The organism is Actinokineospora fastidiosa (assembly GCF_014648415.1).
Lineage (GTDB): Bacteria > Actinomycetota > Actinomycetes > Mycobacteriales > Pseudonocardiaceae > Actinokineospora > Actinokineospora fastidiosa.
Map to the genome: position 1 here is coordinate 1457630 of NZ_BMRB01000002.1, position 55037 is coordinate 1512666.

Genomic DNA, 55037 nt, shown 5'->3' on the forward strand with positions numbered 1-55037 from the left:
GCCGCGGTACACCGGGGGCGCGCTTTCGTGCACCAGGTCGCGGTTGTTGGCGTAGATGCGGCCGATGGCCTCGATGTGCCGCTGCTCCAGGCTGGCCAGGGAGCTGCCGAGCTTGCGCAGGGTCGCCGACACCTTCTCGTGGGTCAGCGGCTTGCGGCCCAGGTGCCTGCGGTCGAAGCCTACCCAGCTCAGCAGGTCGGCCAGCACCTCCTGCTCGCCGATCTCGGCCAGCGTCTGCCCAGGGTAGGTGTCCAGGATGGCCAGCAGGCCGACCTCGTCGCCCAGCCGGGCGGCCATGGAGTGCGCGAGCAGGCCGCCGGAGGAGTAGCCGAGCAGGTGGTACGGGCCATGCGGCTGGACATCGCGGATCACCCGCAGGTAGTGCTCGGCGGCCTCGTCGAGGGACGCGGGCAGCGGCGCGCTGTCGTCGTCGAGGCCGACGGCCTGCAGCCCGTAGACCGGGTGGCCGCCCTCGATGTGCTTGATCAGCCCGGCGTAGCACCAGGCCAGGCCGCCCGCCGGGTGCACGCAGAACACCGCGGGCTTGTCCCCGTACGGGCGCAGCGGCAGGAGCACGTCGAGCGCGTCGCCGGTGCGGGCGTCGGTGTCGAGCCGGTCGACCAGGGTGGCCACGGTCGGCCCCTCGAAGACCGTGCGGATGGTCAGCGTGACGCCGAAGGTGTCCCGGACGCGGCCGATGAGCCGGGTGGCCAGCAGCGAGTGCCCGCCCAGGTCGAAGAAGTTGTCCTCGACGCCGACCCGGGGCAGCCCGAGCACCTCGGCGAACAGCCCGGCCAGGATCTCCTCGCGCGGGGTCCTCGGCGCGCGGCCCGCGGTGGCCTTGACCTCGGGCGCGGGCAGGGCCTTGCGGTCGAGCTTGCCGTTGGGGCCGACCGGGAGCGCGGGCAGCGTGATGACCGCCGAGGGCACCATGTAGTCCGGCAGGGTCTCGGCGAGCGCGGCGCGGACCGCCGCCGGGTCGATGCCCGTGCCGGCGAGGTAGGCGACGATGCGCTGGTCGCCGGGCCGGTCCTCGCGGACCAGGACGGCGGCGGCGTCGACGCCGGGCTGCTTGGCCGCCACGGCCTCGATCTCGCCCAGCTCGATGCGCAGGCCGCGGATCTTGACCTGGTGGTCGGCGCGGCCGACGTAGTCGAGCTGGCCGTCGTCGGTCCAGCGGGCGAGGTCGCCGGTGCGGTACATCCGGGCGCCGGGCGGGCCGAACGGGTCGGCGACGAAGCGCTCGGCGGTCAGGGCGTGGCGGTCGTGGTAGCCGCGGGCCAGCTGCACGCCCGCCAGGTACAGCTCGCCGGTCGCGCCGACGGGCAGCGGGTTGAGCGCGGCGTCGAGCACGTAGGTGCGTGTGTTCCAGACCGGCGCGCCGATGTGCACGTCATTGCCCGCGCACTCCCAGGCGGTGACGTCGACGGACGCCTCCGTCGGGCCGTAGAGGTTGTGCAGCTCGACGCCGGGGAGCGTGCGGTGGAACCGCTCGACGGCGTCGGTCGGCAGGGCCTCGCCGCTGCAGACCACCCTGCGCAGCCCGGTGCACGCGGCCGCGCCCGGGTCGGCGAGGAACGCCTGGAGCATCGACGGGACGAAGTGGACGGTCGTCACCCCGCTGCCGACGATCAGCTCGGCGAGGTAGGCCGGGTCCTTGTGCCCCTCCGGCCGCGCCACGACGAGCGTCGCGCCCTGGATGAGCGGCCAGAAGAACTCCCAGACCGACACGTCGAAGCCCGACGGCGTCTTCTGGAGCACGCGGTCGCCCGGGGTGAGCCCGTAGCGGTGCTGCATCCACAGCAGGCGGTTGACGATGCCCTCGTGCGGGACCAGGACGCCCTTGGGGCGGCCGGTGGAGCCGGAGGTGTAGATGACGTACGCCGGGTTGGCGGGCTTCGGCGGCGTCAGGGCGGCGGTCGCCTCGGGGATGTCCTGATCGATGAGCAGGGTGGGGAGCTCGTCGGGCAGGTCCGCGGCGGTGGCCGTGGTCGCGAGCAGCAGCGCGGGCCGGGCGTCGGCCAGGGTGAAGGCGATGCGGTCGCGCGGGTAGTCCGGGTCGATCGGGAGGTAGGCCGCGCCCGCCTTGAGCACGGCGAGCAGGCCGACGACGAGTTCCAGCGAGCGGGGGACGGCCAGCGCCACGATCCGCTCCGGACCGGCGCCGTGCTCGGCGAGGACCGCGGCCAGGCGGTCGGCGCGGGCGTGGAGTTCGGCGTAGGTGAGGGTCCGACCCTCGAACTCGACGGCGACGGCGTCGTGGGTGTGGCGGTTCAGCAGGTCGGTGAGCGTGGCGGGCTCGACGTCGGCGTCCGTGCGGTTGAACGCCTCGACGACCTGCTCCCGCTCGCCCGGGAGGAGCGCGGGGACCGCGCCCACGGGGACGTCCGGGCCCGCCGCGGCCAGGTTGGCCAGGAACCGCACGAAACGGCGCTGGTGGGCGACGATCTCCCGCTCGGTGTAGAGGTCGGGGTTGGCGTCGAAGTCGATCTGCAGGCCCCGGCCGTCGCCGCGGTCGTACACGTTGACGGACAGGTCGTCGGACGGGCCGATGGACAGGTTGTGCACCAGGGCGCGGTGCTCGCCGAACTTGAGGTCGTAGTCGAAGATCATGACGTTGACCTCGGGCCCGACCAGGCGCTGGTCGCGGCTGCGGTCGCGGCGCAGGTCCTCGTAGCGGTAGCGCTGGTGGCGCATCGCGGCCTTCAGCCGGGCCGACGTGTGCCGCAGCAGCTCGCCGACGGTCGTCTCCGGGGCCGCGGCGATGCGCAGCGGGACCACATTGGACACCATGCCGGGGATCGACCTCGCCTTGCCGGTGCGCGTGGTGACCGGGAGACCGAGGACCACCTCCGGCACGGAGGTGAACCGCTGCAGGTAGGCGGCGGTCGCGGCCATGACGACGCTCGGCCAGGTGACGCCGCACTCGCGCGCGAGATCCTTGAGGGCATCGGGCTCATCGAGGTACTCGGTGTGCCGGACCAGGCCGTGCGCCATGTGCGGTGTGCGCGCGGCGAGGCTGGCGGGCTCGGGCGCGCCCTGGAGGGCGGCCGCCCAGTAGTCGCGGTCCTGCGCGAACCGCTCGGAGGCGCGGTACTCCGCGTCGAGTTCCAGGAGGGCGTCGAGCGGGAGGAACGGCGTCGGGCTCGGCGTCTCGCCGTTGACCAGCGCGGTGTAGACCTCCGCGATCCGCTGCGCGACGAGGGCGACGGTGTACCCGTCGACGACGACGTGGTGGTAGCGGTAGTAGAGGAGGTCGGCGTCGGGGAGCCGGTAGAGGGCGAAGCGGTGCAGCGGCCCGGTCGCCGGGTCCACGGGCGTGCGGAGGTCGTCCCGCATGGCCCGCATGGCGGCGCGCTCATCGGTGTGGTGGGTGTGGAGCACGGTGTCGGGGACCGGCCGGATCACCTGCCGGGGCCCGTCGGCGTGCTCGATGACGCTCGCCCGCAGCGTCTCCGCCTCGCCGAGGACCCGCGTGATCGCCTTGTCCAGCACAGCGGCGTCCACACGGCCCGGGATGCGCAGATACTCCCCCGCGTTGTAGATCGGGTTGTCGGGATCGAGCTGCTGCGCGTACCAGATCCCCGCCTGAGCGGCGGTCAGCGCGCGTGGCCCGGTGTCGGACATGGCGGTTCACCTTCTGGGTTGGTTGTCCACGGCTCAGCCGCAGCCGCCCGCGTGGCCGAGGTCGCCGGTGGCGGCGAGGGCCGGGGTGTGGGCTTCGGCGGGGGTGGTGGGGTAGGCGGTGGCGCGGAGGGTGTCGATGAAGGCGGGCAGGCGGTCCAGGCCCCAGAACTTGTCGAAGCCGGTGGCGAAGAACGGGACGCCGAAGACGCCGTCCTGGGAGATGTCCAGCAGCGCGGCCAGCCCCCGCTCGCGGATCGACGGGTCGTCCACGGCGTCGGCGAGGCCCCGGGGGTCGGTGTCGAGCTCCGCGGCGATCGTGGTGATCGTCAGCGGGTCGGAGATGTCCAGTCCGAGCTCCCAGCGGGCGCGGTAGACCTCGGCGACGTACTCGCGGGCCAGGCCGCGGTCCGCGGCGACCAGGTAGCCCAGGTGGGCGACCTCCCAGCGCGGGGCGCGGTCGACCGGCCACGCGAAGGACAGGCCGCGCTCGGCCGCCAGGCGGCGCACGTCCTGGAGGATGTAGCGGTGCTTCTCCCGCGACATCGGGACGTACGGGAAGTCCCCGCCCGCCCTGGCCAGGACGTCGGCCATGGCGGGCTCTGGCTCCCAGAACGGCCGCCACTGCAGGGTGTCGGCGACGTCCGGGTGGTGGTCCATGAGGTCGCGGTACGCCAGCCACGAGTACGGGCTGCGGAACGAGAAGTACCAGCGGGGCGGTTTCCTGGCCATCGGCCCTCCTAGATGGTGATGCCGCCGTCGATCTGGAAGACCGCGCCGGTGATGTAGGCGGCGCGGTCAGACACCAGGTAGCCGACCAGGTCGGCGACCTCGCCCGGGGTGCCGAGGCGCCCGAGCGGGATGGACGCGACGGCCTTGTCCTTGACCTTGTCGGCGAGGACGGAGGTCATGTCGGTGTCGATGAAGCCGGGCGCGACGGTGTTGACCCGGATGCCGTAGCGGCCGACCTCCTTGGCCAGCGCGCGGCTGAAGCCGATCAGCCCGGCCTTGGTCGCCGAGTAGTTGGTCTGCGTCGGGTTCCCGTACACGCCCGCGACGGACGACAGCGTGACGACGCAGCCCTTGCGGCGCTTCATCATGTCGAACACCGCCGCCCGGCACACGTTGTACGTGCCGGTGAGGTTGGTGTCGACGACGTCGTGCCAGTCGTCGTCGCTCATCATCAGCAGCGGGTTGTCGCGGGTGATGCCCGCGGACGTGACCACGGTGTCCACCGGGCCCAGCTCGTCGGCGACCTCGGTCAGCATCGCCTTGACGGACGCGCCGTCGGCCACGTCCGCGCGCACGGCCCGCACGCGCGCCCCCAGCTCGCCTGCGTGCTTCTCCAGCTCGCGGGCGGCGTCGGCGTCGGAGCGGTAGCAGAACCCGACGTCGAAGCCGTCGGCGGCCAGCTTCAGCACGCACGCGCGGCCGATGCCCCGCGAGCCGCCGGTCACCAGTGCGACCCTGCTCATCATTTCCTCCCAAGGGAATCCGGCAGCAGCACCGACGCGGGGCGGAACGCCATGACGATGCGCGAGACGGTCAGCGCCGCCTCCCCGTCGACGGTGGAGCGGCCGGTGAACATGACGGTGTCGGTCAGCGCGCGGAACACCTCGACGTGGTGCTCGACGACGTCGCCGGGCATGACCGGGCGGTGGAACTCGATGCCGCTGATGCCGCCGAACAGCATCACCGTGCCGGTGAGCACGTCCGGGTTCGGCGACTCCCAGGTCGCCAGCACGCCCGCGGCCTGGCACCACGACTCGACCAGCAGCACCTGCGGGTAGGCCAGCTGCTCGGCGCGCAGGTCGTCGGGCAGGTCGGCGTACCAGGGCTCGTTGGCGGTGACCGCCTTGCGCGCGGTCAGCCGCTCCCCCGGCACCAGCTCGGTGACGGCGTCGACCAGCAGCATCGGGTACCGGTGCGGCAGGACGCGGCGGATGTCGGCGATCACGAAGGCACCTCCTGGTAGCGGAGCCGGACGGTGGCGGCGTCCCCGCGCGGGGAGGCGACCTCGGCTGCGCACCGCCACCCGTCGTCCACTTCGGACCACTTGATCGTCACCGTCAGCTCGTCGCCGGGGAACGTGGGACCGGTGAACCGGGTCGACTCGATCGCGGCCAGCCGCAGCTCCCCCGGCGCGCTCACCTGGGCGCTGCGGTGCACGCACTCGATGAGCCCCACGCCGGGGAAGATCGGGAAGCCCGGGTAGTGCCCGGCGAAGATCGGGTCGTCCGGGTCGAGCCGGATCAGCGCGCGTCCGTCGGCGGCCACGTGGATCGGCCCGCGGACCGGCGTGGTCATCGCAGCTTCTCCACCATGACCTCGTACGCGGCGTCGAGGCAGCTGATCCGCTTCAGCTCGCCCTCGCGCAGCCGCACGCCGTACTTCTTCTCCAGCACGACGACGACCTCCAGGGCCATCAGCGAGTCGACCTCGAGGTCGTCGACGAACGACGCCTCGTCGGTGACGTCGGCGGCGTCGAGCTCGAGCACGTCGGCGACGGTCTGACGCAGGTCCTCTTTGTCCAGTGCGGTCGCGGTCATCGGTCTCTCCTTCTCCGGTTGGTTCAGTGCAGGCGCAGGACGGTGCAGCCGACGACGCCCTCCTGGTCGACCGCGGTCACCAGGGCGGTGCGCCCGGCGGCGGCGCGGTCGCGCTCGGCGAGGGCGAGCACGGCGGCGATCTGCATGGCCGCGGCCGCCCCCGCCGTGTCGCCGATGCTGGACAGGTCGGGCCGCACGCCGCCGTACCCGGCCAGCACCTCGGCCTCGCCGGGACCGGCGGTGCCGCAGGGCGAGACGGCCCAGACGTCGGCGGCCGTGGTGCCGGAGCGGTCCAAGGCGCGGCGGACGCAGGCGCGCAGGGCGTCGCGGTAGTCGGTGGCGAAGGCGCCGAACTCGACGGAGAGCACGTCGGCCAGGGCCCGGTCTGACCCGCTGTGCTCCACCTGCAGCATGGCGCAGCCCTCGCCGAGGACGGCGGTGTCGGTCGTCGCGCCGATGCGGTGCAGCCAGGCGCGGGCGGCGGAGTACTCCTCGACGGCCCCGCACAGCGCGGTGTTCGCGCGGCCGGTCAGCAGCAGCCTGCGGCCGTAGTTCAGCGCGTGCAGACCGGCGACCCGGCCGCCCGCGACCGTCGCGTTCGGACCGCGCAGCTGGTGCCAGATCGCGCACTGGCCCGCCGCGCAGTTCATCACCGTGTTCGGGAACCGGGACGGGTCGACGAAGAACGGCTTCTCGCTGGTCAGCGAGTCCCGGGTGAAGTCCATCATGGACTGCGCGCTGCCGGTGGTGGTGCCGAGCACGAGCGCGGCGTGGTCGCCGGTCGCGGTCTCCCGGCCCGCGGGCTGGTCGTCGAGCATGCGCCCGACGGCGGCCACGGCCAGGCCGGTGGCGCGGTCCATCGAGCGGGTGCCCTTCTTGCCGAGCGCGCCCGCCGCGGTGAAGTCGGGGACCAGGCAGGCGGTGTCGTCCGGGCCCGCCCACACCTGCTTGTCCAGCTCGGTGGCGGTGGCCGTGCGGGCGTGCAGGCCGTCGACGAAGGCGGCGCGGCCGACGCCGTACGGCGAGACCGCCGACCACGCGGTGATCACGGGGGCAGTGGCAGTGCTCACGGCCGGTTCTCCATTTCGGGTCAGAGGAAACAGACTCGGGCGTAGTCGCCCCAGCGCCGGGCGAACTCCCCCGGCTCGGCGACGCCCACCCCGGGCAGCAGCGCGCCCACGCCGAAGGCGGCGATGTCGGGCCGCTCGACCCACACGGCGACGCCCTCGTCCTGCAGCCGCCGCAGGTCGCGGCCCGGGTCGGTGAGGGTGTCGAGCACGCGCCCGCCGAGCTTGATCGGCTCGACGCGCGCGTCGGCGGCGGCGTAGCCGACGGCGGGGCCGCGCAGCAGCAGGTCCATGCCCCCGAGCTGGCGGTGCAGTTCGACGGCGAGGTAGAGCGCGTCGAAGAACTGCTTCTCGACCGCACCCCGGTAGGCGCGCTCCATGATCGCCAGGGTCTCGCTCACAGCACACCCACCAGCACGGTCTTGGCCGCCGCGGCGACGTTGTCGGCGTAGCGGGCGGGGGCGCGCAGCGTGACCTGGGGCAGGTGGTCGACCGCGCCCCGGTCGTCGCTGCAGAAGCGGCAGCCGTACCAGAACAGCGTGTCCGGGTGGGCGGCGAGCAGGTCGGCGACCAGCGTCGCGGTGGTCGGGTAGTCGACCTCCCACTCGGCCAGGTTGCGCGGCTTGTGCTCGCCCAGGCCGCGCTGGGTCAGCAGGGTCGCGTAGCCGCACGTCCACACCTGCACCGAGCCGCCGCGCTCCAGCATCGCCTGCACCAGGCGCAGCGCCGTGGTGACGGTGTCGTCGGCGTGCGGGGCGCCCATCAGGGTCACCAGCACGTCCGTGCGGGGGACAGCGCGCATCAGTGCCACACCACCTTCACGGCGGGGTCGAGGAACAGCCCGGCGGGCTCGGTCAGATCGGCCCAGCGGGCGCCGTCCGGGAGGGGGAGCCCGGCGACGCCGCGCTGGGCCGCGGCGAAGCGGTCCACCAGGACCTCGGCACCCGCGGCCAGCAGCTCGGCCATGCCGCCCGCGATGAGCGGGACGGCGTCGGCGACGAGCAGCACCGTCACCGGCGCGCCCGTCCCGGCCAGCGCGGCGGCGTCGGCAAGGAACCGGTCGACGCCGGGCCCCGACCACGCCCCGCGCGAGGCGACCAGCAGGTGCCGGGTCATCACGCGCCCCGGAAGGCGTCCAGGACGCGCTGGTCGAAGGGCACCAGCTTCCAGTCGCGGCGGTTCTCGATCACCGCGTAGCCGTGGGTGATCGTGCCGGTGGACGTCTGCACCAGGCGCCCGTCGCGCACGACATAGGTGTCCATGCGGGAGCGGTAGGTGAAGTCCTTGAAGATCTCCTCGACGGTGTAGACGGTGTAGAGGTCCTCCTCCATCAGCGCCTCGTCCAGGAACTCGATCTTCGAGTGCGGCACGACCGGGATCCACCTGCGGTCGTCGAGCAGCGTCTTGATGGAGATGCCGCGCGCGGCCAGGAACAGGTCGACGACCTCCTCCATCTGCCGCAGGTAGCCCGACATCTGCAGGCGCTCGTTGTTGTGGCAGTAGGGGTAGGGGATGCGCCACTTCCACCCGAAGGAGTTGCTGCCCTCGGTCAGGTGCGCGAGCACCGGGTCGTCCGAGGTGCCCCGGCCCAAGGCCAGCGCGGTCGTCTGCGCGGGCGTGACCTCGGCGCCGGGCTCGGCGGTGGCGATCCGGTCGACGGCGAGGGCCGCCAGGTCGGCGGGGAGGTCGTCGGTCGGGTCGATGTAGGTGTCCTTGCGCAGGGCCACCCGCACCTTCGAGGTGACGTCCTTGGTGGCGCCGCCCTCCTTGACGATGGTGACGGCGAAGCGCAGGTCGCCCAGCGGCTCCACGGTCGCGACACCCACGTCGTCGAGGTGGAAGGCGTTGAGGATGCGGGTGTCGATGGCGACGATGTCCACCCCGAGCCCGAACTCCTCGTACAGCCGCCTGCTGGAGAGCCCCGACTGCCGGAAGTGCTCCAGCACGGCCTCCTCGACCAGGTAGTTGACGTGCTTGAAGCCGATCCAGGTGCAGATGTTGTTGCCCTCGTACCGGGGGCGCAGCGCCACCGTGGTGGGCTGCGAGAGCAGCGCCTGGGTGACGGACTCGGCTACGGCGGTCATCGGGTGGTCTCCCCTACTGGTAGTGAGTGGACGAATCGGGTGATCTCGGCGGCGAAGCGCTCGGGGCGCTCGGCCATCAGGAAGTGGCCGCAGTCGGGCAGCACCCGGGCCCTGGCGTTCGGCAGCGCCGCCGCCAGCGCGCGGGCCTCGGCGGGCAGGGCGGCGAAGTCGTTCTCCCCGGACAGCACCAGAACGGGCGTGGTCACCCGGTCGAGGCGCAGCCAGGGGGTGGCCAGGTAGGTCTGGAAGAACCGGGTCCAGCCGTAGGGGCCGACCAGGTCGCGCACCCGCAGCGCCAGCTCCCGCCGCACACCCGGGCTGAGCCGCTGCCCGCCCTGCGCGCGGATGCCGTCCTCCATGATCAGGTGGAAGTCGTTGAGGTAGCGGGCGATGTCAGCCCACTCGAAGCCCTCCGGCTCGGCCCGGTAGAACGGCGACACCAGCACGATGCCGCCGACGCCGAGCTCCGGCGTGCGGTCGAGGAGCGAGAGCAGCAGGTTCGCCGAGAACGAATGCGCCACGACGACCAGGTCGCCCTGACCAGTGCGTTTCACGCCCGTGGAATATTCGTTTGCCACCCCGAACGCGTGTTCGATAGCGTTGTTCTCGTGGGGGCTCGCCCCCGGTGCGGGTGGGGACTGTCCTGGGGCCGTGTCGATCAGGTGGGGTGTGGGGCTCGCGAAGTGGTCGGCGACGGGGTCGGGCGCGGGAGTCGCGAGGGCGTTGACTGCTTGGGCTATCCAGTCGGTGAGGTCGCCTCGGTGCGACCAGCCTGCGACGCCCTCGCCGCGCCACGGGAGGTCGGCGGCCCAGGTGGCGCAGCCGGTGTCGTGGTCGGTGAAGTTCTGCCAGACGGTGGCGCTGTTGGCCAGGCCGTGCAGGAGCAGGAGCCTGCCGTGCTCGCCGTGCCGGACGCGGCGGAGCACGATCGGGAGGTCCAGCGTGGTCGTCATGGCCGCAGCACCAGGCCCGCGGTGGCCTCGGCCGCGCCCGCCAGGGCGTACACCGGGCCCGTGCCGCCGCCCTCGAACCAGCCGATCGCGGCCGCGCACTGGAGCACGCCGTGGGCGCCGGAGGTGACGCCCCAGGTCTTGGCCAGGTCGTAGCGGGGCACGCCGGGCAGCGCCGTGCTCTCCCCCTCGGGCGCGTGCCACAGCGCCGGGGTGTCGCCGTCGGCGAGCTTGGCCAGGGTCCGGTCGATCGCACCCGTGCGCGCGTAGCGGCCGATGGTGGCGCGCACAACCGCTCCCCGCTCAGCCGCGGCGTCGGCGTCCTCCAGGAGAACCCCCACCGCGCCGTCGATCGCGCGCTTGCCGCCGAGCAGCTTGCGGACCGGCTCGTTGTCCGGCTCGACGCCGACCACCAGCATCCGCGGCGCGCGACCGGCGGCGATCATCGTGGTGGCCCAGTGGATGGCGTCCAACCCGGACGTGGCCCCGTTGCACACCATCAGGTTCGGCCCGCGCAGCCCGAAGCGGATCGCGATCGAGGTGGCGATGACGTTGCTGGACGCGTTCGGCAGCCCCATCGGGCTGGTGCCCATCGTGGACTCCGCCGCGATGGTGTCCAGCGCCTCCACGACGGTGTCCACGTTGCCCAGGTTCGAGCTGGCTACGACACCGACCGTGCGGTCGGCGACGGTCAGCTCCTTCTCGCGCAGCAGACCCGCGTCGCGCAGCGTCGCGTCGGCGGCGCAGTAGCCGAGCTGGGTCGCGCGGTCCTTGTAGCGCAGGCCCTTCTTGCCGATCCGCGTCTCCGGGTTCACCGGCTCCGCGGTGTGGGCGACCGCGGTGAGCAGGCTCTGCGGCGAGCTCGCCCTCGGCAGGGTCACGCCCACCCCGGTCACGACAACCCGCCTCATCGAACCGCCTCCACGATCGCCACCGCGTTGATGCCCCCGAACCCGAAGGCGTTGAGCTGGGCCACGGCCAGATCGGCCTGCTCGGCAGCGCCGCGCACGAACCGGAACCGCGCGGCCTCGTCCACCGGCTCGGTGAGCCCGACGGTCGGCGGCACGATCCCCGCCGCCAGCGCCTCGAGGCCGACCACCAGGCCCATCAGCCCGGACGCGCCCGAGGTGTGGCCGGTCATCGACTTGATCGCGGTCATCAGCGGCCCGTTGACGTGCTCGCCGTAGACCTCGCCCATCGCGGTCGCCTCGACCTCGTCGTTGAGCAGCGTCCCGGTGCCGTGCAGCATCACCAGGTCCACGTCCTCCGGCTTGACGCCCGCGAGCTCGTGCGCGGCGCGCATGGCGGTCGCGATGCCCTGCGGGTCGGGTGCGGTCACGTGGTAGGCGTCGCAGTTGGCCGACACGCCGCGCAGCAGGCCGCGCACGCGGCCGGTCGCCTCGCGCCGCACGACGATCGCGGCGGCGCCGTCGCCCATGAGCACGCCGGTGCGGTTGCGGTCGAACGGGCGCACCCGGTCCGGCGGGACTGCGTGCACGCGCTCCAGGAGGCCGTGCATGCTCTCGGTCAGCACGTCGACCCCGGCCACGATGACCGTGTCCGCGGCGTCCAGCGCCATGAGGTCGGTGCCCATGGCCAGCGCGTAGAGCGAGGCCGCGCAGGCGTTGGAGAAGGTGTAGGTGACCTCGGCGCCCAGCTCGGCCCGCAGCGCGGTGCCGAAGTGCAGGTCGTCGGCGCTGAACGGCACGCCGTCGCGCCACCACAGCTCCAGCGAGCGCAGCTCGCGCAGTCCGGTGCCGACCAGGATCGGGATGTCGGTGAGGTCGTCGATGCCCGCGTCGGCGGCGGCCTCGCGGATCGCGGCGACGAGGATGTCGGTGGCCCGGTGCGGGACGTCGACGCCGGGGGCGGGCCGGTCGTCGATCTCGTAGGCGCTCTTGGCCCGGTACGGCCCCGGGTCGAACCCGCGCAGCGGGTGCAGCCCGGTCGTGCCCGCGCAGAGCGACCTGAACAGCTCGTCGACGCCGCGGCCCACGCTCGCGACCGCGCCGGAACCGGTGATGTACCAGCTCATGATGTGCGCTCCTGGTGCTTGCCGAGGATGATGACGGCGTTGTTGCCGCCGAACGCCAGTCCGTTGTTCTGCACGATCCGCAGGTCGGCGGGCACCGCGTGGTTGGGAACGCAGTCCACGTCGCACTCGGGGTCGGTCTCGGTGTGGTTGATCGTCGGCGGGATGAAGCCCTCGGTGATGGCCAGCGCGCACGCGATCGCGGCCAGCGCGCTCGCCGCGCCCATGGTGTGGCCGATCATCGACTTGATGGAGATCGTGCGCGGCGGCGCGTCGCCGAAGACCTGCCGGATGGCGCGGGACTCGGTGACGTCGTTGGCCTTGGTGCCGGTGCCGTGCGCGGAGACGAGGTCCACCTCCTCCGGCTTCACGCCCGCGTTGGCCAGCGCGCGGCGCATGCACTCGGCGACGCTGTCCTGCTTGGGCGCGACCTGGTGGTAGGCGTCGCAGTTGAGGCCGTAGCCCAGGACCTCGGCGTAGATGCGCGCGCCGCGGGCCAGCGCGGACTCCAGCGGCTCCAGCACGAGGATGCCAGCGCCCTCGCCGGTGAGGATGCCCTTGCGGTCGACGTCGAAGGGCTGGCAGCGCTCGGGGGCGATGGTGCCCAGCCGGTAGAAGCCGGTGAACGTCTTGCGGCACATGGCGTCCGCGCCGCCGCAGAGCGCGAACTCCGCCTCGCCGGAGCGGACCGCGTCGAAGCCGTAGCCGATGGCGTAGTTGCCCGCCGCGCACGCGGTCGGCAGCGTCACCGCTTCCACATCGGACAGTCCCAGCTCCTGCGCGATGGCGGAGGACAGTCGGCCGGCGGGCACGCGCGCCACCTGCACCGGGTCCATCCGCTCCGCGCCGTGGCGCACCTCGGTCTCGACCAGCTGGTCGAGGTCGCGGGACTCGCCGTCGGTGGTGCCCACGGAGATGACGCCGTGGCGCCTGCGCAGCTCGGCCGGGTCGAGACCGGCGTCGCGCACGGCCATCCCGGCTGCGGCCACGGAGAACTGCGTCGCCCGGCCCAGCTCGCGCGGGTCGAGGACGTCCATCCAGCGCTCGGGCTCGAAGTCGGTCACCTCGCAGCCGCCCGCGTGCGCGTATCCGGTGGTGTCGAACATCGAGATCGGCCGCGCGCCGCTGCGGCCGCCGCGCAGGCCGTCGACGAACTCGGCCGCGCCGGTGCCGATGCTGGAGAACACACCGAGTCCGGTGATCACCACCCGGCGGCTGTCCTTGTCGGACGAAGCTGGTGTCATGGGGATGCTCCGCGGTGTCGGTTGCTTGGGTTCACCTACTACTTCACCGCGCCGCGGGACGCGCTTCAACGCGCTTGCATCATGCTGCACTGGTCCGAAAAGGACAAAGCCGCGACCGGGAGTCCCGGTCGCGGCTTCAGGCAGGGGTGTTTCAGATAAGTCCAAGTTGGACAGCACGCACGCCAGCCTGGAATCGGCTGCGCGCCTTGAGCTTCGCCATCGTCCCGGCGACATCGTTGCGCACTGTCCGAACGCTCACGCCGATGCGCCGGGCGATGGCGTCGTCTGTCAGGCCGTCGGCGAGCAGACGCAGGACCAGCTCGTTGCGCGCGTCGGCGGGCGGTGTCTCGGGTTTGGTGCGCGCCGCGGTCACCTCGACCCCGCGCGCCCACAGCCGTTCGGCGGCACGGCTGAGGGAGTCCAGGGCGCGGGCGCCGCGGATGACCCCCGCGTGCCCCTGTTCGTCGTGCAGGACGGCGGTGATCCCGTCGACCACTGTGGCGCGCATGGGGACGGCGTCGACAACGCGGGGGGCCGACCAGCGCGCGGCCAGCCACGCGGCGTGCTCGGCGGCCCCGGGCTCCTCCAGGATGGCCGAGCTCCACACCGCGCGGAGCGTGGCGCCGCGGCGCAGCACGGCCTCGGCGACCTGGCGGGAGAACTCGAACGAGCCGGGGAGGTAGGCGGGCACCAGCTGGACGACCTCGCTCTTGACCGAGGCGGTGAGCCGCTCGACGTAGGCGACGGCGTCGTCCAGACCGGAGAAGGCCTTGGGGCGCTCGGTGGCGTAGCGGGCGACGTCGACCGCGCTCTGCGGACCCCGCGAGCGCCGGGCCGCGAGCGCGGGCAGCGCCAGGGCCGGGTCGACGGCGCGCAGCGCGTCGGGCAGTTCCGCGGACGCGGCCACCAGGCCGTCGGCGATCAGCTCGGTCACCACCGCGTCGAGCTGGTCGACCGGCCAGCCGAGCCGGTCGGCGAGGTCTTCGCGGACCCAGTGGCGGGCCCGCAGCATCGTCCGGTAGACGGTGTCCGCGGCCTCGTCGAGGCCGGGCCCGGGCCGGATGGCCATCGCGGTCATCGCGGCTCACCGCCTCCGGTGGTTCGTAAGGACGCTGACTGCCGCTGCATTGGCGTACCCCTTCCCGCACCACAACCTTACAGCAGTCATGACTGTAAGAGCGACGTCAGCGGTTCGTCAATGACTACCGAGAAAACAATCAGGTACGGTAACCCGGCAACACGGTGGGTAATCACTTCGGTTTAGCCTGGTCATAACCCTGCGATTGGTTCAGATGGCCGTATAGGAACGCGGCGGATCGGCGCAGTCCAGGGTCAGTCATGATGACCGGGAGTAAACGTCAGGATGACCGGATTTCATCGATCTCGCGCCAGAGCTGCGTGGCCAGGCGGTAGGCGGACAGCTGCTCGCACAGCTCGGCGGCCGAGCGCAGCGCGTCGATAGCCTCATCGGTGCGGCCCAATGCGCGCAGGGCCCGGCCGCGGGTGCGACGCAGGCGGACACGGTCACCCGTGGAGAGCCCGTCGGGGATGTCCGCTGTCAGTTCCAGCGCCAGCTCGGGGTTCCCGCAGAGCAGCGCGTAGCGCGCCTCGACGCTGATCGCGCGGTCGCGCTCGCCGGGGATGTCCATCAGCTCGAGGGCCGAGCGCATCCAGGCGACGTAGGTCTCGATCTCGGCGAGGTCGCCGTCGGCCTCCAGCAGCGCGGACGCCGCGGCGCCCGCGAAGCGGCCCCACTCGCGGATGGAGGTGTCCGGGTGGGCCAGCATCGTCTTGGCGTGGCGGATGTGGGCCTGCGCGCGCTCGCCGTCGCCGACGCGGGCGTAGGCGATGGACGCCGCCCAGTGCGATCGGCCGAGGACGGTGCGGTTGCCCAGCTTCTCCGCCACGGCGAGCATCCGGTCGACCAGGGCGTAGATGTCGCCGGTCTCGCCGGAGTCGACCCGCACCGACAGCAGGATGCCCAGCGCGCGCACGTGTTCGGGGCTGTCGGCCAGCTCCGTGCGCGGCAGCACCGCGACCGCGCTCTCGGCCAGACCGAGGGCCTCGCCGAGGTTGCCCCGGTCGCGGGCGGCGGTCGCCATGTCCAGGCGCAGCTTGACCAGCAGTTCCTCGACGCCGAAGTCCTCGGCGACCCGGACGAGGTCGGTCAGCAGGGTGTAGCGCGCCTGGTGGTCGGCGCGCTGGTGGAGCACGTCCTGCAGGGCGATCCCGTGCTCGAGGACGGCGGCCGGGGAGCCGTCGCGCACGGCCGCGGCGTAGACCTGCTCGTGGCGGGCCTGGGCCTCGTCCAGCGCGCCCACGTCGAGCGCGCTGCGCACGAGCACGTTGTGCACCAGCTCGCGGTTGCGCTCCGCGCGCCGGTCGGCGGTGTCGGCGCGGACGGGCACGGCCTCGCCCACGAGGTCCTCGACCGGCACGTCAAGGACCTGGGCGATCTCCAGCACCACTTCCAGGGTCGGCACCCGCGCGCCGGACTCCAGCAGGGAGATGTAGCTGGGATTGACCACGTTCCCCGCGACGTCGCGCTGCGACAGCCTGCGTTCCTGCCGCAGCTTCCGCAGCCGCTGCCCGAACTCCGGTTGCCGGATGCCGACGATGCTCACTCGACCGACTTTCTCTAGCCGTGACCCCGGGGGTCACCGGTATTACAGGTCATCAACCCGCCCTGTCAGGTTGTAAAGGCAACCATAACTGGAGTCGATCTCTCCGCACAAGCCCGGATCCGAAACGGTCTCACGGTTAGGCGGCCTGCGGCACCGGCTCGACCAGCCACGGCCAGTCGCTCGGGTCGGCCGTGGTCATCGTGGCCTCGGTTAACTTGCCCGGGGCCTGGGCGGATTCGGCGGCGGCGGGCAGGACGCCGCCCAGCACGACGCCAGCAGCCAGCACGGCGCCCGCCACGAGGCGGCGGAGCTGGCGGACGCAGGGGTGGCGGACTTCGTTTACTGATGTCATAGCCACTGTCTAATCGACCAGCAGTAACGCGGACAACCGGAGGTGCAGGATGAGGCAACTACCAGTTAATGGGGTGACAAACGCTCAGATGTCCGTTTTGTGGTGCAACTAGCTGCACGGGACCCCGCACCCTGGGTCACCCCGCCCTACGCTGGCCGCAGAACACGTGACGAGAGGACCACGATGCTGGACCGTCCGGCCGCGCCCGAACGCACCGCCCGTCCCTGGTTCGGCTACGCGACGGCCGCCTGGGCCTTCGCCTTCGCGCTCATCCACCTCTACTGGGCGTTCGGCGGCGGGCTCGGCCTGCCGGCCGGGTTCTCGGTCCCGGACAACACCGCGCTGCTGATCATCGACATCGTGGCGGTCCCGCTGTGCGTGGCGGGCGGGCTGCTCGGCCTGGCGCTGGTGCGGCCGTGGGGCGCGCGCTTCCCGCGCAGGCTGCTGCTCGTCGCCGCGTGGGGGATGTGCGCGCTGTGCCTGGTGCACTCCGTGCCGACGGTCATCTCGGCGGCGATCGTGCTGGCGCGGGGCACGCAGGACACGCTGTCGCTGCCCGAGCAGTTCAGTTACTTCGGCTATGAGCCGTACTGGTTCGTCGGCGGGCTCGTCGTGGGCCTCGCCGCCCTGGTCTACCAGCGGGAGCGGTGACATGCGGCTGGACGACGTGCTTCCGCGCTGGCAGTTCGGCGAGCACCACGACATCGCGTTCAGCGGGTCGGTGGCGGCCGTCGAGCGGGTGACCTGGCGGGAGGTCCCGCTGTTCCGGGCCCTGCTGTTCGCCGGGTCCCTCGGCCGCACCCGCATGCCCGCCGACCGGCCGTTCCTGACCCAGCTGACCGCTGGCGGCTTCACCGTGCTGTCCCGGAGTGCGGACGCGCTGGTCGTCGGGGCGGTCGTGCGGGTCGGCGACCAGACCGGCCCCGTGCCGCTCGGCGACGACCCGGCCGCGACCTTCCGCGCCGTCGACGAGCCCGGGCACTACAAGGTGGCGTTCGACTTCCGCGTCCAGGACGGCGTGCTGCGCACCGAGACCCGGGTCCTGGCCACCGACGAGGACACCCGCCGCCGTTTCCGCAGGTACTGGCGCCTCATCCGCATCCCCAGCGGCCTCATCCGCACGGAGTGGTTGCGCGCGGCGCGACGGAGGTCGGCATGAACGGCTGCCCTCGACAGACCACCGAACCGGGACGGGCCGCAGGGCGACGGGGGTCGGCATGAACGGATGGTTCCGACCGATCACCGAACCCAGACGGGCCGCGGTGCGACGGGGGTCGGCATGAGCGGACGGTTGCGACGGACCACCGGACCGAGGCCAGTGGCGGCACGTCCAGCACCCGGGCGGCCCGAAGCGGCCGTGCCCGTCGCGGCGGAGGTCGGTTTGGGCGAATGGTTGCGAGAGATCACCGCGCCAGGGAAGGCGCGGCACGCCTCCCGCACCCGGGCGGCGCGGAGTGGCTGCGGACGGCGCGACGGAGGTCGGTATGAGTGAGTGGTTCCGGCAGGTGACCGGGCCGCGGCGGGCGGCGGCGCGGCTGGTGTGTTTCCCGCATGCGGGCGGCACGGCGGCGGCCTTCCGGGGTTGGGGCGCGCACGTCCCGCCGGACGTCGAGGTGCTGGCGGTGCGCTACCCGGGGCGTCAGGACCGGATCGCCGAGCCGTGTGTCGACACGATGGAGCCGCTGGTCGCGGCGGTCACGGCGGCGCTGCCGACCGACCTGCCGCTTGTCCTCTTCGGACACAGCATGGGCGCGTCCGTGGCGCACGAGGTCACCAGGGCGCTGCCGGTCCCGCCCGTCCTGCTGGCCGTGTCCGGCCGCCGCCCGCCCCACCTGCTGCGCATCCGCGACGTCCAGGGCGACAGCGCCATCATCGCCGACGTCAAGCGGCTCGGGGAGGCCAACGCGGAGGTGCTCGACCACCCGGAGCTGCGCGACCTCATCCTCCCGGCCATCCGCGCCGACTACCACCTCGTCCGCACGTACGAGCCCGGGTCGCTGCCGCCGGTCGCGGTCCCCATCGTCGCCCACACCGCCGAGGACGACCCGGAAGCCCCGGTGTCGGACATGCGCGGGTGGGCGGAGCTGACCACCGCGGAGTTCGACCTGACGGTGTGGTCGGGCGGGCACTTCTACCTGGCCGCGCATGAGGCGGAGCTGGTGTCGATGCTGTGCGCGCGGCTAGGGGAGCTCGTCTCGGCGGAATAGGGCCGTCCAGAGGAAGTCCTTGCCGAAGTGGGCGGTGTCCTCGCGCATGCGGCGCAGCTCGACCTCGGTCAGCCGCGAGAAGATCCACCGCAGGGACTCCGGGGAGTAGCCGAGCCCGCCCTCCAGCCCACCGCGCAGGTAGAAGTCGGCGTCGGAGAGTGCTGAGCCCTCGTCCTCGGTGAAGCAGGTGAGCCCGAAGTGGCCGCCGGGGGCGAGGACGCGGTCGAGGAGCGCCAGGTAACTGACCCGCCGGTGTGGCGGCAGGTGGTGGAAGCAGCCGGAGTCGTAGACCAGGTCGTAGGGTCCGGTGACGGGCAGCGCGAAGACGTCGCCCTGGTGGTAGGTGATCCGCGCGACGGCCGCGTGTTCCCGCGCCCACGCGATGGCGGCGGGCGAGAGGTCCACCGCGTCCACGACGTATCCCGCCTCGGCGAGGTACCGGGAGTTGCGGCCTGCCCCGCACCCGATGTCGAGGGCGCGGCCGGGGGCGATCAGGCCGCGGTCGAGGTAGTCCACGAGGTTCTCGTCGGGCTTGTCCACGAAGAACGGGACGGGACGGTCGCGGTCGGCGTAGAACGCGTCCCACCACTGGCTGCCCGCCCCTCCGGTCCAGCGATCGGCGTCCACCGGGAACAGCCGATCGAGCAGCCGCAGGACGTCGTCGCTATCGCGGATGTCTCGGTCCATCTCCGGAGCATACCGATTGAGGTTTTCCTCAATGGGAGGTTGCGGTAAACCGCAGGAAAGCGGATGGATCTCCTCGTGGTGGGCGCGCTATCGAGGTCTTAACCTGGTTTTCGTCAGCATTCGCATGTCCTTTGATTTGGGGGAAGCAGTGGCGCAGGAAAACCTCGACGGCCTGGCCGGGTGGGCCGTCGATCTGATGGACACCCTCGGCGGCGCGGGTGCGGCCGTCGTCGTCGGCCTGGACAACCTCTTCCCCCCGATCCCCAGCGAACTGGTCCTGCCGCTGGCGGGCTTCTCCGCCAGCAACGGAACGTTCACGCTGGCCGAGGCCCTGATCTGGACCACGGCGGGTTCGGTGGTCGGAGCGATCCTGGTGTACCTCGCAGGCGCACTCCTAGGCCGCGAACGCACCAGAGCGCTGGTGGCCAAGATCCCCCTGCTGAAGGTAACCGACTTCGACCGAACCGAACGCTGGTTCACCAAACACGGCACGAAGGCGGTCTTCTTCGGCCGGATGATCCCCCTGTTCCGCAGCCTGATCTCGCTACCGGCAGGCGTGGCCCGAATGAGCTTCCCCTTATTCCTAGCCCTTACGGCCCTGGGCAGCCTGATTTGGAACACAATATTCGTGACCGCAGGCTACTTACTCGGCGCCAACTGGCACGTGGTGGACGACTACGCGGGCCTGTTCCAGAAGGTCGTCCTGATCGGGGCGGGCATCGCGATCGCCCTGTTCGTGGTCATCCGCCTCCGCTCCCGCCGCGGGGACCCGGAGGCGACCCAGGTGCTCAAGCCCCTGGACCGCTGACCCACTCCACACCCTTACCCGCCGCCCTTGGTACGCAGCCCGCCCAGCGCAGTGGAAGAACCACGGGCGTAGGAGGCCCCGCCCCGGCGGCAGAATCACGGCAGCAACGGCAACGGCACCACCTCCAACTCCACAGGCGCGTTCACCTCGCAGAACGCAGGGAACTCCAATCAGCGACATGCACGCGCCAGCCCCGCCGGGTCCCCAGGGCGCCAGAACCAGCGCCGCGGAAGAACCCGGCCAGCGACAGAACCAGCCCAACGACAAACCCCACCCGACGGCGAAACCAGCCCGGCGGCAAAGCCAGCCCGACGGCGGAACCATCTCGGCGGCAAGCCAGCCCGGCGGCGGAACCAGCCCAACGACAAACCCGTCCGGTGACAACCAGCCCAGCGACAGAACCCGCCCGACGACAAACCCGCCAGCGACAGGACCCGCCCGACGGCAGAGCCAGCTCGGTGACAAACCCATCCCAGCGGCCGAGTCTGCCCAGCCGCCGAGCCTGCCCAGCGGGCGAGCCTGCCCAGCGGGCGAGCCTGCCCAGCGACAGAACCGACCCGACGTCAGAACCCGTCCGGCGACAGTACCCACCCGGCGACAGAACCAGCGGAGGGGAGGACCAACGCAGTGACCGAACCGGCGCGCCGGGAGAACTGGTGCGGTGACAGGACCACGGCAGTGACAGGTCTGCCGTGGGGTGAGAACTAGACTGAATGGGTGCCGCTGGTGTCGGGTGAGATGGTTCGGGTGGCGGGGCGTCTGGTGGTGGGGGTGGCGGTCGGCGGGGTGTCGGCGGTCGGTGAGGTGGTGTTCCTGATCCTCGCTCTCCTCGGGATGGCGGTCGGGGGGCGGCCGTGGGTGTACGGGGTGGCGCGGGGGCTGGCGGAGTTCGAGCGGGGGCGGATCCTCCGGTTCTTCGGGCAGGCGTTCACCGGGGAGTTCAGCGGCGAGCGGGCCTTGCGGTACCTCGGGGTGCGGTGGCTGGTGGGCGGGTTGGGGCTCGGGGTGCTGCTGCTGATGCTCTTCGGCGCCGTCAACGCCGTGTTGATGTTGGTGCAGTTGGCCAGAGGCGGGTCCATCATCGAGTTCGACGCGCCGGAGGGGGTGAGTTGGTATGACCCGGTGACGTACGTCCTCTTCGGGGGGCTGCTGGCGTTCGTCACCATTCAGGGGATGTTGGGGGTCGTCGAGTTGGATCGGCGGTTGGCTCGGCACTTCCTCGGGCCGACGGTGCAGGAGCGGCTGCAGCGGCGGGTGTCGGAGTTGACCGTGAGCCGGGCCGAGGTGGTCGAGGCGATCGACGCCGAGCGCAGGCGGATCGAGCGGGATCTGCATGACGGGGTGCAGCAGCGGATCGTGGCGTTGGGGATGTTGCTCGGGCGGGCGCGGCGCACCGACGACTCCGGGCGGGCGGCGGAGTTGGTGCGGCAGGCGCACGACGAGGCCGGGCGGGCGCTGACCGACCTGCGCGAGGTGACCTGGCGGGTGTACCCGATCGCGTTGGACACCGATGGGTTGCGGGTGGCGTTGGAGTCGCTGGCCGAGATGGCGGTGATCCCGGTGCACCTGCGGTACACGCTCACCGAGCGGTACCCCAGCGCCGTCGAGGTGCCCGCCTACTTCGTCGCCTCCGAGGCGGTGACGAACGCGGTGAAGCACTCCGGCGCGAGCCGCATCGACCTGGCGGTGGAGCGGGTCGGGTCCGCCATCGTCGTCCGGGTGACGGACGACGGGGTCGGAGGCGCCGATCCGCGCGGCGGCGGGCTGTCCGGGCTCGCCCGGCGGGTCGCGGCCGTGGATGGCGTGTTCACTGTGGACAGCCCGCCCGCGGGGCCGACCGTGATCACCGCGAGGTTGCCGTGCGCATAGTCGTCGCCGAGGACTCGACGTTGCTGCGGGAAGGGCTGGTGCGGCTGCTGGCCGACGAGGGCCACGACGTGGTCGCCGCCGTCGGGGACGCCGCCGCGCTCCTGGTCGAGGCCGAGCGCCACCGCCCGGACGTCGTCGTCACCGATGTCCGGATGCCGCCCACCCACACCGACGACGGCCTGCGCGCCGCCCTGGAGATCCGGCGGCGGTGGCCGGAGACCGCCGTGCTGGTGCTGTCGCAGTACGTGGAGAAGCGCTACGCCGCCGACCTGATCAGCGACGAGACCGGGCGGGTCGGCTACCTGCTCAAGGACCGGGTGATGGACGTCGGCGAGTTCCTGTCCGCGCTCGACCGGGTGCACGCGGGCGGCGCCGCGTTCGACCCGGAGGTGGTGCGCCGCCTCCTCGCCCGCACCAGCCACACCGACCCGCTGTCGCGGCTCACCGACCGGGAGCGGGACGTGCTGGAGAAGATGGCGCAGGGGCACAGCAACACCGGGATCGCCGACGCCATGGCGTTGTCGCGCAGCTCGGTGGAGAAGCACATCAACGCCATCTTCGACAAGCTCGGCCTGGTGCACACCGCCGCGTACAGCCGTCGGGTGCTGGCGATCGTGCGGTACCTGCGGGACTAGTTCTCATCTGATCGGGTGAACGTCCGTCATGCTCTTGACACCCCCCGCGATGGTTCGGGTAGAGGAACAGCGCATCGGGGGTGACCGATGGGAACCCGACACCTGGCGTGGATACCGGTGGTTCTGCTCGCCGTGGCCTGCGGCTCGACGGCCGGGGTGGGCAAACCCGAGGACACGAGGCGGGCCGAGCCGACGTCGTTCGGCGCCGTGGACACCGAGGAGCCCACGGAGACCGGGCGCGGCGGCGGGAGCGGCCCCGACGAGCGCACGATCCTGGTCGGCGGGCCGCGGCTCGACGGCCGGACCGACAACGCCGACTGGCCCGAGTTCTTCACCGACCTCGACGGCGAGTTCCGTCCGCAGTGCAAGGTTTTCCGGATCGGCGAGTCGCCCGCCGAGGTCCCCTCGGTGGCGGTCTCGGTGTCCGTCTCGCTCGGCGGCCCGTTCGCCTTCGCCTCCGACGCCGACTCGTGCGCGGGCGAGTTCGAGGCCGACTGCGCGGGCTACACCTTCCCCGCACAGGCCGACTGGTACCTGAACACCTGCGCGATCCAGGCGGTGCCCACCGGCGCGGGCACGGGCGCGCTGTCGGTCACGTTCACCGCGTCCTGTCCGTCGGCACGCGGGATCCCGTGCGACGACCCGGACGTGGCCGCCGCCGGGCCCTCCGCCGCCGACCCGGTGCCGGTGAGCTGGGGACAGACGATCGAGCTGACCGCGGCGCCCTGCCCGGAGGACGACTATGACTCCCCCAGCCGAACCTGCCGCGAGGGCCCGACGACGGAGCCGACCACGACCGACCCCGACGAGACGACCACGACGACCGAGGTCACCACGGCTGAGCCCACGGCGACCGGCTGAGGCGGACCCGGAGCAGGCGCTCGGCCGCTGGCAGACCATCGCCGCCGTCGCCACCCCGACGACCCTGGCCTCGGCGCTGCTGTTCTACTTCGGCTACGTGTCCACCCTGGCCCGCTACGAGCACTTCGGCGTCGACCTCGCGGTGCTGGACCTGTCCACGACCGAGGTGCTGATGCTCGGCACCGAGGTGGTGTTCCCGCCGCTGGCCTTCCTGCTCGTGCTCATGCTGCTGGCGCTGGCCGCGCACCAGGCGGTGATCGTGTTGCTGCACCGGGGTAGGCGCACGGTCCCGTACGTCATCGCGGTCGCGGCAGGACTGCTGGGCCTGGTGATGTTCGTGCGCGGCATGGTGGGTCTGCTGTGGGTGGAACTGTCCAAACGCGAGTTCCCCGGCCTGACGCCCATCTGCCTCGGGCTCGGTCTCCCCCTGGTCGCCTACGGCCTGTGGATCGCGCGCGAGCTGCGCTCCCCCGGCAGGCACACGCGTGGTGTCAACGAGGTGCTGATCCTGGTCGGGCTGGCCGGGATGACGGTCATCGGGCTGTTCTGGGCGACCAACGTCTTCGCGGGCGCCTACGGCCGGGGCCGGGCCGCGGAGGCCGCCGCCGAGCTGCACACCCGCCCGATGGTCGTGCTGGACCTGACCCAGCGGCTCTACCTGCCGGAGGACCTCGCCGGGGTCGACCAATTCGCGCTCGACGACGGCGGCTCGTTCACCGTGCGCTGCCAGGGTCTGCGGCTGCTCACCGAGGCGGGCGGACGGCTCTTCCTCGTGCCGCCCGACTGGGAGGGCGCGGGCAGGCGGACGATCGTCGTGCCGAACGACGACTCGGTGCGCGTGCAGTTCCTTCCGGACTGAACCTGTCCGCAGTGCGCCCTACGCTCGCCGCATGCTGACCACGCGCGCGCTCAACCGCGCCACCCTGCACCGCCAGCTGCTGCTGGAGCGGTCCGACATCTCGGCGCTGGCCGCGGTGGAGCACCTGGTGGGGATGCAGGCGCAGGAGCCGTTCTCGCCGTACTTCGGCCTGTGGTCGCGGCTGCGCGACTTCAAGGCAGGCGAGCTGGCCGACCTGGTCTCGTCGGGCGCCGTGCTGCGGTCGCACCTCTACCGGGCGACGATCCACCTGGTCAGCGCCGCCGACCACGGCCGCATCCAGCCGCTGGTGCGGTCGATGCTGTTCCGGCGGCTGGCGTCGTCGCCGTTCAAGTCCGCGGTCACCGACCTGGACCCCGCCGAATTGGTCGCCGCCGCCACGGAGGTCCTGGCGGAGAAGCCGCGCACCCGACGGGAGCTGTGCGACCTGCTCGGCGCGCGGTGGCCGTCGCTGGACGCGGAGTCGCTGGGCACGGCGGTCCCGTTCCTGGTCTCGCTCGTCCAGCTCCCGCCGCGCGCGGTGTGGGGTCAGAGCGGGCGGGCGGTGTGGGGGCTCGCGCCGCCGTCCTCGGAGGAGCCGATCGACCTGGTGTCGCGCTACCTCGCCGCGTTCGGGCCCGCGACGGTCGCCGACATCCAGGCGTGGTCGGGCCTGACCCGGCTCCGCGCGGTCGTCCGCGACCTCGACCTGCGCGTCCTGGTGGACGACACGGGCCGCGAACTGCTCGACATCCCCGACGGGCCGCTGCCGGACCCCGACACGCCCGCGCCGGTGCGGTTCCTGCCGGAGTTCGACAACCTGCTGCTGGCCCACCGCGACCGCACCCGCGTGATCTCCGACGAGGACTACCGGCGCGGCATCATCATCGGCGGGAAGCCGACGCTGCTGGTGGACGGCTTCGTCCACGGCATCTGGCGGATCGGCGAGACCGGGCTCGACGTCGAGGTGTTCCGCCCGCTGACCCCGGCGCAGCGCGACGACGTGCTCGCCGAGGGCGCGCGGCTGCTGGAGTTCGCCGAGGCGGACGGACGGGTGAGCATCACCTGAGATTCACTCAGAAGGGGTCGGCGACCACCGCGTTCAGCTCGCCCGCCAAGCCGGTCACGTCGACGACGCGCCAGACGATCGAGTGGTCGGCTATCAGCACCCGCCACCGGGTGTCCTGTCCGCACGCGGTCTCCCTGGCCGAGAGCAGCGCGCTCAGCCCGGCCGCGCCGAAGAAGCTCGCGGACCGCAGGTCGACGCAGAGCGCCGCAGGCCGGGCCCGCAGGGCGTCGGCCAGGGCCTCGACGAGTTCGATGACGGTCAGGGCGTCGACGTCGCCGGTGACCAGGACGCGCGGCTGGTCCGGCGTGCCCAGCACGTCCACGGCGATCGTGCTGGCGACGCATGACCTACTGACGTTTCCCATGAGAGCGTCCCTCACGTCGACGTCCGTGCAGGCCCGCTGTTAGACCTTCCCCCACGGGCCAGTATGGCCCCGCCCTATGGCAGCGGCAACAGGCTCACCCGTCAGGAGACCTCCTCGCCGGTGGCGATGACGTGGTCGGCGATGTCGCGCAGCTTGATGTTGCGGCGCTGCGACGCGGCGCGGAGGCGCTCGAACGCGGCCGCCGCGGTGAGCCGGTGCCGCTCCATCAGGATGCCCACGGCCTGGCCGATGAACCGGTGGCTGTCGATCGCCGCGCGCAGGTTCTCCTCGGTGTTCGCCCGGCTGGCCTCGCGGGCCGCGCGGTCGATGCCGGTGGCCAGGACGTCGGCGAGCAGGTGGGCCAGCAGCAGTTCGTCAGCGCCGACCGGTCGGGGCGCCGGGAAGTGGACCCAGACGGTGTGGTCGGCCGCGGTGAGCAGCAGGCCGGGCGGCGGGTCGGTCCGGTCGCCGCCGCGGGCGGCGGTCAGCCCGTCGCGCACCGCCTCGGGCAGCGCCGTCCATCCGGTCGTGCCCTCGCCGGTGACCACGGTGTCGGGCGGCCATTGGCGGGTCGGCGGGATGACGAGCACCGTCCCGCCGAAGACGTCGGCGAAGCCGTGGATGGTGGCCGCGAGCAGTTCGGCCGGACCGGGCGCGGCGGCGAGCACCGCGGCCAGTTCCGCCGCGGCCGTGCGGCGCTCACGCAGGCCGCGCTCGCGGGTGATGTCGCGGACGGTGCCCACGACCAGGGTATCGCCGTCGCCCGCCTTGACGGCGCTCCAGGCGAGGGCGACCCACACGGTGTGGCCGTCGCGGTGGCGCAGGGGCAGCTCCACCTGGCCCGCCGGGTCGTCATGGACGACGAGCGCGGCGTCCTCGATGAGCGCCCACTCGGCCGGGTCGGCGTCCGGCCTGGGCAGCCACGGGTAGGGCTGGGTGTAGGGCAGGCCCTCCGGGCCGTAGCCGGTGATGCGGCCGAACGCCTCGTTGACCTCGATCACCACGCCGGAGCCGGTCGCGATGGCCACGCCGTCGTGCAGGCCGTGCACGATCGCCGCGCGCCACGCCGCGTCGCGGGAGCGGGCGGCGGCGCGGTCGAGGTTGGCCCGCAGCCGGGTGCGCAGGTCCACCGGGGAGAACGGCTTGACCAGGTAGTCGTCCGCGCCCGCGGCGAAGCCCTCCGCGGCGGCCTCCTCCCCGGCACGCGCGGAGAGCAGTACCACCGGCAGGTCGCGCAGGTCCGGGTCGGCGCGGACGGCGGCGAGCAGGCCGAAGCCGTCCAGCCGCGGCATCATCACGTCGGCGAGCACCATGTCCGGCCGCTGCGCGCGCAGCCGGACCAGCGCCTCCGCGCCGTCGGCGACGTCCTCGACGGCGTAGTGCGGTTCGAGCAGGTCGCGCAGGTAGTCGCGCAGGTCGCGGTTGTCCTCGGCGACCAGCAGCCGGGGCCGGTCGGAGAAGCGGTGCCCGTCCTGGCGGTCCAGCGGCGCCGTCCACGACAGCGCCTCCTCCACGTACGGCGTGACGACCTCGGCGTGCCCGCCGGGCCGGGCGCCGGACACGCCCGCGCTCGGCCGCCCGTACGGCACGCGGACGGTGAACGTCGTCCCCTCGCCCACGGTGGACTCGACCTCGACGGTCCCGTCGAGCAGGCGCAGCAGTTCGGCCACCATCGCCAGGCCGATGCCGCTGCCCTCGTGCGTGCGGCCCTCGACGCCGCGCACGCGGTGGAACCGCTCGAACAGCCGGGGCACCTCGTCGGCGGGGATGCCGACCCCGGTGTCGCGCACCCGCAGCTCCGCGGCGTCGCCGACGTCGCGGAGCTCGACGCGGATCTCGCCGTCCAGGGTGTACTTGACCGCGTTGGACAACAGGTTGAGCACGACCCGGTCCCACATCTCGCGGTCCAGGTAGGACAGCCGGGGCAGCCGGGGCGCGTCGACGACCAGGGTGAGCCCGGCCCGCTCGACCGCGGGGGCGAAGACGTGGGCCAGGGCGGTCGTGGCGCGGGCGAGGTCGACCGGAGCGGGCTCGGGGACCAGCCTGCCCGCCTCGATCCTGGCGAAGTCGAGCATCCCGTTGACCAGCTTGCGCAGCCGTCCGGCGCTGCGCGCGATCAGTTCGAGCCTGCTGCGCTGGCGCTCGGGCAGCGGCTCGTCGAGCGCGTCGGCGACCGGGCCGAGGATCAGGGTGAGCGGGGTGCGCAGCTCGTGGCTGATGTTGGAGAAGAACGTGGTCTTGGCCGTGTCGAGCTCGGCGAGGGCCTGGGCGCGGCGCTGCTGGGCGACGTAGGCGCGGGCGCCGCTGATGGCCGTGGCCAGGTGCCCGGCGCTGAGGTCGAGGAACGAGCGGTAGCCGTCGTCGAAGGGTCTGCGGTCGCTCACCCCGAAGACCAGCACGGCGGTGGGCTCGGTCGCCCCCGGCTCGATCACCGGGGCGGCGTAGTACCCGGGCGCGACGGTCCGGCCGTGCCGCCCGACGGCGACGTCGAGGCCGTCGGTGTCGCGCGCCTCGCCCGCCCTGATCCGCTCGCCGCCCAGCCTGACCTCGGCGAACGGCACGTCGTCGCGGTTGGCGGTGAGCACGTCCACCGCCCGCGCGCACGCCTGCTCCGGGCTGACGGTGTCCACCAGACCGGCCGCGAGCCTGCCGAGCGTGGCCAGCCTGCGGGCGCCGACCAGCTTCTCGGTGGTCTCGGTGACCGCGCAGAACACCCCGCCGGTCGCGCCCGACTCGTCGACTATGGGGCTGTAGGAGAAGGTGAAGTAGCACTCCTCCAGAAAGCCGTTGCGGTCGAGCAGCAGGAGCTGGTCGTCGGACCAGGTAGCGCCCTCGCCCGCCATGACCCCGCGCAGCATGGGGCCGATGACGTCCCAGATCTCCGGCCAGATCGCCCGGCCGGGCGCGCCGAGCGCGACCGGGTGCTTGGAGGCGCCGAGGATCGGCCGGTAGGCGTCGTTGTAGATCATGACCAGCTCCGGGCCCCACCAGAGCAGGATGGGGAACCGGGAGGTCAGGCAGACGCTGACGGCGGTGCGCAGGCTCTGCGGCCAGTCGTCCATGGGCCCGAGCGGGGTCGCCGCCCAGTCGAACGCGCCGACGAGCGCGCCCATCTCGCCGCCCGCGTCGAGCACACCCGCTGCCCACCCGGCTGCCTTCATGTCCGCATTCTCGACCACGGGGGACCGCGATCGCTCATCAAGCGGGGACCATCCCCCGTCGTGACCACCAGTTCCGGTACGCGGGGATGCGGTCGACCATCGTCCGGTAGGCGTCGACGACCACGCGGCGCAGGATCTGCACCGGGACCGGGCACTGGTCGGTCCAGGCCAGATCGATGCGTCCGCGCACCGGGTCGCCGACCAGCGGGCGGAAGACGACGCCCCGGTTCTCCACCGACAGCGGGTCGGCGATGGCGACGCACTTGCCGGTGCCGACGAACTCGCGCGCGCCGGCGTTGTGGGTGGACTGGTAGCCGATGCGCGGCTCGAACCCCAGCTCGCGGCAGGCGGAGCGGAGCGCTGCCAGCCAGCCGGGGTTGTCGTGCGGGTTGACGATCCACGACTCGCCCGCGAGGTCGGCGAGGTCGATGGCCTCCCGGTCGGCGAGCGGGTGGCGGTCCCACAGGGCGACGAAGGCCGGTTCCAGCGGGACGACCGTCTCCATGCGGAGGTTGTGCACCTCGACGCTCTCGAAGCCGATCACGTCGCTGATGAGCGCGGCGTCCAGGCTGCCCGCGCGCAGCATCGTGACCAGCGCGTCCGGGGCGGTGTCGATGTGGGCGCGGACGGTGTAGCCGCGGTCGGCGGCGAACACCTCCTCCAGCCGGGGCACGATCTCCGACAGCAGCAGGCCGACATCGCCGAGGACGATCTCCCGCCGCGTCGAGCGGGTGGAGATGACCATCAGGTCGTCCATCTCGCGGAGCACCGCGCGGGCCCTGGCCAGCAGGCCCCGGCCGAACGACGTGGTCACCACGCCCGTGCGGCCGCGCTCGAAGACCTTCTCGCCGATGGCGCGCTCGATGCGCTGCACCTGCGCGGTCAGCGACGGCTGGGCGAGGCCGAGCACGGCAGCGGCCTTGGTGATGCTGCCCTCGTCGGCGACCGTCACCAGCGCCCGGAGGTGCCGCACCTCGAGTTCCACGCGCTCATGCTACGCACGGGGGCAAGGGTTGTTGATCAATTTGCCCACCCTCTCGACGATCGAGATTCTCGATAAGTCCTCAAAGGACCGGTGGCGCGTACCCACGCACGGCCGGATGAATCTTCCCGGCCGGGTGATTGAGCCTGACCCGGCCGGGGCACTCATCGCGTGACGGACTACGACAAAGGAGTGGCCGTGACGCAGTTCCAATCCGAGAAAGCCCAGCTCGTCGTGGGTTCGTACGCCAGCTACGCCGAGGCCGAGCGCGCCGTCGACCACCTGTCCGACCAGCGCTTCCCGGTCGAGCACGCGGCCATCGTCGGCCGGGGCCTCAGCACGTTCGAGCAGGTCACCGGCAGGCTGACGCTGTGGAAGTCGGCGGGGCAGTCCGCCATCTCCGGCGCGGTGCTGGGTGCGGTGTTCGGGTGGCTGTTCGGCATGTTCAACTGGATCAACCCGCTGATCTCCGGACTGCTGCTCGCCCTGTACGGCGCCATCCTGGGAGCGATCCTCGGCGGCGTCTTCGGCCTGCTCACGCACGCGATGGGCGGCGGCAACCGCGACTTCTCGTCGGTGTCGGGCATGCGGGCGGACAGCTACGACGTCCTCGTCGACGCGCCTTATGCCGAGCAGGCCGGCCAACTGCTGGCGGGCATGCGCCGGTAACCCCCTATGGGCTCACCCCATGACGCCGTGGTGATCGGCAGCGGCCCCAACGGGCTGGTCGCGGCGAACGTGCTGGCCGACGCCGGGTGGGACGTCCTGGTCCTGGAGGGCCAGGACACCCCCGGCGGCGCCGTGCGCACCGCGGAACTCACGGTCCCCGGCTTCCGGCACGACCTCTACAGCGCCTTCTACCCCCTCGGCGTCGCCTCGCCCGTCCTCGCCGACCTGCGGCTGGAGGAGCACGGGCTGCGCTGGCGGCACGCGCCCGAGGTGCTCGCGCACGTGTTCCCGGACGACCGGGTGGCGCTGCTGTCGCGGGACGTCGACGTGACCGCCGAGTCGCTGTCGCGCTTCGCCCCGGGCGACGGGGACGCGTGGCGCCGGGAGTACGCGGTGTTCCGGGAGATCCGCGACGACCTGCTGGCCGCGCTGCTGCGCCCGTTCCCCCCGGTCCGAGCAGGGGTCCGGCTGGTGCGCCGGAACGGCCTCGGCGCCGCGCTGCGGGCGGCCAGGGTGGCGACGCAGCCGGTGCGGCGCTTCGGCGAGGAGCGGTTCGCAGGCGAGGGCGCGCGGGCGCTGCTCGCGGGCAACGCGCTGCACACCGACCTGGGCCCGACGGCGGCGGGCAGCGCGCTGTTCGGGTGGCTGCTCGGCATGCTGGGCCAGGACGTGGGGTTCCCGGTGCCCGAGGGCGGGGCGAGCGCCATCACCGACGCCCTGGTCTCGCGGCTGCGCGCTCGGGGCGGACGAGTCGAGTGCGGCAGGCCGGTGACCGAGGTGGTCGTGCGCGGCGGGCGCGCGCTCGGGGTCATCGCGGGCGAGCCGGTGCGTGCGACCCGGGCTGTGCTGGCCGATGTCCCCGCGCCCACCCTGTACCTCGACCTGGTCGGGGCGAACCGGCTGCCCACCCGGCTCCGCGACGACCTGAGCCGGTTCGACTGGGACGACGCGACGATCAAGATCGACTGGGCGCTGTCCGGGCCCATCCCGTGGAAGGCCGGGGATGCGGGCCGGGCTGGGACCGTGCACCTGGGCGTCGACCTCGACGGGTTCATCTCGGTGAACGCGGACCTCGCCCGCGGCCGTGTCCCGGAGCAGCCGTTCCTGCTGCTGGGCCAGATGACCACGGCCGACCCCACCCGCTCCCCCGCGGGCACCGAGTCCGCCTGGCTCTACACGCACGTTCCCCGGGGCGGCGAGTGGACCCGCCCCCGACTCGCCGCGTGGGCGGCGGAGGTCGAGGCGATCATCGACCGCCACGCCCCCGGCTTCGCCGACCTCGTCATCGGCCGCACGGTCGCGGGACCGGCGGACCTGCAGCGCGGCAACCAGTCGCTGGTCGACGGCGCGATCAACGCGGGGACGGCGAGCATCCACCAGCAGTTGGTCTTCCGCCCCACCCCGGGCCTGGGCCGGGCGGACACGGTCATCGACGGGCTCTACCTGGCAGGCGCGTCCGCCCATCCCGGCGGCGGCGTCCACGGCGCGGCGGGCGCCAACGCCGCCCGGGCCGCGCTCGCCGCGAACGGCTGGTACGGCCCGGCTTACCGCGCCCTCATCCACGGCCTGCACCGGATGTTGGACTAGCGGTTTCCGTCGCCATCACCGCCGTGGTTCGGGTCAGGCGGTGCCGGGCTTCGAGAGCTTGCCGTGGACCGCGGCCAGGACCCGGTCAGGGAGCAGGCGGCTGCCGAGGGTCTGCAGGCGGTTGATGATGGTCCCGGGGATCACGCTGCTGCGGCCCTTCATCAGCGCCTCGAAGCCCTCGTGGGCGACGGTGGTCGCCGAGCCCTTGAGGGAGGTCGCGCCGAGCTTGGTGTCCAGCATGCCCGCGCGCTCGAAGAACCGGGTCTCGGTGAGGCCGGGCATCAGGGTGGTGATCGTGACGCCGGTGCCTTTCAGCTCTTGGCGCACGCCTTGGGCGAAGGAGCGCAGGAACGCCTTGGAGGCGTTGTAGACCGCCTGGTACGGGCCGGGCATGGCCGAGGCGATGGAGGAGGTGATCATGACCCGGCCGCTCTTGCGGTCGACCATGCCGGGGAGGACGCGTTTGGCCAGGTGCACGGCGGAACGGATGTTGAGGTCGACCGTGGCGAGCTGGTCCTCCAGGGTCGTCTCGTGCACGAACGCGCCGCCGACGCCGGTGCCCGCGTTGATGGCCACGGCGTCCGGGATGCCGACCTGGTCGATCAGCTCCTCCACCGCGGCCGGGTCGGTCAGGTCGAGTTGCAGCGGCCGCGCCTTGGGGCCGATCTCGGCCGCCGCGGTGTGGATGGCCGCCTCCTCGGCGACCATCACGACGTCGAAGCCGTGCTCGGCGAACTCCCGGGAGAGTTCCAGGCCGATCCCGGAGGACGCGCCGGTCACCATGGCCAGGGGCATTGCTTCTCCTCAGTCGGTCTTGCGAGCGGCCAGGGCGCACAGCCGCTCGAGCGATTCCTTGTTCCTGGGCACGAGCATGAGGTCCTGCGCCCGCTCCGGCAGCGCGGCGGCGGGCCCGCTGCGCGCGTTCTCGGTCATCACGACGCGGGTGCCCGTGGCCGTGGGAAACAACTCCAGCCGCACGGTGGCCGCGCCGACCGGCCACAACCGCGCGTCCAGCTCCACCATCTCCCCGGGCCGGACCGCGCGAACCCGGGTGACGTCGTTGATGACCAGCGGCCAGAGACCCACGCTGTGGTGGATACCCGACCCCTCCGCGGGCCAGGTCGAGTCCACCCGCCGGATGTGGGAGGCGCCCACAACCCAGCTCGCGTAGGTCCAGCCATCGGCCAACACGGCCCAGACGCGGTCGATGGGCACCGGAATTTCCTTGCTCACAGCCGCCATGGCGGCGGGGTACCCCGCACGGGCCCGCATACACCCACCAGGTCGAGGCGGGTGCCGAGGTGATGCCACAAGCTCAGTCCCGGCTGGGGGCGTGGACGTAGCCCCGGCGTGGACGCGGCGAGACGGATCACGTCGAGGGCTGTGGGCAAGACGCGGGGTCGAGGCTGGTGAGGTGTGGCTGGCGGGGATCGCGGCCAGCAGGGGGACGTGGTCGGCAGAGAACGCAGCCAGCAGGGGACGCAGCCGGCGGGGATCGCGGCCAGCAGGGGACGCAGCCGGTAGGGATCACGGCAAGCAGGGACGCAGCCGGCAGGGATCCCGGTCGATGGGGGTCGTGGTCGATGGGGGTCGTGGTTGGTGGGGCGATGGGCCGTGGGGGTTCGTTACCGTGACGGCCGCCCGTGGGCAGGCGATTACCTCCGACGCCAGCCCGGGTTGCCTACAGCGACGACGCGCCCAGGCCAGCCAGCCGGTTCGGCCCGGCGCTGCTCGACCCGGCCCCGTGCCCGAACTGGCCGCGCCTGAACTGGCTGCGGTGGAGAACGGTGCCCGCGTGATCGCGGGTAGCGGCATGGTCGTGTCGGGCGCCCAGGCACGCCGCCGCAGTGGGGTGCCCGGGCGGCCTGTGGGGCAGCGAGTCGAGCAGCTCCCGCAGCTGGTTGGCGGCGGGCTGGGCGCCATCACGAACCGGCGGCTGGCCGGAGTGACGGCGCCGACCAGCGCCACCTGGGTCCGCGGCCCGGGGGTGGGCGCTGTGCGAACCGGCGGGTGGCCGTAGTGGCGGCGGCGACCAGGGTGCTCGGCCGGTCAGCGGCCGTCAGCCGGGGGCACGCTGCGGCGGGGGTTCGGGCGGTGGGCAGGTGTGTTCGGGCGGTGGGTGGGTGTTCGGGCGGCGGACGGGTGTCCGGACGGTGGGCGGGGTGTTCGGGCGGCGGGCGGATGTGTCCGGGCGGTGAGCGGGGTGTCGGGCGGTGGGTGGGGTCAGCGGTCGAGTAGCTCCTGTACGTGGTCGGCGGCGTGTTGGGCGTTTTCGATGACTTGGTGGGTGTCGGCGGTGAGGGTGCCGTTGCGCTTGAGGGCGATGCCGTTGACGAAGACCCATTTGACGTTGGTGGGTTGGCCGTTGAAGACCAACTGGCTGATCCAGTCGCCGCGGGGGGCGAAGTTGAGCATCTGGGGGTCGACGACCAGCAGGTCCGCTCGCTTGCCCGGCGTCAGTGAGCCGATCTCGTCGGCCAGGCCCAGTGCTTCCGCGCCGCCGAGTGTGGCCATGCGGAGGGCGTCCTCGGGGCGGGGGTAGCGGGTCGGGTCGGCGGCGGTGGCGCGCTGGAGGCCAACGGCGGTGCGCATGACGTTGAACATGTCGGTGGTGTCGTTGGTGCCGCCGTCGAGGCCGAGCCCGACCGCGATGCCGCGGGCCTCCATGTCCGGCAGGCGGATGACGCCGGACGCCAACCGCATGTTGGACAGCGGGTTGTGGGCGACCCGGACCCCGGCCGCCGCCAGCTCGTCGAGTTCGGCGTCGGTGAGGTGGATGGCGTGGTTGGCGATCAGCCCCGGCCGCAGCGCGCCCGCCCGCCGCAACGCCTCCAGCTGGCCGGTGGCCGGGTCGGCCTTGGACTCGTGCAGGTGGATGTTCAGCGGGACGCCCAGCTCGCGGGCCAGTTGCTCGGAGGCGGCGAGGTTCGGGTAGTTCTCGGTCGTCGGGTGCGAGCCGATCTGCAGGGACGCCAACGGGTCCTTGTCGATGACCTCGCGCTTGACCCGCCGGATCTCCTCCAGCGTCGCCGGGTCGGCGTTGGCGCCGTACACGTAGACGTACCGCATCCCGGACTCGTCGAGCGCGCGCAGGTTGCCGAAGGCGAAGTCGGCGTTGAACGCGTGCGACCAGTCGGTCATCGTCGTGATGCCCGCGCTGATCGAGTCCAAGGTGGACAGTCTGGCCCCGGCGTACGCGTCGGCCCCGGTGATGGGCGCGCCGTAGAGCGGCAGCACACACTCGGCGAGCCACCCGTTGAGCTCCTGATCGGTGGCGCAGCCCCGGATCAGCGACTGCCAGGCGTGCGTGTGCAGGTCGACGAACCCGGGCAGGACGATCCGCCCCCGCCCGTCGACGACCCGCGCCCCGCGCTCGACCGCCAGGTCGACCCCGACCGCCTCGATCCGCGACCCCGCCAGCACGACGTCGGCGTTCTCCAGCATCCCCAGCGGTCCCGAACCACGGCCGGGTCCATGGTGAGCACGAGGGCGGCATCGCGGATCACCACCCGGCCGCCGCCGGAGCCCGCGGGCCCGCCCACCAGCACGGTGACGCCGAGCAACAGCGCGCACGTCACCACGAACAGATTCAGCGCACGAAAACGCCGCATGTCATTACCCCCCAAGGTCTCCCTTCGAGGGTATCGCGTCGAGACCGACCGGGCGCCGGTCTCACGAGCGCCTGTGGATAACTCTCATCCCACCGCCGTCAGCTCGTCCACGTCACCCGCCCGGGTGTACTCCACGGCGAACCGGTCGCCCAGCGCCGAGCGCAGGCGGGCCTCGATCCGGTCGACGTCGGCGCGTTCGCCCGAGGGCAGCGGCGCGTCGACCGACTCCCGCAGCGCCGCGGCCGCGCCGAGCAGGCGCGCGGCGCGGACCGGCTCCCCGTCGATCGAGCACGCGCCCGCCAGCCCCTCCACGGCGAACGCCACCGAGCGCGGATCGCCCGTCTCGCGCGCGGAGGCGAGCGCGGCGCGGTGCCACTTCGCGGCCCCCGCCGGGTCGCCGCGGAGCTCGGCGACGAAGCCGAGTTCGGTCTCCAGCAGGGACAGGCCGTAGGCGGAGCCGAGCGAGCGGTTCCAGTCCAGCCAGCGCAGCAGGTGGCGCTCGGCGTCGTCGAGGCGGCCGGTCCTGCGGGCGACGAGGGCGAGGCCGACCTCGGCGCACTCCTCGCCGAAGGTGTCGGACTGCTCGACGGCCAGCCGCATCGCGCGGTGGTGGAACTCCACGGCGGTGGCGTGGTCGCCGGTCAGCATGGCGACCCGGCCCTGGCCGGACAGGTGGTACGCGACGTCGTTCCACAGCCGCAGGTCCTCGGCGATCCGCGTGGATTCCCGGTGCAGTCGGGCGGCGGTCGGGTAGTCGCCGCGGATCTGGGCGAGCACTGCCAGGCTCTCCAGCGCCCGCAGCCTGCCCCAGCCGTCGCCGTGGGCGGCGAACAGCTCGTGCGCGGCCAGCGCGTCGCGCTCGGCTGCCGGAAGGTCGCTGCGGAGCAGGGCGACGGAGGCCCGCGCGGCCAGCAGGAGGGCGCGGTTCCAGTCGTCGTCCGGCTCCACCCCGTCCAGCAGCGCGGCCCCGGTCGCCGCGTCGCCGAGGAGCACGTGCACATACGACAGGAACAGCGCCATCTGCGCGCGGTCGTCCGGCGAGTCGAGGGCGTCGAGCGCCTGCCGGACGTCGCGGTCGGCCTCGAGCAGCACCGCGAACCCCGTCAGCCAGGCGCGGACGCGGGCGCGGGCGAGCGCGGACCCGCCGGGCACGGCCAGGGCGGCATCGAGGAAGCGGTGGGCCACGCGGTGCCTGCCGCGCAGGAACCACGACCAGGCCAGCGCGTCGACCAGGCGCAGGGCGGTGTCGGCGTCGCCGCGCTCGACGGCGTCGTCGAAGGCGCGGGCCAGGTTGGCGGACTCGGCCTCCAGCCGCAGCAGCCAGGCACGCTGCTCGCGGCCGCACACCTCGGCGGTCTCGGCCAGCTCGGTGAAGTACGCCGAGTACCGGGCGGCCACCTCGTCCGCCTCGCCCGCGGCGCGCAGGCGCTCCAGCCCGTACGCCGCGACGGACTCCAGCAGGCGGTACCGGGTGCCGTCCGGGTCGTCGACCACGACCAGGAAGGAGCGGTCGACCAGCCGCACGATCACGTCGAGCGCGTCCGGCATGCCGGTGACGGCCGCCGCGCTGTCGGCGGTGCAGCCGTCGGCGTGCCACGCGATGCGCCGCAGCACCGTGCGCTCGGTGTCGGTGAGCAGGTCCCAGCTCCAGTCGATGGCCGCGCGCAGCGTGCGCTGGCGGGCCGGGGCGTCGCGGCCCCCGCCGCCGAGCAGGTGGAACCGGTCGCCCAGGCGGCGGGCCAGGCCGTGCACGCCGAACGCGCGCACCCGGGCCGCTGCCAGCTCCAAGGCCAGCGGGATGCCGTCGAGGCCCCGGCAGATCGCGGCGACGGCGGCGGCGTTGTCCTCGTCGAGCGTGAGCCCGGACCGGGCGAGGAACAGCCGCACCGCGTCGTCGTCGACCGACAGCGGCGCGACGGCGTAGGCCAGCTCTCCGGAGATGGCCAGCGGCTCCCGGCTCGTGGCGAGCACGCGCAGGCCGGGCACCTCGCGCAGCAGCACCGACGCCAGCTTGGCCACCGACTCCACGACGTGCTCGCAGTTGTCGAGCACCAGCAGCAGCTCCCGGCCGCGCAGCGCCTCCGTCAAGTGCTCGACCGGCTCGCGCGCCCGCCCGCCCTCGTCGCGCATCCCGAGCGCAGCGGCGATCGCCTCGGCGGGCGCGGGCGACGCGGCGTCCGGCGACGGCCGGATCGCGGCCAGCTCCACCAGCCACACGCCGTCGGGATACGACAGCTCGTGCGCGACGGCGAGCGCGAGGCGGGTCTTGCCCACGCCGCCCGGTCCGGTGAGCGTGACCAGCCTGTCCCTGGTCAGCGCGGCGCGCACGGCGTCCACGTCGGCGTCGCGGCCGATCAGCTCGCCGACGGGCGCGGGCAGGTTGGTCCTCGGCCGGGGCGCGGGGGCCAGGGCCGGGTCGTGGTTCAGGATGGCCCGGTGCACGGCGACCAGCTCGGGCCCCGGGTCGGCGCCCAGCTCGTCGGCGAGCCGTTTGCGCAGGTCCTCGTAGCTGTCGAGGGCCTCGCCCTGCCTGCCGGAGCGGTAGAGCGCGCGCAGGTGCGCCGCGCGCAGCCGCTCCCGCAGCGGGTGCTGGTCGATCAGCTCGGCGAGGTCGTCGGCCAGCGCGGTGTGCTCGCCGAGGTCCAGCCTGGCCAGCGCGTGGTCCTCCAGCGCGCTGAGCCGCGCCTCGGTGAGCCGGGTGACCGGGGCGCGGGCGAAGTCGGCGTCGGCGACGTCGGCGAACGCGGGGCCGCGCCACAGCGCCAGGGCGTCGGACAGCAGGGCGGCCTTCTCGCCGGGGTCGGCGACCGCCCCTGCGCGCGCCACCAGCTCGGTGAAGCGGGTCGCGTCGAGGTCGTCGACCCTCAGGCGGTAGCCCGCCGGTTCGTAGGTCAGCAGGTCGCGCGCGCCCGGCTCGGCCAGCTCCAGCGCGCGGCGCAGCTGCGACACCTTGGTCTGCAGCGAGTTGGCCGGGTTGCCCGGCGGCGCGTCGCCCCACAGGTCCTCGACGAGCCGGTCGACGGAGACGGCCTCGCCCGCGCGCGCCACCAGGGCGCCGAGCAGCGCGCGCACCTTCGCCTCGGGGACCCGCACCGCTCGCCCGTCGGCGGTCCAGACGGCCAGCGGGCCGAGCACCCCGAAACGCATGCCCCCACCGTAGCGACGGCGACCGACAGCCGTTCGTGCGCGGACCGTGCGCGCGGCGGTCCAGCATCGCGGCCGTGACGACGACCGAACTGCGGGCGGGCCCGCGCCAGTGGCTGGGCCTGGCCGTGCTCGCCCTGCCGACCCTGCTGCTCGCCCTGGACATCACCGTGCTGCACCTCGCCGTGCCGCACCTGAGCGCCGACCTGCGCCCGTCCGGGTCGCAGCTGCTGTGGATCGTGGACATCTACGGCTTCATGATCGCCGGGTTCCTGGTCACCATGGGGACCCTCGGCGACCGCGTGGGCCGACGGCGGCTGCTGCTGATCGGGGCGGCGGCCTTCGGCGTCGCGTCGGTGCTCGCGGCCTACGCGACCAGCCCCGAGCTGCTGATCGCCGCCCGCACGGCGCTGGGTGTCGCGGGCGCGACGCTCATGCCCTCGACGCTGGCGCTGATCAGCAACATGTTCCGCGACCCCGGCCAGCGCGGGGTGGCGATCGGCATCTGGGCGACCATGTTCTCCGTCGGCGTGGCTATCGGCCCGATCGTCGGCGGCGCGCTGCTCGCGGCGTTCTGGTGGGGCTCGGTGTTCCTGCTCGGCGTGCCGATCATGCTCCTGCTGCTGGTCGCGGGCCCGGTGCTGCTGCCGGAGTTCCGCGACCGCGCCGCGGGCAGGCCGGACCTGGCCAGCGTGGCGCTGTCCCTGGCCGCGATGCTGCCGATCACCTTCGGCATCAAGGAGCTGGCCGACCCGGTGGTCGCCGTCCCGGCGATCGTGGTCGGGCTCGTCATGGGGGCGCTGTTCGTGCGCAGGCAGCGCCGCCTGGCCGACCCGCTGCTGGACCTGGGCCTGTTCGGCGCCCGGGCGGTGCGGGCCGCGCTGGTGATCCTGCTCGTGGCCACCGCGACCATCAGCGGCGCCTACCTGTTCATCACGCAGTACCTGCAACTGGTGGTCGGCCTCTCGCCGCTGATGGCGGGCCTGTGGCTGCTGCCCGCGGCGACGGTCCTGGTCATGGCGTCCATGGCCGCGCCGCTGCTGGCCCGGCGGTTCGGGGCGGGCCGGGTCGTGGCCGTCGCGCTCGTGGTGTCCTCGGCCGGGTTCGTGGTGCTGACCGCCGCAGACGGGCTCACGACGGTGGTCGTCGGGTTCGTGGTGGCCTACTCGGGCATCGGCCCGGTGTTCGCGCTGGGCACCGACCTGGTCGTGGGCTCGGCGGACCCGGCCAAGGCGGGCGCGGCGTCCGCGCTGAGCGAGACCAGCACCGAGCTGGGGGTGTCGATCGGCATCGCGACCCTGGGCAGCATCGGCACCGCCGTCTACCGCGCCGGGTCGGGCGGCTCCGACACCCTGGCGGAGGCGGTCGCCGCCGCCGAGGCGCTGCCCGCGGCCGAGGGCGACGCGCTCCTGCGGATGGCGGGCGAGGCGTTCACCGCGGGTCTGGTCACGATCGCGTGGGTGTCGGCCGCCCTGCTCGCGGCCGTCGCGGCCGTGGCGCTGGTCGCGCTACGGGACCGGGTCGGCTGACGGTCCGGGCTCGGCAGGCGGTCCGGGCTTGGCCGAGGGTCCCGGCTCGGCAGGCGGTCCCGGCTCGGCGCTGCGGTCGTCGATCTGCTCGCCGATGTACCGCAGCACCACCGCGAGCGCGGCCGCGACCGGGACGGCGAGGAACGCGCCCGCGATGCCGAACACGCTCCCGCCCACGGTGACCGCGAGCAGGACGACGGCGGCGTGCAGCCGCAGGCTCCGCGACTGCAGGATCGGCTGCAGCACGTTGCCCTCCAGCTGCTGCACGCCGATCACGATGCCCAGCGCGATGAGCGCGGCCGTGAGCCCGTTGCTGACCAGCGCGACCAGCACGGCCAGCGCCCCGGCGACGAACGCCCCGACGATCGGGACGAAGCCGCCGAGGAAGGTGAGCGCGGCCAGCGGGACGGCCAGCGGGACGCCGAGGATCACCAGCCCGAGCCCGATGAAGACCGCGTCGATGAGGCTGACCACGGCCTGCGTGCGGATGAAGCTGCCCAGGGTCTCCCAGATCCGGTCGAGCACCGCGGCGAGGTGGCCGCCAGCGCGCTCGCCGACGACGCCGCGCAGCCACGGGATGAACCGCGGCCCGTCCTTGACGAACAGGAACGCCAGGATGATCGCCAGCACCCCGGTGACGACGCCGGACGTCACCGTCCCGACGCCGGTGATCAGGCTGTTGGCGATGGAGCCGAAGCTCGACTGGAGCTGCTGCACCCCCTGCTGGATCATGCGGTCCAGCTCGCTGTCGGCGAGGTTGAGCGGCGGCCCGGCCATCCAGTCGCGCAGGTTCTGGATCGCCTGGCCCGCGCTCTCGGCGATCTGCGGTACGCCGGAGGCGATGGTGATCGCGATCAGCGTGATGAACCCGCCGAGGACGGCCAGGCCCGCGAGCAGGACGATCGAGGCGGCCAGGCCCGGGTTCACGCCCCTGGCCCGCAGCCACCGCACCGGCGGCCACAGGACGGTGGCGATGACCAGGGCGAGCAGCACCGGGAAGACCGCCACCCACAGCCGGGCGACGAGCATCCAGACGAGGATCGCGCCCGCGGCGATGAGGACCAGCCGCAGGCTCCACCGGGCCATCCAGGCGACACCGTGGCCGATGACGCGCGCGCGGTCGGGGTCGGTCATGGACCAGCACCTCCTCGGGAGATCATGCTGCCAGAGCCGGGCCGATCACGCCGATCGCCACTGTGGACGGTGCGTCAGCGCCTGCTCGTCACCCAGACGGCCAGCTGCGCGCGGTTGGCCAGGTTCAGCTTCGTCAGGATGTGCCCGACGTGGGTCTCCGCGGTCCGCCTGGCGATCGACAGCCGCTCGGCGATCTCGCGGTTCGTCAAGCCCTCGGCGACCAGCTCGGCGATCTCCTGCTCCCGCCGGGTCAGGCCGACGATCTCCGGGGGCGGGCGGTGCTTGCCCAGCGCGTAGTCCACGGCGGCGGCGACGGACATCGCCCGGCCCCGGGAGTACGTGCGGTCGTAGGCCGTGGCGCCCAGCGCCTCCTTGGTCAGCGCCTCGTGCCGGTCGAGGCGCGCGACCCAGATCGGGAACGAGCGGGCCTGCAGGTCGATGGACGCCCAGATCACGTCCGCCGCGCCGAACAGGGTCACCGCGCGGTCGAACATCCGGCCGCGGGCCGCGGTCCAGGCGAGCATGTGGATCGAGGCGGCCACGATGAACCACGCCTCGGTGGTCGAGCCGTGGCGCACGGCGAGCCTGCCGTACCGCTCCGCCTCGGCGAGGTCGTCCGCCTCCAGGTGGATGTAGCCCAGGGCGCACATCGCCCAGCTGCGGAAGTAGATCTCCCCGGCGTCCTCGCTCATCGCCACGCACTCGTCCAGCAGCGCGCGGGCGGCGGCGTAGTCGCCGTTGTAGCCGTGGGCGAAGCCGCCGAAGCACAGGGCGTTGATGAGGCCCTCGGGGAAGCCCGCCGCCCGGTATCCCACGAGCGCCTGTTCCAGCAGGGGGATCGCCTGGGCGGTGTGGTCGGCCAGGAACATCCCCATGCCCGCGCTGAACGCCACGTCCGCGCTCAGCTCGTCGTCGGCTGCGGCCGTCGCCAGCTCCGCCGCCCGGAACAGGCCCTTCGCGGCGAGTTCGGCGTCGCCGCGCAGCGCGGCGAGGAAGCCCTCGATCCAGACGGCCACGCGGTACTCGCGGGAGTCCTCGGTCAGCTGGGCCGCTGCCTGGCAGGCGTAGTGGCGGACCTCGTTCATGTGCCCGAAGACCGACCAGTACGGCCGGATGCGGTCCAGCATCCGCACCGCCACCGCGGCCTCGCCGGGCGTGCGGACGCAGAACTCCAGCGCCACCCAGATGTTGGTCAGCTCGCGGGGCAGCCGGTCCAGCCAGGCCAGCTGCTCGGCGGTGAGCCAGCGATCGGCGAAGCACGCCGTCAGGTGGTCGTACCAGTCCCGGTGACGGCGGGCCACCCGGTCGGCGTCGGCGCCCAGCTTCTCGTGACCGTACTGGCGCAGCGTCTCCAGCATCCGGTAGCGCAACAGACCCGAATGGTCTTCACGAATGAGGACTGACTTGTCCAGCAACCCGTCCACGAGATCGAGCACGTCCGCCCGGTCGACCCCGTCGCCGCCGCACACCGCCTCCGCGGCCTCCAGGTCGAAGGAGCCGCTGAACACCGACGCCCTGCGCCAGACCAGCCGTTCGGGCTCGGTGCAGAGGTCGTGGCTCCAGTCGATGGTGGCCCGCAGGGACCGCTGCCGCTGCGGGCCCGCGTCGCGGCTGAGGATGCGCAGGTCGAGCCGGGCGACGATCTGCGCGGGGGTCAGCGCGCGGACGCGGGCGGCGGCCAGCTCGATGGCCAGCGGCACGCCCTCCAGCCGCCGGACCAGGGCGACGACGTCGGCGCGGTTGTCGTCGGTGACCTCGAAGTCGGGCGCGACGGCCCGGGCGCGGTCGGCGAACAGCCGCACGGACTCGTTCTCGTCAGCGCCGTCGACGTCCTCGGGGACCGACAGCGGCGGGACGGACAGGACGTGTTCGCCTTCCGCGCCGAGCGACTGCCTGCTCGTGGCCAGGACGCCGACCCGGGGGCAGCCCGCCAGCACCGCGACCGCCAGCTCGGCGCACGCGTCCAACACGTGCTCGCAGTTGTCCAGCAGCAGCAGGACCTCGCGGTCGGCAAGGTGGTCGACGACCAGCGACAACCCGGGCCTGCCCGACAGCGCGCGCAGCCCGAGCGCGCCCGCGACCGCGCCCGCCACCAGGGCCGGATCGCGCAGGTCGGCCAGCTCGACGAACACCGTGCCGTCGGCGTACCGGGCCGACCGCGCGACCCGCAGCGCCAGCCGGGTCTTGCCCACTCCCCCGGGTCCGGTCAGCGTCACCAGCCTGCCCCTGTTGAGCAGCCGCCTGGCCTGCGCGATCTCCCGCGCCCGGCCGACGTAGCTGGTGCGCTCCGCCTTCACCCCGCCGCCTGCCGTCGCCACGCCGGGCCCACCTCCCTGTCGGCGAAGGTATCAGGCGATCCCGTGCAGTATCGCGGTGACGACCGCGTCCGGGGACACCTCGGACGCGGCGGCGTGCGGGAACATAGTGGACAGAACCACCTCGTGGCAGAGGCCGACCAGCAGCGCGGCCGCGGCGTCCACTGTGGCGGGTCCGGGCAGCCTGCCCAGCTCGCGCTCGGCGCGCAGGTAGGCCACGAGCCTGCTCCGCCAGTCCCCGTCCTGGTCGCCGAGTCCGGCGAAGCGGGCGAGGACGGCGGGCGTGCCGATCAGGCCGGTGAACGCGGGCAGGATCGCCCGGTGCAGCGCGAGGCCGTGGTCCAGGTGCGCGCGCAGGTTCTCCTCGACGGTGCCCGTACCCGGCTCCGGCAGCGCGGGCAGGTTCCGCTCGACGCTGTCGACGTGCGCGCGCAGGGCGGCGGCGAGGAGTTCCTCCTTGTCGGCGAAATGGTTGTAGAGGACACCATCGGCGACGCCCGCCTCCCGGGCGATCGCCCGGACGGTGAGCCCGGCCGCGCCCTGGGCGGCGATCATCCGCTCGGCCGTGGCGATCAGGTGCTCGCGCAGACTCCGCTCGTCGTGGCGCAGGACCGCGGCTTTTCTGGGTGCCATCGGCTCCGATGCTATCGGGTCGCGGGGCTATCGGGTCGCCGTGACCAGCCATGCGGTTCCGCGCATGCGGACGCCCTCCGACGTGGCGTGCCGCGACAACGCCTCCGCGAGCGCCACGCGGGCGCGGGCCGCCGCGTCCGGTGTCGCCTGGTCCATGTGGTGCTTGACCGGCCCCCACGCGCCCATGAACGCCGCCGCGTCGGCCACGTCGACGCCCCACACCTGGTCGGCCTCGACGTGCTCGCAGGCGATGTCGGCGAAGCCCGCGGCGCCGAGGACGGCGCGGACGCGCTCGGGGTCGGCGAGCGAGGTGGGACCGGCGCCGTCGGCGCCGGTCGGGAACGGCAGGTGCGGGACGAGCGCGCCCAGCACCGCGCCGAGGTCGGTGCCGCCGAGCGCGGTCATGCAGAGGAACGCCAGCCTCCCCCCGGGCGCGAGCGCGCGCCGGACGTTGGCGAACGCGGCCACCGGGTCCGCGTAGAACATCACGCCGAACCGGCTGAGCGCGAGATCGAAGGCGCCGGTCTCGAAGGGGTGGACCTGCACATCCCCCTGAATGAACCGCACGTCGGTCGCACCCTCGCGCGCCCGCGCCAGCATCGGTTCCGAGAGGTCTATTCCGACCGTGTGCGCGGCTTTCCCCGCCGCCAGCCGGGTGAGCTGCCCGTTTCCGCAGCCCAGGTCGAGCACCCGGTCGCCTTCCCCGACCCGGTCGAGCAGGTAATGGTTGAAACCGCTGTTCACCGCGTCGTAGCGGTCGGCGTGTTCGGCCCAATGCCTGCCCTCGTACCCGTTCCACGCCGCCGCCTGCGCGGTGTTGACCACCTCGGGCATCCCGTCCTCCTCGTGAACGCACGTTCATGAACTTGCGTTCATACTGCTCCGAACTGCCGGTGATCGTCAAGCCCTCCCCCGCCGGGGTGACAACCTCCGGCCCGCCGTTCATCACCGGCCTTATATAACGGGAATTATGAAATCGGTCGGTTGTTTCCCGGACGAACGGCTTTCGGCAGCGCTCCCCGTCACCGCCGGACAGTCCGGCCGTAATGTTTTCCGCCGCCCTTGATTCGGCCGTAAAACAGCCGTTAATTTCGCTGGCATCCGTTCTTTGAAAGGAGAACAGGGGTGCGAACAAGAATCTGGCGATCACGCAAGGGCGCCGTGGTCGCGGCGGCGCTGGCGGTGCTGGTCCCGATCGCCGTGTCGGGGGCGTTCAGCGCCCAGGCCGACGAGGTCGCCGTCCAGACGCCCACGGCGTCGCCCGCGATGTCGGCGGGCGACTTCCCGCTCACCCCGGTCGGCACGCGGAAGATCGCCGAGCGGAAGCTGGCCAACGGCGTCACCGAGACCGTCACCCGGCTGGGCCCGTTCACCCTGAAGCCGCACGAGGACGGCCACGAGCACCCGCCGGGCACGCCGCCGGACCACCCGCACAGCGGTGACGTCGGCCCGATGCACGGCCCGCACGAGCCGCACCACGGCACCCACACCCGCGCGCTGGCGCTGCTGCTTCCGCCGTGCCACAACTGCTACGTCATCGGCGTGCAGCCGGGAATGACCAATCTCGACGGTTCGGTGGCGAACTACCACACCGGGACGATGCTGCACCACGCCGTGTTCTTCGACCGGTCCAAACACGACATCACCTGCCCCACCGGGTGGCCGGGCTTCGCCGGGCAGCGCATCTTCGCCTCCGGCAACGAGCGCACCGGCGGCACGCTGCCCGAGGGCTTCGGCGTCAAGTACGGCTGGCTCCCGCTGACCTACGCGATGCTCGAGTTCATGAACATGGACCAGGTGGAGCACAAGGTGTACTTCACCGTCACCTACCAGCACGTGCCCGCCAACACCGCGGGGATGCGCGAGGTGACCCCGGTCTGGCTGGACGCGGACAACTGCGGGATCTCCGAGCACCCGGTCCCCGAGGGCGAGTCGCACACCAAGTGGCAGTGGACGTCGTCCATCGAGGGCACCGTCGTCGGCGCGGGCGGGCACCTGCACGACGGCGGCGAGTCCATCACCCTGCGGAACCTGACCACGGGCGAGGACATCTGCGAGTCCCGCGCCGCCTATGAGCTGACACCGGAGTACCAGGGCCACATCGAGCAGATGAGCCGCTGTCTCGAACCGGACCTCGGGCGCATTGACAAGGGCGACAACGTGGAGATCCACAGCGTCTACCACACGCACTACGCCGACCCGCACGCGATGTCGATCATGATCGCGTTCGTCGCCGAGGACTGACCCGGCACACCACGCGCGGCCCGGCGGTCGGACCGCCGGGCCGCCGCGCGCCCGAGGAGTCGAGGATGACCAACGGCTCGGCGACACCGGCGACGAGACCGGTCAGAACCCCGCGCAGGCGGCGGCCTCCGCCGAGGACCCTCCTGCTGATGGCGGCCCGCCGGGTGCACTTCCTGGCCGGGATCGCGGTCGCCCCCTTCGTGTTCCTGCTGGCCGCCACCGGCCTCGGCCACACCGTCGCCCCACTGCTCGACGACCTGATCCACCCCACGGCCCTGTTCGTCGACGAGGTGGGCGCCCAGGCCCTGCCGGTGTCCGAGCAGGTGTCCGCCGCGCTGATCGAGCACCGCGGCGCCCGGGTCACCTCGGTGACCGTGCCCGGTGATCCCGACCGCACCACCCGCGTCGCCCTGGACGTGCTGGGCGTCCCGCTCTCGGTGTACGTCGACCCGTACACCGCGGTCGTGCGCGGGACGCTGGAGTCGACGGGCACGCCGACGCGGGAGTGGTTGGCGGAGGCGCACCGGAGCCTGCACCTGGGCGAGCCGGGACGGCTGTACGCGGAGTTCGCGGTCAGCTGGCTGCCGATCATCGTGCTGTTCGGCGTCTTCCTGCGCGTGTCCCAGCGGCGGCGGTCGGGCGCCCGCGCCTGGCACGGCGCGCTCGGTCTCGCGCTGGCAGCCGCGCTGCTGCTCATCGGCTTCTCCGGTGTGCAGCGGACGGTCCTGGCGGGCGAGCGCGTGTCCGCGGTGCTGTCGACGGCTCCCCCGCGGCTGCACGCGCCCCCGGTGACGCCCGCTCCGGCGCGGGTCGGCGTGGACGACGTGGTGGCGCTGGCCCGCTCGGCCGGGTTGTCCGGGGCGCTGACGGTGGTGCCGCCGGAGCGCGGCGACCGGCCGTACGAGGTGGCCGAGTCCGGCGGTGGACCGTCCCAGGTGGACAAAGTCGCGGTGGACCCGTACCTGGGCCGGGTGACGGCGGCGGTCGGCTGGGCCGACTACTCCGCGACGGCCAAGGCGCGGGCCGTCGCCACCGCGTTCCACCACGGGCTGTTGTTCGGCTGGGCCAACCGGCTGGTGCTCGCGGGCGTCGCCCTGGGCACGATCGCGCTCCTCGCGCTCGGCTACCGGATGTGGTGGGCGCGCCGCGAGGCCCCGCCGCCGGTCTGGCGCTATCTGTCCACGCGCGCGCGGACGCTGCTCATCGTGGGCACGGCGGGCGTGTGCTGGCTGCTCCCGGTGCTCGGCGCGTCGCTGGTCGCCTTCGCCGCGGTCGACCGGCTGGCCCGGCGCCGCTCACGGTGACGGGCGCAGCGGCGGGCTGGCGGGCACGCCCTCGCCCTCGGCCAGCCCGGCGAGCAGGTCGCCGAGCGTCTCCGTCGCGTTCCAGCGCGGCGACCAGTCCAGTTCCGCCCTGGCCAGGTCGGCGGACATGGTCGGCGCGCCCAGGGCAAGGTCGAGCCAACTCGCGGGCATCGGCAGCAGGCGGGCGCGCCACGCGCCCGCCATCAGCGCCCGCACCGCGCTCGGCGGGACGGTCAGCGGCCGCGCGCCGACGGCGGCGGCCAGCGCGCCGGAGTCCATGATCGGGTCGGCGGCCAGGTTCACCGCGCCGCGGTACTGCCGGTCGATGGCCGCCAGCGCGGCGGTGGCCACGTCGGCGGCGTGCACGAACTGCAGGGCCAGGCCCGAGGGCAGCGGCAGCGCGGGCAGCCTGCCCGAGCGGACCAGCTTCCACAGCGCGCGCGGCACCAGGCGGCCGGTGAAGTAGCGGCGCAGTTCGGCGGCGGAGCGGCGCTGCAGCACCAGCGCGGGCCGCAGCCGGGTCACCGCGATCCCGGGCCGGGCCGCCTCGAACCGGTCCAGCATGGCCTCGACCTCGGCCTTGTCCCGGCTGTAGTCGGAGGTGTCGATCCCGGTGGTCGGCCAGCTCTCGGTGACCGGGCCGCCGCGGTCCTTGGGCGCGTACGCGCCGACGGAGGACAGGTACACCACGTGCGGCACCCCGGCGACGGCGACCGCGTCCAGCAGCACCCCGGTGCCCTCGACGTTGACCTTGTGCAGGTGGGCCCGCTCCCGGCTGGGCTGGATCAGCCACGCGGCGTGCACCACGGCGTCGGCCCCGTCGAACGCCTCCACGAGCCGGGTGAACGCGGTGCGCTCGGCGATGTCGATCGGGTGCCACTCCACGTCGGCGTACGGCGGGCCGGGGGCGGGCTCCCGCCGCGACACCCCGACCAGCTTGTGCCCGCGCACGGCCGCGACGTCCAGCAGCGCGGTGCCGATGCTGCCCGTCCCGCCAACCACCACGATCCGCATGTCAGCGCGATACCCGGGCCCGGGTCGGGCGAAACACGGTTCACCGGCGCGGACGCGGGTACCCAGCGCGGACCCGATCCGAAGGAGGAGGGCGCACATGGCCCCCAACCCGATCCAGATGCAGAAGTTCCTCTCCGGGGTCAACTACCCCTGTTCCAAGTCCGACCTGGTGGAGCACGCCCGGTCGAGCGGCGCCGACGACGACGTGGTGAACGGCCTCGAAGCGATGCCCGACCGCGAGTACGACGGCCCGAACGCGGTGAGCGAGGCGTTCACGTCGGCGACCCGGTAGCCGCGATGCCGACCCTGACCCGCCTGCTCGGCGCGGCGACCGCCGCCTACGGCGCCGCGATCGTCGTCAGACCGGCCCTGCTCGCCTCCCCCGCAGGCCTGACGAACGCCACCGGCGAGGTGCCGGGCGGCAGTCAGATCCTCGTGCGCGCCATCGGCGCCCGCGACGCCGCCGTCGGCGTGGCGATGCTCTGCGCGCCGCCCGGCCCGGCGCTGCGCACCGCGGTGGCCGCGCGGGTCGCCTGCGATCTCTCGGACGCGGCGGTGTTCGCCGCCCTGCCCGAGCCGGACAAGCGGCGCAAGGTCGTCGCGGTCGCGGTCGCCTGGGCCGTTCTCTGCGCCATCGCGGGGTCACGCGCGTCCTAGTTTGCCGAAGGTCAACCGGGGAACCCGGTCCGCCAGTTCCACGCGGGAAAGGCGGAGATCATGAGGCACCACGACACCGACGCGCTCGCCCGGGTCGGCAAGCCGGGTCAGGGCGTCGAGCCGTTCGGCAAGCCCCGGTTCGCCAAGGCGTACTCCTTCGCCCTGGTGACCGGGGTCTTCTTCCTGCTGTCCTGGGTCGGCCAGTTCGTCTTCCAGTACATCGCCTTCAGCCAGGAACAGCAGACGCACGGCCAGGAGGCGGCCTTCTCCGACTACTTCCCGCAGTTCGCCGCGTCCACCCTGGAGAACTGGCAGTCTGAGTTCCTGCAGCTGATCTGGCAGGCCGCGGGCCTGGCGCTGTTCTACTACTGGGGCTCCAGCCAGTCCAAGGAGTCCGACGAGCGCATCGAGGCCAAGCTGGACGCCCTGCTCGCCGAGCGCGGCATCGACCCGGGCGGCTCAGCGCAGCGATGACCGCCCGGACTCCCAGCAGGACAGCAGGTGCTCGCCCATCCGCTGCTCCATGAGGCCGGTGGCCTGGATGCCGAGCACGATCGTCGCGGCCTGGTCCGGCTCGTCCGCGACCAGGCCGCCGACCACGTCGTGGCGCATGATCTGCTCGTGCACGGCGTCGGCCTCGACGTGCTCGGCGAAGAACCGCCGCGTCGCCGGGCCCGCGCCGAGCCGGTCCAGCGCGGTGAGCACGCGCGCCGCGCTGGGCGGCGTGCCGATCTCGGCCGCGGCGAAGTGCCCGCACAGGGCGGCGCGCAGCGAGCGGTGCAGCCCGAACAGCGACATCATGTTGACCGTGGCGATCGCGGGCGCGGGCACGTCGTCGAGGTAGTGCAGGTACTCAGTGGACAGTCCGCACTCGTCGAGCAGGTCGGCGTAGAGCCGCGAGTGCATGTCCTCGGCGCGTCCGCCGCCGTACTCGTCGAACTCCACGGCCACGAGCGCCGCCTTGGCCCTGCCGCGCAGCCGGGGGATGACCCAGGCGTGCGGGTCGGCCTCCTTGAGGTGGTAGATCGACCGGTGGATGAAGTACTCGCGGACGTGCTCCCAGGTGCCGTGCTCGGCCAGGAAGTGCGAGACGCCCCGGCCGGGCACCTCCTCCACCAGCAGCTCGGCCAGCACCTCCTCGACGTCGCCGCCGGGGGTCTCGGCGCGCAGCGCGTCGAGGAACACCGCCTCCATGGCCCCGCGCAGGCGCAGCAGGTCCGGCTGCCACTCCCAGTCCGGGTCCGTGCCGGGGAACCCCTGGTAGTGCAGCTCGTAGCACAGGTGCAGGGCCAGGGTCAGGTCCTCGCCGTGCGGATCGGCGTCGACCGCGGGCGGGGACAGCTCGCGCACGGGACCGGACAGCACGTCGCGCACGTATTCCGACAGCGGACCGCGGGCCGCGGGCAGGCGCGTCGCCACGGCGGGCATGACCATGGGGTGACTCCTTCCGTCCGCGCCGAGATACCCCGATTGAGACCCACTCAACCGAGGTATCCCGTCGTCATGGCTGAGCGACCGACGCGCGTGCGGATCATCCCCCGCGGCCCGATACTGGTGGACGGCCCGGTCGAGGTGACCGGCGCGGACGGGCAGACCGCGCGGTCCTCACGCGTGGTGACCGCGCTGTGCGCGTGCCGTCGCAGCGCGCTCTACCCGTTGTGCGACACCAGCCACCGGCGCTGTCGGAAGGTCGAGTCCTGACGCGAGTTTGACCCGGGCGATCCGGGGCATTTCCCCGCCATGCTGCTTCGGATGCCCGGCGTCTACCGCCCCCAAGGAGACACCCGCCTGCTCTGCGCGGCGTTCCACGACGCGAACCTGCCGCCCGGCGGGACCGTGCTCGACATCGGCACCGGCACGGGCGCGGTGGCGCTCACCGCGGCCCGCGCGGGCGCGGCGTCGGTGACCGCGGTGGACATCGCGCGCCGCGCCGTCGTCACCGCCCGCGCCAACGCGTGGCTCAGCGGCCTGAACGTCGAGGTCCGCCAGGGCGACGCCCTGACGATAGCCGCGGGGAGACGCTTCGACATCGTCCTCGCCAACCCGCCGTACGTCCCGTCCGTGGTGGACGTCGACGCCCGGGGACCGGCCCGCGCGTGGGAGGGCGGCTGCGACGGCCGGGCCGTCCTCGACCGCCTGTGCGCCGCGGCCCGCGACCTGCTCACCCCGGGCGGCACGCTGCTCATGGTGCATTCGGCGCTGTGCGGCACCGAGGAGAGCCTGATCGCGCTGCGCGGCCTGGGGCTCAAGGCCGCCGTGGTGTCGCGCGCGCGTGAGCCCTTCGGCCCGGTGATGCGCGGGCGGGCCGACGCGCTGGTCCGCGCCGGGCTGCTGGAGCCCGGCGACATCGACGAGGAACTGGTCGTCATCCGCGCCGACCGCGCGATCACCGACCACTGACGCGCCGACTGGCGCGCTCCCGCCCGGGGAAGTAGAGACAGGGGTGGGATCGCGCGAGGAGGCGGCATGGTGGTGCGGGTGGCGGCGGTGGCGCTCGCCTTGGTCGCGGGCACGGCAGGGGTCGCGCACGGCGTCGACTACCCGGACCCGGCGACGGTGACCGGCGACGTGAGCGTGCACGACCCGACGGTGGTCAAGACGCCGTCGGGCACGTACCTGTTGGCCCACACCGGGGCGAACATCCTGCTCAAGACATCGGCCGACCGCGTCGCGTTCCAGAACGCGGGCCAGGTGTTCCCCGACGGCGCGCCGTGGACGGAGCCGTACACCGGCGGTGGCAACATCCTGTGGGCACCGCATCTGTCCTATCTGAACGAGCGGTTCTACCTGTACTACTCGGCTTCCACGTTGGGCTCGCGGAAGTCGGCTATCTTCCTGGCGACCAGCCCGACCGGCGAGGCGGGCACGTGGACCGACGCCGGCCTGGTCGTCGAGACCGACGACGCCGACGACTACAACGCGATCGATCCCGACCTCACAGTGGACGACGCCGGCCGCTGGTGGCTCACTTTCGGGTCGTATTGGTCGGGTATCAAGCAGATCGCGATCGACCCGGACACCGGCAAGCCGCTCGACAGCGCGATCCTGGACCTGGCGAGCCGCGGCGGGGACGCCATCGAGGCCGCGACGATCGCCAAACACGGCTCGTACTACTACCTCTACGTGTCGTTCGACCGGTGCTGCCAAGGGGCGAACAGCACCTATCGCGTGATGGTCGGGCGCTCGGACAGCATCAACGGCCCCTATGTCGACCGCGCGGGCGTGCCGATGCTGGAGGGCGGCGGCACGGAGATCGTGGCCTCGCACGGCGCCATCCACGGCCCCGGCCACCAGGACGTCCTGACCGACGGTGACACCGACATCCTCGTCTACCACTACTACGCCGACAACGGGACGCCTCTGTTGGGGATCAACCCGCTCGCGTATGACGCGGAGGGGTGGCCTGCGCTGCAGAGCGCGGCGCGCATGGTGTGAGGTGCGGCTCGACCAGCTCCGCGTACCGGCGCGCCATCGTGGCGACGACCTCCTCCCCCGGCGCTGCCCACACGTCGGCGTTGAAGATCTCCACCTCGACGTCGCCGAGGTAGCCCGCCGCCGCGACCGCCCGGGTGAGCCGGGCGAAGTCGATGTGGCCGTCGCCGATCATGCCGCGGCTGAGCAGGGTGTCCGCGGGCAGCGGCGTGATCCAGTCGCTGACCTGGTAAGCCAGGATCCGCTCACCCGCGCGCGCGATCTGGTCCAGCACCCCCGGTTCCCACCAGATGTGAAACGTGTCCACCACGACCCCCACCACATCGGATGGATGGGCCTCGGCGATGTCCACCGCCTGCGCGAGGGTCGAGATCACGCCGCGGTCGGCGGCGAAGATCGGGTGCATCGGCTCGATCGCCAGCCGCACGCCCCGGTCCCGCGCGGGCTCGACCAGGGCGGCCACGGCGTCGGACACCCGCTGCCGCGCGCCATCGATGTCGCGGTCGGCCAGTCCGCCGGGGACGAGCACGAGCACGTCGGCGCCCAGGGCAGCGGCCTCATCGAGGGCGGCGACGTTGTCGGCGTGGTTGTCCCCGGAGGTGAAGAACCCGCCCCGGCACAGCGACGACACGCGCAGTCCGGCATCGCGCACCATTCGCGCGGCCGTCTCCAGCCCCACGTCGGCGACTGGTTCCCGCCACAGACCGATGGCCTCGATCCCGGCCGCGACGCAGCCTGCGACGGCCTCCGGCAGGGTCCAGTTCGCCGTGGTCCGCTGGTTGAGCGAGAGCCTCACACCGCCACCCCCGCGGTCTCCAGCCACGTCCGCAGCCGGTGCGCGGCCAGGTCGGGGTCGGGCAGCAGGCGCGCGGCGTCGGCCAGGACGAACACCCGGGCCAGGTGCGGCACGCTCCGGGCCGACTGCAGGCCGCCGAGCATGGTGAAGCCGGGCTGGTGGCCGCACAGCCAGGCCAGGAACGCGATGCCGGTCTTGTAGTAATAGGTCGGCGCGCTGAACAGGTGGCGGGACAGGGCCAGCGTGCCCGCCATCTCGGCGTCGTAGCCCGCCAGGTCGCCCCGGTCCAGCGCGGCCACCGCGGCGGACGCGGCGGGGGCGACCGCGGCGAACGCGCCCAGCAGGGCGTCGGAGTGGCGGACGCCGTCGCCTCTGATCAGCTCCGGATAGTGAAAGTCGTCTCCGGTGTAGAGGCGGACGCTGTCGGGGAGTGCGGCGCGCAGGGCCACCTCGTGCTCGGCGGACAGCAGGGAGACCTTGACGCCGTCGATCGCCGCGGCGTGCTCGCGGACGAGGTCGAGGAACGTGGCGGTCGCGGTGGCGAGGTCCGTGGAGCCCCAGTAGCCCGTCAGGTTCGGGTCGAACGCCTCGCCCAGCCAATGGAGGATCACGGGCTCGCGAACCTGACGCAGGATCGTGCCGTAGACCTTGTGGTAGTCGTCGGCGGAGCGGGCGGTTCTGGCCAGGTGGCGCGAGGCCATGACGATCACCCGCGAGCCCGCGTCCTCCACGAAGGCGACCTGCTCCTCGTACGCGGCGATGACGCCGTCGAGCGTGACGTCGTCCGGGGCGTGGTCGGTGCCCGCGCCCGAGGCGATCCGGGCGCCCTCCGCACTCGCCTGCGCCGCGCTGCGGCTGATCAGCTCCCGTGCGGTCGGCCAGTCCAGGCCCATGTTGCGCTGCGCGGTGTCCATGGCCTCGGCGACACCCATGCCGTAGCGGA

Annotated in this window: 54 protein-coding genes (2 of these 54 running past the window's edge); 20 read left to right on the forward strand and 34 right to left on the reverse strand. The window is 73.0% G+C overall.

What is annotated here, in order from left to right:
* The 18 genes from IEY98_RS16550 to IEY98_RS16635 all read right to left on the reverse strand — a co-directional run.
* Positions 1-3627, reverse strand: partial view of a non-ribosomal peptide synthetase gene (locus IEY98_RS16550; protein WP_189211302.1) — the 5' portion only. Its footprint begins 204 nt before the window's first position; only the first 3627 of its 3831 coding nucleotides appear in the window; the start codon lies at positions 3625-3627; its stop codon lies off the left edge, out of view.
* Between the two features lie 33 nt (positions 3628-3660).
* Positions 3661-4356 (reverse strand): 2-hydroxychromene-2-carboxylate isomerase, encoded by a 696-nt coding sequence (locus tag IEY98_RS16555; RefSeq protein ID WP_189211303.1) that lies wholly within the window; start codon positions 4354-4356, stop codon positions 3661-3663.
* Positions 4357-4364: 8 nt separating this feature from the next.
* Positions 4365-5099 carry a 3-oxoacyl-[acyl-carrier-protein] reductase gene (gene fabG / locus IEY98_RS16560; RefSeq protein ID WP_189211304.1) on the reverse strand — a complete coding sequence of 245 codons (735 nt, stop codon included), beginning with the start codon at positions 5097-5099 and terminating at the stop codon, positions 4365-4367.
* Positions 5099-5581 carry a 3-hydroxyacyl-ACP dehydratase FabZ family protein gene (locus IEY98_RS16565; protein ID WP_229786968.1) on the reverse strand — a complete coding sequence of 161 codons (483 nt, stop codon included), beginning with the start codon at positions 5579-5581 and terminating at the stop codon, positions 5099-5101. Before IEY98_RS16565 ends, fabG begins: the two co-directional genes overlap by 1 nt.
* Positions 5578-5931 (reverse strand): 3-hydroxyacyl-ACP dehydratase FabZ family protein, encoded by a 354-nt coding sequence (locus IEY98_RS16570; protein ID WP_189211305.1) that lies wholly within the window; start codon positions 5929-5931, stop codon positions 5578-5580. Before IEY98_RS16570 ends, IEY98_RS16565 begins: the two co-directional genes overlap by 4 nt.
* Positions 5928-6173 (reverse strand): acyl carrier protein, encoded by a 246-nt coding sequence (locus tag IEY98_RS16575; RefSeq protein ID WP_189211306.1) that lies wholly within the window; start codon positions 6171-6173, stop codon positions 5928-5930. The genes IEY98_RS16570 and IEY98_RS16575 overlap by 4 nt, the downstream gene beginning before the upstream one ends.
* Positions 6174-6196: 23 nt before the next feature.
* Positions 6197-7243: a beta-ketoacyl synthase N-terminal-like domain-containing protein gene (locus tag IEY98_RS16580; RefSeq protein WP_189211307.1), complete on the reverse strand. Its 1047-nt coding sequence runs from the start codon at positions 7241-7243 to the stop codon at positions 6197-6199.
* Between the two features lie 20 nt (positions 7244-7263).
* The gene (locus IEY98_RS16585) at positions 7264-7641 is read right to left on the reverse strand and encodes a hypothetical protein (protein ID WP_229786969.1); all 378 of its coding nucleotides are present in this window, start codon (positions 7639-7641) and stop codon (positions 7264-7266) included.
* Complete coding sequence (locus tag IEY98_RS16590) at positions 7638-8042, reverse strand: hypothetical protein (RefSeq protein WP_229786970.1); 405 nt, start codon at positions 8040-8042, stop codon at positions 7638-7640. Before IEY98_RS16590 ends, IEY98_RS16585 begins: the two co-directional genes overlap by 4 nt.
* On the reverse strand, positions 8042-8356 hold the full coding sequence (locus tag IEY98_RS16595) for a hypothetical protein (protein WP_189211308.1): 315 nt from the start codon (positions 8354-8356) through the stop codon (positions 8042-8044). Before IEY98_RS16595 ends, IEY98_RS16590 begins: the two co-directional genes overlap by 1 nt.
* Positions 8356-9324, reverse strand: a complete 969-nt coding sequence (locus IEY98_RS16600; protein ID WP_189211309.1) for a thioesterase family protein — start codon at positions 9322-9324, stop codon at positions 8356-8358. The genes IEY98_RS16595 and IEY98_RS16600 overlap by 1 nt, the downstream gene beginning before the upstream one ends.
* A complete protein-coding gene (locus tag IEY98_RS16605) occupies positions 9321-10277 on the reverse strand; it encodes an alpha/beta fold hydrolase (RefSeq protein ID WP_189211310.1) in 957 nt (318 codons plus the stop codon). The genes IEY98_RS16600 and IEY98_RS16605 overlap by 4 nt, the downstream gene beginning before the upstream one ends.
* Complete coding sequence (locus IEY98_RS16610; protein WP_189211311.1) at positions 10274-11185, reverse strand: beta-ketoacyl synthase N-terminal-like domain-containing protein; 912 nt, start codon at positions 11183-11185, stop codon at positions 10274-10276. The genes IEY98_RS16605 and IEY98_RS16610 overlap by 4 nt, the downstream gene beginning before the upstream one ends.
* Positions 11182-12309 carry a beta-ketoacyl synthase N-terminal-like domain-containing protein gene (locus IEY98_RS16615; protein ID WP_189211312.1) on the reverse strand — a complete coding sequence of 376 codons (1128 nt, stop codon included), beginning with the start codon at positions 12307-12309 and terminating at the stop codon, positions 11182-11184. The genes IEY98_RS16610 and IEY98_RS16615 overlap by 4 nt, the downstream gene beginning before the upstream one ends.
* Positions 12306-13550 (reverse strand): beta-ketoacyl-[acyl-carrier-protein] synthase family protein, encoded by a 1245-nt coding sequence (locus IEY98_RS16620; RefSeq protein WP_189211313.1) that lies wholly within the window; start codon positions 13548-13550, stop codon positions 12306-12308. Before IEY98_RS16620 ends, IEY98_RS16615 begins: the two co-directional genes overlap by 4 nt.
* A 151-nt stretch (positions 13551-13701) precedes the next feature.
* The gene (locus IEY98_RS16625; RefSeq protein ID WP_189211314.1) at positions 13702-14628 is read right to left on the reverse strand and encodes a LuxR C-terminal-related transcriptional regulator; all 927 of its coding nucleotides are present in this window, start codon (positions 14626-14628) and stop codon (positions 13702-13704) included.
* A 280-nt stretch (positions 14629-14908) separates the two neighbouring features.
* Positions 14909-16174 carry a helix-turn-helix domain-containing protein gene (locus IEY98_RS16630; RefSeq protein WP_189211315.1) on the reverse strand — a complete coding sequence of 422 codons (1266 nt, stop codon included), beginning with the start codon at positions 16172-16174 and terminating at the stop codon, positions 14909-14911.
* A gap of 136 nt (positions 16175-16310) precedes the next feature.
* On the reverse strand, positions 16311-16526 hold the full coding sequence (locus IEY98_RS16635; protein ID WP_189211316.1) for a hypothetical protein: 216 nt from the start codon (positions 16524-16526) through the stop codon (positions 16311-16313).
* Between the two features lie 183 nt (positions 16527-16709).
* On the opposite strand from IEY98_RS16635, the gene IEY98_RS16640 reads away from it, so the two are divergent.
* The 3 genes from IEY98_RS16640 (at position 16710) to IEY98_RS16650 (ending at position 18733) form a co-directional block, all read left to right on the forward strand.
* Positions 16710-17177, forward strand: a complete 468-nt coding sequence (locus IEY98_RS16640) for a DUF3995 domain-containing protein (RefSeq protein ID WP_189211317.1) — start codon at positions 16710-16712, stop codon at positions 17175-17177.
* 1 nt (position 17178) lies between these two features.
* Complete coding sequence (locus tag IEY98_RS16645; protein ID WP_189211318.1) at positions 17179-17685, forward strand: hypothetical protein; 507 nt, start codon at positions 17179-17181, stop codon at positions 17683-17685.
* Positions 17686-18010: 325 nt separating this feature from the next.
* Positions 18011-18733, forward strand: a complete 723-nt coding sequence (locus tag IEY98_RS16650; protein WP_189211319.1) for a thioesterase II family protein — start codon at positions 18011-18013, stop codon at positions 18731-18733.
* Here the strand turns inward: IEY98_RS16650 and IEY98_RS16655 are convergent.
* Complete coding sequence (locus IEY98_RS16655) at positions 18707-19420, reverse strand: class I SAM-dependent methyltransferase (RefSeq protein WP_189211320.1); 714 nt, start codon at positions 19418-19420, stop codon at positions 18707-18709. The genes IEY98_RS16650 and IEY98_RS16655 overlap by 27 nt on opposite strands.
* Before the next feature lie 124 nt (positions 19421-19544).
* Between IEY98_RS16655 and IEY98_RS16660 the strand changes: the two genes are divergently transcribed.
* From IEY98_RS16660 to IEY98_RS16685, 6 genes are all read left to right on the forward strand, one after another.
* The gene (locus IEY98_RS16660) at positions 19545-20228 is read left to right on the forward strand and encodes a DedA family protein (protein ID WP_189211848.1); all 684 of its coding nucleotides are present in this window, start codon (positions 19545-19547) and stop codon (positions 20226-20228) included.
* 738 nt (positions 20229-20966) lie between these two features.
* Positions 20967-22097: a sensor histidine kinase gene (locus tag IEY98_RS16665; RefSeq protein WP_189211849.1), complete on the forward strand. Its 1131-nt coding sequence runs from the start codon at positions 20967-20969 to the stop codon at positions 22095-22097.
* The gene (locus IEY98_RS16670) at positions 22088-22732 is read left to right on the forward strand and encodes a response regulator transcription factor (protein WP_189211321.1); all 645 of its coding nucleotides are present in this window, start codon (positions 22088-22090) and stop codon (positions 22730-22732) included. The genes IEY98_RS16665 and IEY98_RS16670 overlap by 10 nt, the downstream gene beginning before the upstream one ends.
* A gap of 87 nt (positions 22733-22819) precedes the next feature.
* Positions 22820-23593 (forward strand): hypothetical protein, encoded by a 774-nt coding sequence (locus IEY98_RS16675; protein ID WP_189211895.1) that lies wholly within the window; start codon positions 22820-22822, stop codon positions 23591-23593.
* Between the two features lie 97 nt (positions 23594-23690).
* The gene (locus IEY98_RS16680) at positions 23691-24452 is read left to right on the forward strand and encodes a hypothetical protein (RefSeq protein ID WP_189211322.1); all 762 of its coding nucleotides are present in this window, start codon (positions 23691-23693) and stop codon (positions 24450-24452) included.
* Between the two features lie 31 nt (positions 24453-24483).
* Positions 24484-25518, forward strand: coding sequence for a winged helix DNA-binding domain-containing protein (locus IEY98_RS16685; protein WP_189211323.1), 1035 nt, complete (start codon positions 24484-24486; stop codon positions 25516-25518).
* A gap of 7 nt (positions 25519-25525) precedes the next feature.
* Here the strand turns inward: IEY98_RS16685 and IEY98_RS16690 are convergent, their stop codons facing one another.
* The 3 genes from IEY98_RS16690 to IEY98_RS16700 all read right to left on the reverse strand — a co-directional run bounded on the left by IEY98_RS16690 (position 25526) and on the right by IEY98_RS16700 (position 30028).
* Positions 25526-25882 carry an STAS domain-containing protein gene (locus IEY98_RS16690; protein ID WP_189211324.1) on the reverse strand — a complete coding sequence of 119 codons (357 nt, stop codon included), beginning with the start codon at positions 25880-25882 and terminating at the stop codon, positions 25526-25528.
* Between the two features lie 101 nt (positions 25883-25983).
* Positions 25984-29043, reverse strand: coding sequence for an ATP-binding protein (locus tag IEY98_RS16695; RefSeq protein WP_189211325.1), 3060 nt, complete (start codon positions 29041-29043; stop codon positions 25984-25986).
* 37 nt (positions 29044-29080) lie between these two features.
* Entirely contained in the window at positions 29081-30028 is a 948-nt protein-coding gene (locus IEY98_RS16700; protein ID WP_189211326.1) for a LysR family transcriptional regulator, read from the reverse strand.
* Between the two features lie 195 nt (positions 30029-30223).
* On the opposite strand from IEY98_RS16700, the gene IEY98_RS16705 reads away from it, so the two are divergent.
* Complete coding sequence (locus IEY98_RS16705; protein ID WP_189211327.1) at positions 30224-30694, forward strand: YflT domain-containing protein; 471 nt, start codon at positions 30224-30226, stop codon at positions 30692-30694.
* A 6-nt stretch (positions 30695-30700) separates the two neighbouring features.
* The gene (locus IEY98_RS16710; protein ID WP_189211328.1) at positions 30701-32281 is read left to right on the forward strand and encodes a phytoene desaturase family protein; all 1581 of its coding nucleotides are present in this window, start codon (positions 30701-30703) and stop codon (positions 32279-32281) included.
* Positions 32282-32314: 33 nt separating this feature from the next.
* Here the strand turns inward: IEY98_RS16710 and IEY98_RS16715 are convergent, their stop codons facing one another.
* The 4 genes from IEY98_RS16715 to IEY98_RS16730 form a co-directional block, all read right to left on the reverse strand.
* Complete coding sequence (locus tag IEY98_RS16715; protein WP_229786971.1) at positions 32315-33076, reverse strand: SDR family NAD(P)-dependent oxidoreductase; 762 nt, start codon at positions 33074-33076, stop codon at positions 32315-32317.
* Between the two features lie 9 nt (positions 33077-33085).
* A complete protein-coding gene (locus tag IEY98_RS16720; protein ID WP_308425892.1) occupies positions 33086-33553 on the reverse strand; it encodes an SRPBCC family protein in 468 nt (155 codons plus the stop codon).
* 951 nt (positions 33554-34504) lie between these two features.
* The gene (locus IEY98_RS16725; protein WP_229786972.1) at positions 34505-35725 is read right to left on the reverse strand and encodes an amidohydrolase family protein; all 1221 of its coding nucleotides are present in this window, start codon (positions 35723-35725) and stop codon (positions 34505-34507) included.
* A 251-nt stretch (positions 35726-35976) separates the two neighbouring features.
* Positions 35977-39039 carry an AfsR/SARP family transcriptional regulator gene (locus IEY98_RS16730; RefSeq protein ID WP_189211330.1) on the reverse strand — a complete coding sequence of 1021 codons (3063 nt, stop codon included), beginning with the start codon at positions 39037-39039 and terminating at the stop codon, positions 35977-35979.
* A gap of 65 nt (positions 39040-39104) precedes the next feature.
* Here IEY98_RS16730 and IEY98_RS16735 point away from each other — a divergent pair, with 65 nt between their 5' ends.
* Positions 39105-40565, forward strand: coding sequence for an MFS transporter (locus IEY98_RS16735; RefSeq protein WP_373292413.1), 1461 nt, complete (start codon positions 39105-39107; stop codon positions 40563-40565).
* Here the strand turns inward: IEY98_RS16735 and IEY98_RS16740 are convergent.
* The 4 genes from IEY98_RS16740 to IEY98_RS16755 all read right to left on the reverse strand — a co-directional run bounded on the left by IEY98_RS16740 (position 40545) and on the right by IEY98_RS16755 (position 45481).
* Positions 40545-41699 (reverse strand): AI-2E family transporter, encoded by a 1155-nt coding sequence (locus tag IEY98_RS16740; protein ID WP_189211332.1) that lies wholly within the window; start codon positions 41697-41699, stop codon positions 40545-40547. The genes IEY98_RS16735 and IEY98_RS16740 overlap by 21 nt on opposite strands.
* Before the next feature lie 74 nt (positions 41700-41773).
* Positions 41774-44017, reverse strand: coding sequence for an ATP-binding protein (locus tag IEY98_RS16745; protein WP_189211333.1), 2244 nt, complete (start codon positions 44015-44017; stop codon positions 41774-41776).
* 30 nt (positions 44018-44047) lie between these two features.
* Complete coding sequence (locus tag IEY98_RS16750; RefSeq protein WP_189211334.1) at positions 44048-44647, reverse strand: TetR/AcrR family transcriptional regulator; 600 nt, start codon at positions 44645-44647, stop codon at positions 44048-44050.
* Positions 44648-44674: 27 nt separating this feature from the next.
* Positions 44675-45481, reverse strand: coding sequence for a class I SAM-dependent methyltransferase (locus tag IEY98_RS16755; protein WP_189211335.1), 807 nt, complete (start codon positions 45479-45481; stop codon positions 44675-44677).
* Between the two features lie 291 nt (positions 45482-45772).
* Between IEY98_RS16755 and IEY98_RS16760 the strand changes: the two genes are divergently transcribed.
* Complete coding sequence (locus IEY98_RS16760) at positions 45773-46891, forward strand: hypothetical protein (RefSeq protein ID WP_189211336.1); 1119 nt, start codon at positions 45773-45775, stop codon at positions 46889-46891.
* A 65-nt stretch (positions 46892-46956) separates the two neighbouring features.
* Positions 46957-48195, forward strand: a complete 1239-nt coding sequence (locus IEY98_RS16765; protein ID WP_189211337.1) for a PepSY-associated TM helix domain-containing protein — start codon at positions 46957-46959, stop codon at positions 48193-48195.
* Here the strand turns inward: IEY98_RS16765 and IEY98_RS16770 are convergent.
* Entirely contained in the window at positions 48187-49209 is a 1023-nt protein-coding gene (locus IEY98_RS16770; RefSeq protein ID WP_189211338.1) for an NAD-dependent epimerase/dehydratase family protein, read from the reverse strand. The genes IEY98_RS16765 and IEY98_RS16770 overlap by 9 nt on opposite strands.
* Before the next feature lie 97 nt (positions 49210-49306).
* Between IEY98_RS16770 and IEY98_RS16775 the strand changes: the two genes are divergently transcribed.
* The 3 genes from IEY98_RS16775 to IEY98_RS16785 are packed head-to-tail and all read left to right on the forward strand — an operon-like array spanning position 49307 to position 50340.
* Positions 49307-49501, forward strand: a complete 195-nt coding sequence (locus tag IEY98_RS16775) for a DUF2795 domain-containing protein (RefSeq protein ID WP_189211339.1) — start codon at positions 49307-49309, stop codon at positions 49499-49501.
* A gap of 5 nt (positions 49502-49506) precedes the next feature.
* The gene (locus tag IEY98_RS16780; RefSeq protein ID WP_189211340.1) at positions 49507-49866 is read left to right on the forward strand and encodes a hypothetical protein; all 360 of its coding nucleotides are present in this window, start codon (positions 49507-49509) and stop codon (positions 49864-49866) included.
* 60 nt (positions 49867-49926) lie between these two features.
* Entirely contained in the window at positions 49927-50340 is a 414-nt protein-coding gene (locus IEY98_RS16785; RefSeq protein ID WP_189211341.1) for a DUF6766 family protein, read from the forward strand.
* On the opposite strand, the gene IEY98_RS16790 is transcribed toward IEY98_RS16785, so the two are convergent.
* Positions 50326-51300, reverse strand: coding sequence for an iron-containing redox enzyme family protein (locus tag IEY98_RS16790; protein ID WP_189211342.1), 975 nt, complete (start codon positions 51298-51300; stop codon positions 50326-50328). The genes IEY98_RS16785 and IEY98_RS16790 overlap by 15 nt on opposite strands.
* Positions 51301-51369: 69 nt before the next feature.
* Between IEY98_RS16790 and IEY98_RS16795 the strand changes: the two genes are divergently transcribed.
* From IEY98_RS16795 to IEY98_RS16805, 3 genes are all read left to right on the forward strand, one after another.
* Positions 51370-51567: a CDGSH iron-sulfur domain-containing protein gene (locus tag IEY98_RS16795; RefSeq protein WP_189211343.1), complete on the forward strand. Its 198-nt coding sequence runs from the start codon at positions 51370-51372 to the stop codon at positions 51565-51567.
* 51 nt (positions 51568-51618) lie between these two features.
* The gene (locus IEY98_RS16800) at positions 51619-52266 is read left to right on the forward strand and encodes a HemK2/MTQ2 family protein methyltransferase (RefSeq protein ID WP_229786973.1); all 648 of its coding nucleotides are present in this window, start codon (positions 51619-51621) and stop codon (positions 52264-52266) included.
* 66 nt (positions 52267-52332) lie between these two features.
* Positions 52333-53301, forward strand: coding sequence for an arabinan endo-1,5-alpha-L-arabinosidase (locus IEY98_RS16805; protein ID WP_189211345.1), 969 nt, complete (start codon positions 52333-52335; stop codon positions 53299-53301).
* Here the strand turns inward: IEY98_RS16805 and IEY98_RS16810 are convergent.
* On the reverse strand, positions 53237-54094 hold the full coding sequence (locus IEY98_RS16810; RefSeq protein ID WP_229786974.1) for a sugar phosphate isomerase/epimerase family protein: 858 nt from the start codon (positions 54092-54094) through the stop codon (positions 53237-53239). The two genes, IEY98_RS16805 and IEY98_RS16810, sit on opposite strands and share 65 nt — an antisense overlap.
* On the reverse strand, positions 54091-55037 hold the 3' portion of the coding sequence (locus IEY98_RS16815) for a dihydrodipicolinate synthase family protein (protein WP_229786975.1). Its footprint extends 187 nt past the window's final position; only the last 947 of its 1134 coding nucleotides appear in the window; its start codon lies off the right edge, out of view — the gene reads right to left on this strand; it ends in the stop codon at positions 54091-54093. The genes IEY98_RS16810 and IEY98_RS16815 overlap by 4 nt, the downstream gene beginning before the upstream one ends.

Coding starts and splice junctions, on each gene's coding strand:
- IEY98_RS16555 (WP_189211303.1), bottom strand. CDS start 4,356: ATGGCCAGGAAACCGCCCCGCTGGTACTTCTCGTTCCGCAGCCCGTAC.
- IEY98_RS16625 (WP_189211314.1), bottom strand. CDS start 14,628: ATGACCGCGATGGCCATCCGGCCCGGGCCCGGCCTCGACGAGGCCGCG.
- IEY98_RS16675 (WP_189211895.1), top strand. CDS start 22,820: ATGGGAACCCGACACCTGGCGTGGATACCGGTGGTTCTGCTCGCCGTG.
- IEY98_RS16570 (WP_189211305.1), bottom strand. CDS start 5,931: ATGACCACGCCGGTCCGCGGGCCGATCCACGTGGCCGCCGACGGACGC.
- IEY98_RS16685 (WP_189211323.1), top strand. CDS start 24,484: ATGCTGACCACGCGCGCGCTCAACCGCGCCACCCTGCACCGCCAGCTG.
- IEY98_RS16790 (WP_189211342.1), bottom strand. CDS start 51,300: ATGGTCATGCCCGCCGTGGCGACGCGCCTGCCCGCGGCCCGCGGTCCG.
- fabG (WP_189211304.1), bottom strand. CDS start 5,099: ATGAGCAGGGTCGCACTGGTGACCGGCGGCTCGCGGGGCATCGGCCGC.
- IEY98_RS16575 (WP_189211306.1), bottom strand. CDS start 6,173: ATGACCGCGACCGCACTGGACAAAGAGGACCTGCGTCAGACCGTCGCC.
- IEY98_RS16615 (WP_189211312.1), bottom strand. CDS start 12,309: ATGAGCTGGTACATCACCGGTTCCGGCGCGGTCGCGAGCGTGGGCCGC.
- IEY98_RS16610 (WP_189211311.1), bottom strand. CDS start 11,185: ATGAGGCGGGTTGTCGTGACCGGGGTGGGCGTGACCCTGCCGAGGGCG.
- IEY98_RS16710 (WP_189211328.1), top strand. CDS start 30,701: ATGGGCTCACCCCATGACGCCGTGGTGATCGGCAGCGGCCCCAACGGG.
- IEY98_RS16660 (WP_189211848.1), top strand. CDS start 19,545: ATGTCCTTTGATTTGGGGGAAGCAGTGGCGCAGGAAAACCTCGACGGC.
- IEY98_RS16590 (WP_229786970.1), bottom strand. CDS start 8,042: ATGCGCGCTGTCCCCCGCACGGACGTGCTGGTGACCCTGATGGGCGCC.
- IEY98_RS16640 (WP_189211317.1), top strand. CDS start 16,710: ATGCTGGACCGTCCGGCCGCGCCCGAACGCACCGCCCGTCCCTGGTTC.
- IEY98_RS16765 (WP_189211337.1), top strand. CDS start 46,957: ATGACCAACGGCTCGGCGACACCGGCGACGAGACCGGTCAGAACCCCG.
- IEY98_RS16650 (WP_189211319.1), top strand. CDS start 18,011: ATGAGTGAGTGGTTCCGGCAGGTGACCGGGCCGCGGCGGGCGGCGGCG.
- IEY98_RS16740 (WP_189211332.1), bottom strand. CDS start 41,699: ATGACCGACCCCGACCGCGCGCGCGTCATCGGCCACGGTGTCGCCTGG.
- IEY98_RS16785 (WP_189211341.1), top strand. CDS start 49,927: ATGAGGCACCACGACACCGACGCGCTCGCCCGGGTCGGCAAGCCGGGT.
- IEY98_RS16725 (WP_229786972.1), bottom strand. CDS start 35,725: ATGCTGGAGAACGCCGACGTCGTGCTGGCGGGGTCGCGGATCGAGGCG.
- IEY98_RS16780 (WP_189211340.1), top strand. CDS start 49,507: ATGCCGACCCTGACCCGCCTGCTCGGCGCGGCGACCGCCGCCTACGGC.
- IEY98_RS16595 (WP_189211308.1), bottom strand. CDS start 8,356: ATGACCCGGCACCTGCTGGTCGCCTCGCGCGGGGCGTGGTCGGGGCCC.
- IEY98_RS16775 (WP_189211339.1), top strand. CDS start 49,307: ATGGCCCCCAACCCGATCCAGATGCAGAAGTTCCTCTCCGGGGTCAAC.
- IEY98_RS16755 (WP_189211335.1), bottom strand. CDS start 45,481: ATGCCCGAGGTGGTCAACACCGCGCAGGCGGCGGCGTGGAACGGGTAC.
- IEY98_RS16695 (WP_189211325.1), bottom strand. CDS start 29,043: ATGAAGGCAGCCGGGTGGGCAGCGGGTGTGCTCGACGCGGGCGGCGAG.
- IEY98_RS16690 (WP_189211324.1), bottom strand. CDS start 25,882: ATGGGAAACGTCAGTAGGTCATGCGTCGCCAGCACGATCGCCGTGGAC.
- IEY98_RS16795 (WP_189211343.1), top strand. CDS start 51,370: ATGGCTGAGCGACCGACGCGCGTGCGGATCATCCCCCGCGGCCCGATA.
- IEY98_RS16655 (WP_189211320.1), bottom strand. CDS start 19,420: ATGGACCGAGACATCCGCGATAGCGACGACGTCCTGCGGCTGCTCGAT.
- IEY98_RS16600 (WP_189211309.1), bottom strand. CDS start 9,324: ATGACCGCCGTAGCCGAGTCCGTCACCCAGGCGCTGCTCTCGCAGCCC.
- IEY98_RS16620 (WP_189211313.1), bottom strand. CDS start 13,550: ATGACACCAGCTTCGTCCGACAAGGACAGCCGCCGGGTGGTGATCACC.
- IEY98_RS16605 (WP_189211310.1), bottom strand. CDS start 10,277: ATGACGACCACGCTGGACCTCCCGATCGTGCTCCGCCGCGTCCGGCAC.
- IEY98_RS16805 (WP_189211345.1), top strand. CDS start 52,333: ATGGTGGTGCGGGTGGCGGCGGTGGCGCTCGCCTTGGTCGCGGGCACG.
- IEY98_RS16770 (WP_189211338.1), bottom strand. CDS start 49,209: ATGCGGATCGTGGTGGTTGGCGGGACGGGCAGCATCGGCACCGCGCTG.
- IEY98_RS16750 (WP_189211334.1), bottom strand. CDS start 44,647: ATGGCACCCAGAAAAGCCGCGGTCCTGCGCCACGACGAGCGGAGTCTG.
- IEY98_RS16665 (WP_189211849.1), top strand. CDS start 20,967: ATGGTTCGGGTGGCGGGGCGTCTGGTGGTGGGGGTGGCGGTCGGCGGG.
- IEY98_RS16635 (WP_189211316.1), bottom strand. CDS start 16,526: ATGACATCAGTAAACGAAGTCCGCCACCCCTGCGTCCGCCAGCTCCGC.
- IEY98_RS16715 (WP_229786971.1), bottom strand. CDS start 33,076: ATGCCCCTGGCCATGGTGACCGGCGCGTCCTCCGGGATCGGCCTGGAA.
- IEY98_RS16720 (WP_308425892.1), bottom strand. CDS start 33,553: ATGCGGGCCCGTGCGGGGTACCCCGCCGCCATGGCGGCTGTGAGCAAG.
- IEY98_RS16730 (WP_189211330.1), bottom strand. CDS start 39,039: ATGCGTTTCGGGGTGCTCGGCCCGCTGGCCGTCTGGACCGCCGACGGG.
- IEY98_RS16800 (WP_229786973.1), top strand. CDS start 51,619: ATGCCCGGCGTCTACCGCCCCCAAGGAGACACCCGCCTGCTCTGCGCG.
- IEY98_RS16645 (WP_189211318.1), top strand. CDS start 17,179: ATGCGGCTGGACGACGTGCTTCCGCGCTGGCAGTTCGGCGAGCACCAC.